51 protein-coding genes and 1 riboswitch (2 of these 52 cut by a window edge) are annotated in these 57671 nt (G+C 47.7%); of the genes, 1 reads left to right on the forward strand and 50 read right to left on the reverse strand.

Features of this window, described 5'->3' with window-relative positions; translation table 11 throughout:
• From G3352_RS16325 to G3352_RS16530, 41 genes are all read right to left on the reverse strand, one after another.
• Positions 1 to 2310: the 5' portion of an S-layer homology domain-containing protein gene (locus G3352_RS16325; protein WP_163758046.1), read on the reverse strand. It extends 1584 nt beyond the left edge of the window; only the first 2310 of its 3894 coding nucleotides appear in the window; it begins with the start codon at positions 2308 to 2310; the stop codon falls past the left edge of the window.
• 161 nt (positions 2311 to 2471) lie between these two features.
• On the reverse strand, positions 2472 to 3599 hold the full coding sequence (locus G3352_RS16330; protein ID WP_072733618.1) for a glycosyltransferase family 4 protein: 1128 nt from the start codon (positions 3597 to 3599) through the stop codon (positions 2472 to 2474).
• 370 nt (positions 3600 to 3969) lie between these two features.
• A complete protein-coding gene (locus G3352_RS16335) occupies positions 3970 to 4728 on the reverse strand; it encodes a WecB/TagA/CpsF family glycosyltransferase (RefSeq protein ID WP_163758047.1) in 759 nt (252 codons plus the stop codon).
• A gap of 6 nt (positions 4729 to 4734) precedes the next feature.
• Positions 4735 to 5889, reverse strand: a complete 1155-nt coding sequence (gene csaB, locus G3352_RS16340; protein WP_163758049.1) for a polysaccharide pyruvyl transferase CsaB — start codon at positions 5887 to 5889, stop codon at positions 4735 to 4737.
• Complete coding sequence (locus tag G3352_RS16345; protein ID WP_163758051.1) at positions 5865 to 7886, reverse strand: DUF5693 family protein; 2022 nt, start codon at positions 7884 to 7886, stop codon at positions 5865 to 5867. Before G3352_RS16345 ends, csaB begins: the two co-directional genes overlap by 25 nt.
• A 239-nt stretch (positions 7887 to 8125) precedes the next feature.
• On the reverse strand, positions 8126 to 9847 hold the full coding sequence (locus tag G3352_RS16350; RefSeq protein ID WP_163758053.1) for a phospho-sugar mutase: 1722 nt from the start codon (positions 9845 to 9847) through the stop codon (positions 8126 to 8128).
• 57 nt (positions 9848 to 9904) lie between these two features.
• Positions 9905 to 10336: a 3-hydroxyacyl-ACP dehydratase FabZ gene (gene fabZ / locus G3352_RS16355; RefSeq protein WP_063567749.1), complete on the reverse strand. Its 432-nt coding sequence runs from the start codon at positions 10334 to 10336 to the stop codon at positions 9905 to 9907.
• A gap of 480 nt (positions 10337 to 10816) precedes the next feature.
• Positions 10817 to 11041, reverse strand: coding sequence for a DNA-directed RNA polymerase subunit beta (locus tag G3352_RS16360; protein WP_024632706.1), 225 nt, complete (start codon positions 11039 to 11041; stop codon positions 10817 to 10819).
• Positions 11042 to 11053: 12 nt separating this feature from the next.
• Positions 11054 to 11893 carry a flagellar hook-basal body protein gene (locus G3352_RS16365; RefSeq protein ID WP_076287600.1) on the reverse strand — a complete coding sequence of 280 codons (840 nt, stop codon included), beginning with the start codon at positions 11891 to 11893 and terminating at the stop codon, positions 11054 to 11056.
• 706 nt (positions 11894 to 12599) lie between these two features.
• Complete coding sequence (locus tag G3352_RS16370) at positions 12600 to 13484, reverse strand: flagellar hook-basal body protein (protein ID WP_163758055.1); 885 nt, start codon at positions 13482 to 13484, stop codon at positions 12600 to 12602.
• A 103-nt stretch (positions 13485 to 13587) separates the two neighbouring features.
• Positions 13588 to 14586: a rod shape-determining protein gene (gene mreB / locus G3352_RS16375; protein WP_063567732.1), complete on the reverse strand. Its 999-nt coding sequence runs from the start codon at positions 14584 to 14586 to the stop codon at positions 13588 to 13590.
• Between the two features lie 219 nt (positions 14587 to 14805).
• Entirely contained in the window at positions 14806 to 15093 is a 288-nt protein-coding gene (gene spoIIID, locus G3352_RS16380; protein WP_024632710.1) for a sporulation transcriptional regulator SpoIIID, read from the reverse strand.
• A gap of 171 nt (positions 15094 to 15264) precedes the next feature.
• Positions 15265 to 16005 carry a M23 family metallopeptidase gene (locus G3352_RS16385; RefSeq protein WP_163758058.1) on the reverse strand — a complete coding sequence of 247 codons (741 nt, stop codon included), beginning with the start codon at positions 16003 to 16005 and terminating at the stop codon, positions 15265 to 15267.
• A gap of 531 nt (positions 16006 to 16536) precedes the next feature.
• Positions 16537 to 17883 (reverse strand): stage II sporulation protein D, encoded by a 1347-nt coding sequence (gene spoIID / locus G3352_RS16390; RefSeq protein ID WP_163758060.1) that lies wholly within the window; start codon positions 17881 to 17883, stop codon positions 16537 to 16539.
• A 460-nt stretch (positions 17884 to 18343) separates the two neighbouring features.
• Positions 18344 to 19690, reverse strand: a complete 1347-nt coding sequence (gene murA / locus G3352_RS16395) for a UDP-N-acetylglucosamine 1-carboxyvinyltransferase (RefSeq protein WP_083678749.1) — start codon at positions 19688 to 19690, stop codon at positions 18344 to 18346.
• Between the two features lie 520 nt (positions 19691 to 20210).
• On the reverse strand, positions 20211 to 20468 hold the full coding sequence (locus tag G3352_RS16400) for a DUF1146 family protein (RefSeq protein WP_163758062.1): 258 nt from the start codon (positions 20466 to 20468) through the stop codon (positions 20211 to 20213).
• Between the two features lie 603 nt (positions 20469 to 21071).
• On the reverse strand, positions 21072 to 21476 hold the full coding sequence (locus tag G3352_RS16405) for a F0F1 ATP synthase subunit epsilon (RefSeq protein ID WP_113052903.1): 405 nt from the start codon (positions 21474 to 21476) through the stop codon (positions 21072 to 21074).
• A 63-nt stretch (positions 21477 to 21539) separates the two neighbouring features.
• Positions 21540 to 22943 (reverse strand): F0F1 ATP synthase subunit beta, encoded by a 1404-nt coding sequence (atpD, locus tag G3352_RS16410; RefSeq protein ID WP_024632716.1) that lies wholly within the window; start codon positions 22941 to 22943, stop codon positions 21540 to 21542.
• Between the two features lie 96 nt (positions 22944 to 23039).
• A complete protein-coding gene (gene atpG / locus G3352_RS16415; protein ID WP_076287594.1) occupies positions 23040 to 23912 on the reverse strand; it encodes an ATP synthase F1 subunit gamma in 873 nt (290 codons plus the stop codon).
• A 212-nt stretch (positions 23913 to 24124) separates the two neighbouring features.
• Positions 24125 to 25639, reverse strand: coding sequence for a F0F1 ATP synthase subunit alpha (gene atpA / locus G3352_RS16420; protein ID WP_076287593.1), 1515 nt, complete (start codon positions 25637 to 25639; stop codon positions 24125 to 24127).
• Between the two features lie 16 nt (positions 25640 to 25655).
• Positions 25656 to 26204, reverse strand: a complete 549-nt coding sequence (locus G3352_RS16425; protein ID WP_163758064.1) for a F0F1 ATP synthase subunit delta — start codon at positions 26202 to 26204, stop codon at positions 25656 to 25658.
• On the reverse strand, positions 26201 to 26689 hold the full coding sequence (gene atpF, locus G3352_RS16430; protein WP_024632720.1) for a F0F1 ATP synthase subunit B: 489 nt from the start codon (positions 26687 to 26689) through the stop codon (positions 26201 to 26203). Before atpF ends, G3352_RS16425 begins: the two co-directional genes overlap by 4 nt.
• A gap of 114 nt (positions 26690 to 26803) precedes the next feature.
• On the reverse strand, positions 26804 to 27028 hold the full coding sequence (gene atpE / locus G3352_RS16435) for a F0F1 ATP synthase subunit C (RefSeq protein WP_017691934.1): 225 nt from the start codon (positions 27026 to 27028) through the stop codon (positions 26804 to 26806).
• Between the two features lie 78 nt (positions 27029 to 27106).
• Positions 27107 to 27925, reverse strand: a complete 819-nt coding sequence (gene atpB, locus G3352_RS16440; protein WP_076287591.1) for a F0F1 ATP synthase subunit A — start codon at positions 27923 to 27925, stop codon at positions 27107 to 27109.
• 45 nt (positions 27926 to 27970) lie between these two features.
• Positions 27971 to 28348 (reverse strand): ATP synthase subunit I, encoded by a 378-nt coding sequence (locus G3352_RS16445; protein ID WP_076287590.1) that lies wholly within the window; start codon positions 28346 to 28348, stop codon positions 27971 to 27973.
• Entirely contained in the window at positions 28341 to 28595 is a 255-nt protein-coding gene (locus G3352_RS16450) for an AtpZ/AtpI family protein (RefSeq protein ID WP_076287589.1), read from the reverse strand. Before G3352_RS16450 ends, G3352_RS16445 begins: the two co-directional genes overlap by 8 nt.
• 186 nt (positions 28596 to 28781) lie before the next feature.
• On the reverse strand, positions 28782 to 29939 hold the full coding sequence (gene wecB / locus G3352_RS16455) for a non-hydrolyzing UDP-N-acetylglucosamine 2-epimerase (protein ID WP_110000740.1): 1158 nt from the start codon (positions 29937 to 29939) through the stop codon (positions 28782 to 28784).
• A 223-nt stretch (positions 29940 to 30162) separates the two neighbouring features.
• Positions 30163 to 30792, reverse strand: coding sequence for a uracil phosphoribosyltransferase (upp, locus tag G3352_RS16460; protein ID WP_053782842.1), 630 nt, complete (start codon positions 30790 to 30792; stop codon positions 30163 to 30165).
• 426 nt (positions 30793 to 31218) lie between these two features.
• Positions 31219 to 32466, reverse strand: a complete 1248-nt coding sequence (locus G3352_RS16465; protein WP_024632726.1) for a serine hydroxymethyltransferase — start codon at positions 32464 to 32466, stop codon at positions 31219 to 31221.
• A gap of 232 nt (positions 32467 to 32698) precedes the next feature.
• Positions 32699 to 33292 (reverse strand): TIGR01440 family protein, encoded by a 594-nt coding sequence (locus tag G3352_RS16470; protein ID WP_076287587.1) that lies wholly within the window; start codon positions 33290 to 33292, stop codon positions 32699 to 32701.
• Positions 33293 to 33431: 139 nt separating this feature from the next.
• Positions 33432 to 33513: riboswitch (ZMP/ZTP riboswitch) on the reverse strand.
• A 116-nt stretch (positions 33514 to 33629) separates the two neighbouring features.
• Positions 33630 to 34202: a low molecular weight protein arginine phosphatase gene (locus tag G3352_RS16480; RefSeq protein ID WP_163758066.1), complete on the reverse strand. Its 573-nt coding sequence runs from the start codon at positions 34200 to 34202 to the stop codon at positions 33630 to 33632.
• A 124-nt stretch (positions 34203 to 34326) separates the two neighbouring features.
• Positions 34327 to 34887 (reverse strand): manganese efflux pump MntP, encoded by a 561-nt coding sequence (locus G3352_RS16485; RefSeq protein ID WP_163758068.1) that lies wholly within the window; start codon positions 34885 to 34887, stop codon positions 34327 to 34329.
• A gap of 173 nt (positions 34888 to 35060) precedes the next feature.
• On the reverse strand, positions 35061 to 36254 hold the full coding sequence (locus tag G3352_RS16490; RefSeq protein WP_163758070.1) for an L-threonylcarbamoyladenylate synthase: 1194 nt from the start codon (positions 36252 to 36254) through the stop codon (positions 35061 to 35063).
• Positions 36255 to 36495: 241 nt separating this feature from the next.
• Positions 36496 to 37158 carry a stage II sporulation protein R gene (gene spoIIR / locus G3352_RS16495; protein ID WP_163758072.1) on the reverse strand — a complete coding sequence of 221 codons (663 nt, stop codon included), beginning with the start codon at positions 37156 to 37158 and terminating at the stop codon, positions 36496 to 36498.
• A gap of 292 nt (positions 37159 to 37450) precedes the next feature.
• Entirely contained in the window at positions 37451 to 39013 is a 1563-nt protein-coding gene (locus G3352_RS16500) for a glycosyl hydrolase family 18 protein (protein ID WP_240343103.1), read from the reverse strand.
• Between the two features lie 745 nt (positions 39014 to 39758).
• Complete coding sequence (locus G3352_RS16505; protein ID WP_163758075.1) at positions 39759 to 40979, reverse strand: FtsW/RodA/SpoVE family cell cycle protein; 1221 nt, start codon at positions 40977 to 40979, stop codon at positions 39759 to 39761.
• Between the two features lie 212 nt (positions 40980 to 41191).
• Positions 41192 to 42412, reverse strand: coding sequence for an FtsW/RodA/SpoVE family cell cycle protein (locus G3352_RS16510; protein WP_163758076.1), 1221 nt, complete (start codon positions 42410 to 42412; stop codon positions 41192 to 41194).
• 85 nt (positions 42413 to 42497) lie between these two features.
• The gene (prmC, locus tag G3352_RS16515) at positions 42498 to 43382 is read right to left on the reverse strand and encodes a peptide chain release factor N(5)-glutamine methyltransferase (RefSeq protein ID WP_113053329.1); all 885 of its coding nucleotides are present in this window, start codon (positions 43380 to 43382) and stop codon (positions 42498 to 42500) included.
• Between the two features lie 25 nt (positions 43383 to 43407).
• Entirely contained in the window at positions 43408 to 44475 is a 1068-nt protein-coding gene (gene prfA, locus G3352_RS16520; protein WP_063566965.1) for a peptide chain release factor 1, read from the reverse strand.
• A gap of 608 nt (positions 44476 to 45083) precedes the next feature.
• Positions 45084 to 46184 (reverse strand): redox-regulated ATPase YchF, encoded by a 1101-nt coding sequence (ychF, locus tag G3352_RS16525; RefSeq protein WP_063566964.1) that lies wholly within the window; start codon positions 46182 to 46184, stop codon positions 45084 to 45086.
• Between the two features lie 192 nt (positions 46185 to 46376).
• A complete protein-coding gene (locus G3352_RS16530; RefSeq protein WP_163758078.1) occupies positions 46377 to 46847 on the reverse strand; it encodes a GNAT family N-acetyltransferase in 471 nt (156 codons plus the stop codon).
• 166 nt (positions 46848 to 47013) lie between these two features.
• Here G3352_RS16530 and G3352_RS16535 point away from each other — a divergent pair, with 166 nt between their 5' ends.
• Complete coding sequence (locus G3352_RS16535) at positions 47014 to 47445, forward strand: hypothetical protein (RefSeq protein WP_163758080.1); 432 nt, start codon at positions 47014 to 47016, stop codon at positions 47443 to 47445.
• A gap of 298 nt (positions 47446 to 47743) precedes the next feature.
• On the opposite strand, the gene fni is transcribed toward G3352_RS16535, so the two are convergent.
• The 9 genes from fni to G3352_RS16580 all read right to left on the reverse strand — a co-directional run.
• Positions 47744 to 48811 (reverse strand): type 2 isopentenyl-diphosphate Delta-isomerase, encoded by a 1068-nt coding sequence (gene fni / locus G3352_RS16540; RefSeq protein ID WP_163758082.1) that lies wholly within the window; start codon positions 48809 to 48811, stop codon positions 47744 to 47746.
• Between the two features lie 333 nt (positions 48812 to 49144).
• Entirely contained in the window at positions 49145 to 50626 is a 1482-nt protein-coding gene (locus tag G3352_RS16545) for a phytoene desaturase family protein (protein ID WP_163758084.1), read from the reverse strand.
• Positions 50623 to 51771, reverse strand: a complete 1149-nt coding sequence (locus tag G3352_RS16550) for a glycosyltransferase family 2 protein (RefSeq protein WP_163758086.1) — start codon at positions 51769 to 51771, stop codon at positions 50623 to 50625. The genes G3352_RS16545 and G3352_RS16550 overlap by 4 nt, the downstream gene beginning before the upstream one ends.
• A gap of 2 nt (positions 51772 to 51773) precedes the next feature.
• Positions 51774 to 52532: a lysophospholipid acyltransferase family protein gene (locus G3352_RS16555; protein ID WP_163758087.1), complete on the reverse strand. Its 759-nt coding sequence runs from the start codon at positions 52530 to 52532 to the stop codon at positions 51774 to 51776.
• Complete coding sequence (locus G3352_RS16560; RefSeq protein WP_163758089.1) at positions 52501 to 53268, reverse strand: carotenoid biosynthesis protein; 768 nt, start codon at positions 53266 to 53268, stop codon at positions 52501 to 52503. Before G3352_RS16560 ends, G3352_RS16555 begins: the two co-directional genes overlap by 32 nt.
• Complete coding sequence (locus G3352_RS16565; protein ID WP_163758092.1) at positions 53268 to 54140, reverse strand: phytoene/squalene synthase family protein; 873 nt, start codon at positions 54138 to 54140, stop codon at positions 53268 to 53270. The genes G3352_RS16560 and G3352_RS16565 overlap by 1 nt, the downstream gene beginning before the upstream one ends.
• A complete protein-coding gene (locus G3352_RS16570; RefSeq protein ID WP_163758094.1) occupies positions 54137 to 55600 on the reverse strand; it encodes a phytoene desaturase family protein in 1464 nt (487 codons plus the stop codon). Before G3352_RS16570 ends, G3352_RS16565 begins: the two co-directional genes overlap by 4 nt.
• A complete protein-coding gene (locus tag G3352_RS16575; protein ID WP_163758096.1) occupies positions 55597 to 57147 on the reverse strand; it encodes a phytoene desaturase family protein in 1551 nt (516 codons plus the stop codon). Before G3352_RS16575 ends, G3352_RS16570 begins: the two co-directional genes overlap by 4 nt.
• Positions 57148 to 57435: 288 nt before the next feature.
• Positions 57436 to 57671 carry the 3' portion of a MerR family transcriptional regulator gene (locus tag G3352_RS16580; protein WP_205524903.1) on the reverse strand. It continues 829 nt past the right edge of the window, so 236 of the gene's 1065 nt are visible here — the last part of the coding sequence; its start codon lies off the right edge, out of view; it ends in the stop codon at positions 57436 to 57438.

The following is a 57671-nucleotide window of genomic DNA, read 5'->3' on the forward strand; positions in this document are numbered from 1 at the left end:
TGTTTTTGCTCCAGTTTTGTTATAAAGATCTAATGTGTAGATATATGTTCCTGGTGTCTCAGCTTTCAGGTCTCTCAATCGTACAACAAAGTCCTTCTGACTACCGGCACGATCCACAATAACATTACCATTGTTTAGCGCATACTCAGGAGAAATTGTTGGATCTGCCCAAGTTGTATTACCTGCCGATCCTTCTGGTATATTCACGTCAAAAATAGTTTGAGTCCCCATACTCAGGCTCATTCGAATAGCCCCTGCACCGCGTATTGCCAAGTCAAAATTTTTAAGGCTGGTCGTGTATTTCTTGTCGGCAAATGTGAAATCCGTGGACAGGTTAAACAGGTTTTTCACCCATTGATCATCCGGGTTATACGGATCAAGGAATGTGGAGCGATTTTTACTTGGTGCCGGCTGAAAATTGTTGATTGTCGATACATTATTATCATTAATGTATATGCGCAATTCTTTGGTTACTTCATTCAGCTGGCCTTTCTCTCCAGTTCCTGTACCCGTTAATACGATGCGGTTTTCCCCAAAGAATAAAGGTCCCTTATCTCCGTCAATATCAATTTCAACGTCTTTAAAGCTTCCATCAGCGCCCAAAGTCAACTTTTTTTGAGTCGTGTTCGCTGCAGGGTGTGTCGAATACACTTTTACACCGTTTGCGAAAATCTCTGCTACAAAGTAGTTGCTATCTAATGTTGCAAAGTCAACGTACTTACCTTCAACCAGCAATTTATCTGTTTTTTTGGAGTTCATGTCATATGTCTGACCATCCGTCAGGTTGCTCACAAAAATATAGTTTTTGGAGGCAAAGGAGATCGTCGCATTACGACTTGATGTTGATCCAGCAAACTTGAACTGAACTGTTTGATTTCCGTTTTTGAAGCCTTTGATTTGATAAATATATTTAGTTGGAGATATTTGTATAACTGTTGGTGAAAATTCAATCGGGCTTGTGCTTCTTGGAAGATATTCGGCTGTCAACACACTTCCATTAGGATTTCTGCTGGTTTCTACGAGGATATAAAAATCCGCAGAAGTGACACTTGAACCCGAAAGAGGTACCCCTTCTGGTGCATCACCAGAGCCGCTATAGTCCTTAAGATATTTTAAATCCGTAATAACCGTTTCATTCTCTAGATATTGAAAATTCATATTTACACTTGCTGTGTGTTTTCCATACTTCACACTCAACGAATGATTTTGCAAGCGATCGATCGTAGTATCAGGGGCAGTTCCTGATTCTGTAAATTTCAATGAAGGGATTTCAAACGAAATCAGAGCATATGAAGGCGTGTTGATTCCCACACTAGGAATGGGTTCAATTTTTGGAACAATGCCACTCAATGCGCCATCCACCGAGATTTCAGGAACAGCAGTTGTTTTATCATCCGGCAAAAGTAATTGAACAGTTACACTGGCTTGTAAAGGGTCACCTCCATAAGTAGGCCTTTCCGAGAGCATACTCTGCGACAGTCCACCTGAACCCTCATTCAAATCCAGTTGAGAGAATGGATTTTCTTCATCATAGTAGAGCAGAGAATAAGTGTATTTATTTTTGTCTACTCCGCTTTCAATAGTGATGACCACATCATTTTTGCCTGCCTTCAATCGAAGCATTGGCGAGAAAAATGCACCGTCTTGTTGAGATAATGATGTTGGTAATGCCTCACCATTATTCAAACTTACTGTTACTTTAGAGGAGTTGTGGGCTACACCTTGAATAGTCACATCACCCGTATCTACAACAACCTGTGATCCTTCATTTAGATCAAGATTATCGGCCCCGCCCAAAACTTGCAGCTTTTCAATGTATGGTACAGAGTCATACAAGATATAGAAGCTTTCAGAACGTTCGCTTGGTCCCTGGGAACCGGTAAACGTTACTTTGTTCATTCCGGGAAATAATGTAAGTGTTGCTTTAAAACGATTGTCTGGCCGATCTGGATCAACCGTTACAACCGCTGGTGCTACTCGCGTACTGTCTGGAACCCAAGTACCATCCTTCAGATTCATCAGTTGAACATTGGCACCCAATGTAGAGCCTGTTACGTTAGTGAACGTACCCGTTACGGCCTGTTCACTGCTAGTTACAACAAATGCAGTTGAACGCGATAGCACATCCGTGCCAGTTCCACTCATTTTGAGACCTACTGTATCTTTCAATTGGACGTTCCCAGCATTATCCGGAGTAAAATAACTCGTCTGTCCTGCCGCCGATGCGACTGGTGCAAGGCCTGCTGGTATTAGAGATACAACCAGTGCCACCATCATCAGCCAAATCATCGGCTTCTTCGTACGCTGCATGCAATCATCTCTCCTCTTTTTAAGTCAGTTACCGTTATATATCGGCCGAAAGGTTCCAATTATTTAGTAAAAACAGCAAAATAAACAAAAAACCTTGTCCACGAAGGACAAGGTTTGGGTTGAAAGAATATTCAATAAGATCAGTAAACGAGCGTTTCTATTTAGGATTTCGAGCGGGTCTCCGGGTTCAACTTGACGCGCATACGCATCAGGAAGTTAATGACCGGCCTTCTGGTTTTGCTTACAAGTCCGATGACTTCTGCTCCAACCTGGAGGAAGAACATCATGATACAGATCACGACGAACGTTACCCAGTTGGCTTCGAACATCGCAGCGGAAGATTGGATAATCGCCAGTACACCGAAGAATGCGGCAATACCGTAGATGATCAGCACTGTCTGACGGTGACTGAATCCAAGTTCACGCAAGCAGTGATGCAAGTGACCTTTATCCGGTGAGAAAATCGGTTTCCGTTGTACCGCACGACGAATGATCGCGAAGAAGGTATCCGAGAGCGGCACACCGATAATGATCAACGGTGTAATGAAGGACACGACAGCAATTTGTTTGAAACCAAGCATGGACAGCATTGCCAGAGAGAAACCAAGGAATAGTGATCCCGTATCCCCCATAAAGATCTTGGCTGGGTGGAAGTTGAAGAACAAGAAACCAACAATACTACCAAGCAGTACAAGACACATCAAGGCAATCATCATGTTACCCATCAGGAAGGACATCACCGCAATGGTACCAATCGCAATACCGGATACACCAGCAGCCAGACCATCCAGACCATCAATCAGGTTAATCGCATTCGTTACACCAACGATCCAGAGAATCGTCAGCGGAATGGACACCCAAGCTTCCAGTGAGGAGTACGCATCCTGAAAAGGAATATTGACGAAGTCTACACGGATATTGAATCCGAATACGACTACAGCAGCAGCAACAATTTGTCCGAGCAGTTTCACTTTGGCTGACAGTTCAAAACGATCATCCAATGCACCAATCAGTACGATGATCGATCCACCGATCAGAAAAGCACTGACAAAGCTCATGTCTCTTGTCGTAAACCATGCTGACACAAAAGGAAGCAGTGCAGCAACGGTAATGATAAAGGCCAGGAAAATCCCTAGACCACCAAGACGTGGCATAATGCGAGTGTGCACTTTACGAGCATTCGGCGTATCCATTGCTCCGATTCTGACTGCGAACTTTTTGACAAGTGGTGTCAGGGCAAGAGCCAGTCCCATTGACACGATAAATCCAATGATAAAGATCGCTACCATTTGAACATTCGACCCCCAATTATAATACCTGTAAGAAATTATAAATCCCCTGATCTCTTTTTATATATAAAAAATCATTTGTTAGTCATTTTTGAATACTTGTTACACGATAACGAAGAGAGCAAGGAAAACCTGAAGAAGCGAAGCGTTCGCCTTTATTACCTGATTTCACCCTTATAAAAGGGTAATAAAAGAAATCTGGGGATAACAGCGATCGGAAGGTTGCCTTGCTATCGTAGTTGCTCAGTGTAACGTTTTAATTCAAGCAGTACGACACATGTAATCCGGAATGAATTATACGCTGATCACAGGCAAAATACCAACCTCAATTTTTAGCAAAAACGTTCATTTTACTCGTAATAGCCTAATTTTAACGGACTTTAGTCACGTTTTCTTTGTCCCGCATCACTTTGACAGCGAATTTCGGAAGCGCAAGCATTCGACCAGCCCGACTAGGTTCGCGAAGCAGACGATAAAACCATTCCAGTCTTAACTTTTGGAACACTTTAGGTGCACGTTTGGTTTTCCCCGAAATCACATCAAAGCTGCCTCCAACCCCCATGGTAACAGGAACTTGAAGCGCATCTTTGTACTTGTGAATCCACGGTTCCTGCGTGTCTGCCCCACGTGCAACAAACAGCAGATCAGGTGCAGCTTCACGGATGGAAGCGACAACCTGCTCGTCCTCAGCCGGACCAAAATAACCGTCGCGATAACCTACAATTCGAATCGCCGGATATTGCTCTTGTAACCGAACTGCCGTTTCTTGAATCACCTCAGGTGTGGAACCGAGCAGATACACGCCCCACCGATAGTTTTCTCCAACACGCAGCAATTCATGTAAAAGATCAAATCCAGGTACCCGCTCTGCCACAGGCTCCCCACAATAATTGGCAGCCCATACAACCCCTGTTCCATCAGGAACAATCATTTCCGCAGACTGCATAACCTTCATCATCGCTGGATTCTCCAGCGCGGCCATGACCATGATGGGATTGGCTGTAATGACTTGGTGCGGCTGTTTTGTAAGCACTGCTTGGCGTAGAACCTCCACCGTTTCTTTCATTGTTAGTTTGGAAAAAGGAATACCATAGATTGAAACGGTAGGTATTGGTCCGGTCTGATTCATCTTATTTCACCCTTTGCGGCCTAAATATTTAATAATTTGCTGAGCAGGCACTTTGGCTTCCTGCTTCAATTCGGTAATGCCTTCTTCATGTTCCTTCAGCCACTGTGAACGCTGATCCAACAGGTTAGCCACCGTCTTCGCCAGTTTATCCCCATCCAGCGTATCCGTATTACCCACGGTTTCACTATCCAGACGCAGCATGAACTGATCAATCTTCGGATCATACGAGATACCAACGGGTGGAACATACTGTGATGCTGCATAGATCAGACTGTGCAGACGCATGCCGATAACGACGTCACAATTGCTGACTTCCTGAAGCATCAGCTGCGGATCGGTAAGATCCTTGGTAATACTTACTTCGCTACCCTTGTTACCGAGGTCACCGAGCATTTCCATGACAAAACGTGAAGCCTGCTCATCAATCGGTAAGTGAAATGGCATAAAGCGCAAGTGAACGGCTTTTTTGGAGCATAGCTTCTTCAGTCCAGCAGCAATCGCTGTAAGCTCTTTACGATCCGACTCCCAGAAACGTACCGAAACGCCGATCACAGGGAGTTTGGTATGAACGCTTGCTCCTTGAGCATTAACCGCGACTGAACTTACTTCTTCCGCATTGACTTCAGGCAGTGGCAGACCCATCACTGGGTCAGGGACCACATGAATCTGATTCCACTGCAATCCGAGCCCACGCAAATATTCAGCGGATTGTTCATCACGCACAGATACATAATTGCAGGCCTTGAAGACCGAACGAATCATTGGATTGAACATTTTGCGATTTACAGGTCCAATGCCCTGAGCATAGATAAATGTTGGTTTTTTCAACCATTGGGCCAGTTTGATAACACCCAGGTAGTAAGGGATGGATTTCAGTCCGGTTGCATCCTGCAGCAGACTTCCTCCCCCACTAATTAAACCGTCACTTTCCTTGATCGCTTCGCGAACCTCCTTCAACTTCATCCGATGTACTGAACGTACACCGTACATTGAAGTGGTCGACTCCGGGTCACCGGAGAGCACAATCGGCTCAATCGTGACATTCGATCTGTGACTCTCCTCTTCCAGCGCCGTCAAAATTGACTTTAGTACCGCTTCGTCTCCGCTGTTGCGGAATCCGTAATATCCCGAGATGACTAACTTTTGAGAAGTGGTGACCATTTTTTCCAACATCCTTCCGCTACTTGCCACACACCCACAGCAACGATACCGAAGATTAAGCCAAGTCCCAATCCCATCACTCCACGAATGAGTGACAATACAGCTGGCGTATGGATATGAGCGAACGTATCCACCATGGACAATTGTCCAATTGCTGCAATAATGAGCACAAAGATGACTTTACGATATTTTAAAGCGGCGAACACGCCAACGATAAACAGCGGGTGTCCCAGCATAAATTCTTTGAATCTTGGCCGCACGCCGAATGTGTCTTCCAACACAACACGCAGGAACATCTCGAAAGGCGTAACCGAACCCGAGTTGCCTGTACGACTCAAATAGTAATACCCAACAACGGCAGCAACAAGTGCTAATACAACCATCACAACGGTAATCGGAGTACGAAGCAGGTTCTTAATTTGCTTAATGGAGAACGTACCCGAACCACGGTAAAACACAATATAAATCGCTACCAGCGCCATAGGTGCAAAGTGCAACAGACTCACGCCTCGGAACTGGTTGATCACCAGACTGTACGTAATGCTGTTCAGTAATGCGATGACAAAAGGTACCGCCAAGAACGACAGAATCGACGTTCTTACATATAAGAATATCGTTTGTGCCAACCGGCGACCCGCAGGCGCGTCTGGCTGACGCTGTTGCTGATAGTTCACTGTACGAACAGCCAGCACCATTGCAATCGTTGGCGCGCTAATAGCGACCAGCAAGGCAATTCCTTGCTCCAGCAGCGTCGGTTTGAGCAAGAATAATCCGGCACTACCCACCAGAGCCAGCGCAAATACCAGCAATGTCAGCAGTGGTACAAAATAGGAAACCATAAGCGTAATCATTGCGATTGCACCAATCAAGGCAACCAGCTTGGCATAACGCTGAATGGAAGAATCCTTAACCGTGAACGCTTCAGCTTGTCCCAGTTCAAAGCCGTGTTTTCCCATACGTTCAATCGCATGACCTGGCTCACCCAAACTGTTGATTAGATTATCAATTGGGTTGGTGATCATGGCTTTGGCTGTATTCCGACTTGGCGAAGCATTCATATAGAGCATACGAATGTTGCGGTCTTTGGTAGCCAAAACAAAACGGTCAGCAATGGTGTCTACATCCAGATTGGCATCCCCATCACTTAAGGAGTACAGACGAGTTACATTGTAATCAATTTTATAGGAGAGAGTCTCAAAACCGGATTGTGGTTTCTTCAAATTCTCAATAGCCGCCAGTCCAATATGGTGCTTGTTCAGCAACTGGGCAAACATATCGATACTCTTCATCTCTGCATTATCATTGTACCCTTTCACAGCATCGCCATCAAACAAGATGCGCTTTACCCCATTTTCTTCGAAGAAGGTAAGCAGGCGTTCCATGGATTCCTGATTATAAGGAACACTGTCTGAAATCCGTGGCAAAATGTAAAATCCTTTATCACGCAGCATCTTCACGGCAACCGGATCTGGTTGCAAAGGCTGCATGTTGGCATTCTCCGGTGGAGTCTGCAATATTAAGCCGCTACGACCTTCATATTCCCATGGAAGCACAGGAATCTCCCGATCGGCGAACGTTTGTTCAATGATAGGGGTATACGTTTGTGCATTTTCCTCATTTGTGAATAGAACATACGTGTAATTATCGTTAGCAGGAATGACATTTTTGGTCATGTTCGCAAGATCCTGCCCGTTATATACCATCAGACGGCGGGACTTCTTCAACTCATCCAGTGTACTTTCGAACACCGCCATGGTTGTCACTCCGGCGTCTTTCAACCGAGTCAGTTGTTCATTCATAAAGTCTTGCGGATGGGCCTGATAAGCCGAGATATCCAATAGCCCCCGATAATTGAAGACAAGCTCCACCTTTTTGGCGGAAGATTCCGTCTGTACCCGATCACTGATGACAGGGATGGAAGCAATCAAACCGATAATGACAACAATCCACAGCCACTTCCGTGAAGCGGTATTCCAATAAAGCCATTTTTGACGCACTACATGTACCTCCTCAAGTGTTGGAACCAAATGCACGTTCAGCTCATGATTTTCATTGCATAATAGTGAATAAATACCGGATACAAACAGCTTGTGTCAACAAACGTGCATCTATCCGCAATTCATCCAAAATAGACGTAGGAATTCACCCTTTTTACCTAAAAGAAAAGCCCCTCCGCCAACCAACCTTACGGTGCGGAGAGGCTTTCTCATGTTCTTACTCAGTACTGCATTCGTATTTATTGTGCGTCTACACGCGTCATCACCGTAGTAGCCAAACGCTCAATACGGCTTTCGGCGTCTTCCAGGTTCTCTCCGCGCACAGCGAAGTATACTTTGATCTTCGGTTCTGTTCCCGAAGGACGCAGGCAGAACCATGATCCGTCTGCCAAAATAAATTTCAGAACGTTCTCTTTTGGCAAGCCATCCAAGCCAAGGGAGTAATCCAGCACATCTTGTACAGCGATGCCGGCTACTTCTTGTGGCGGATTGGAGCGCCAGTCGGTCATTTTCGCCTGAATTTGAGCTACGCCATCTTTGCCTTTGAGCGTACGGGACTCCAGCTTCTCCAGGAAATATCCGAATTGGCTGTACAGCTCTTGCAGGACATCATAGAGCGTTTTGCCTTGGTTTTTATAATAAGCAGCTGCTTCAGCAATTAGCATTGCAGCCAGGACTGCATCCTTGTCACGTGCGTAGCTGCCTGCCAGGTAACCGTAGCTTTCCTCATAACCGAACAAGAACGTATGACTTCCGGTTGCTTCGAACTGGTTCATTTTTTCACCGATATATTTAAAGCCTGTCAGGGTGTTCATCACTTCTGCACCGTAATGCTCGGCAATGACCGCTCCCATCTCGCTTGTTACAATCGTTTTGACAACCGCGCTATTTTTCGGCAGCTTACCTGTCTCTTGCAAACGACTCAACACATAGTGCACCATGATAGCTCCAGATTGGTTACCCGACAGTACGAAATACTTGCCATCCTTGTCTTTCACTACCGCACCCATGCGGTCTGCATCCGGATCTGTACCAATCAGAATGTCCGCACCCACGGATTCACCCAGCTTCATTGCGAGTGTAAATGCTTCGCGCTCTTCAGGGTTAGGGGATTTCACTGTGGAAAATTCAGCATCAGGCTGTTCTTGTTCTGCCACAATGTGAACCTGCTCAAAACCGATCTGTTCCAACACACGACGTACAGGCACATTACCTGTTCCGTGCAGTGGAGTGAAGACGATTTTGAAATCACGGCCGACGCCGGATTGAATCAGATCACGACTGAGGCTCAGGCTGGCAACGGTATCAACAAATGCCTGATCTTCCTCTTCCCCAAGCCATACGAGCAATCCTTGAGCTTCGGCTTCTTCCTGCGTCAGCTTTTTCACATCCGCGAGGGAAGGAACTTCCTGAATGTATTGAATGACTTTCTCTGCTTCGTGTGGTACCAATTGGCCACCCTCGTGGTTGTACACTTTGTAGCCATTGTATTCAGGAGGATTATGACTCGCTGTCACCACAATACCGCCGGTTGCTTGCAGATGACGTACACTAAAGGAAAGCTGAGGCGTAGGACGCAGGGATGTAAACAACTTAGCCACAATGCCATTTCCAGCCAGAACCAAGGCAGCATCCAGTGTGAACTCAGGTGAGAAATGACGGGAATCATGCGCGATCACTACAGAAGGTTTACCTTCTTTGTCGCCATGCTGCTCCAGCAAATAACGGGCAAACCCTTGCGTTGCACGACCCACGGTATATCGGTTCATCCGGTTGCTTCCCGCTCCGATCACACCACGCAATCCACCTGTACCAAACTCCAGATTTCTGTAAAAACGATCCTCCAGCTCTTTCGGCTGATCCTGCAAATCACGAAGCTCCTGTTTCGTCGCTTCATCAATCGAAGCATCCTCCAACCACTGCTGCAATGTTTGTGCCGCTGTTGTGCTTAACTGTTCCATTCCTGCAAACCCCTTCCTTCTATATAAAATTCAATTAAACGCTAAACTATACAATCATTAGCTTGGGTCAGACAGTGCGAACATGATCTCGCCTTCAGCTACTACTTTGTCGCCTACTTTGGCTGTAGCTTTGCCTTTACCAATTGAACCTTTGAGACGCGTAATCTCCACTTCCAGCATCAATGTATCTCCAGGCACAACTTGTCCACGGAATCGGAAATTGTCCAGTCCCGCCAAAAAGCCAATTTTGCCTTTGTTGCCTTCCAAATTCAGAATGGCTACTGCACCAACCTGTGCCAATGCTTCCGTAATCAACACACCCGGCATTACCGGATACTCTGGAAAATGACCAATGAAGAAAGGTTCATTAATGGTTACATTTTTCAAACCAACGGCACGTTTGCCATCCTCTAACTCTACAATCTTGTCCACCAGCAGAAACGGGGGACGGTGTGGAATAATCTCTTGGATCTGTTTGATATCGAGCACAGTATAATCTCCTCTCAGGGTCATTTATACGAGGGTCATCCCCAACATAATGTATTGCCTACTACCAGCGTGTTGAACGTTACGGTTACGGATCGTCCTTCTGATCGCTGTTGTCTCCAAATTTTCTAGATGCAATATTAGAAAGGTTAAAATTTGGAGACAAAGGCGAGCGCTTCGCTTCTTCAGGATCGATTCCGTCCCCTCCACTACGCCGGTGGTGAAACAAACATTATGATAATGCACCTCATATAAATGTGGTTTTCATTTAATTTGTATGAAAAGCATATTTTCAGTTAATACTACTTATATCCTTCATGACTGCAGTAGTGAAGGTTGAGATAAGGGGTCTCTCTTCGCGATGACGAATGTCTTTCGCAGGGGAGGCCTCTTTTGACGTCAAACGTCATCCATCATTATACTGTTTTCAACGCCAAAAAGAAAACTCCTGCCTACGCAGGAGTTTTCGCATATATCGTTCATCTACGGAGCGAACACCAAATCATATACATGTTCCCATGTACTCCACTGCAATACGGAACCGATATCCTGTTTGCCCAGTACCACGTAGCCAGCCACCAATCCGCCAGCGAGGGCAAGAACAAGCAGGACCGGAACCAAAAACCATCTTGCGATGCGCCATCCACTCTTCTTCTTCTTGACTTTCGTCTTATCCGGCTTGCTGTTCTGCTGCTGTGTATCTGTCATCACATTCACCTTTTATGCTCTCATATTGTTGGCAAGACCCGACATGGAATCACTGGATGTCAGTGCACGTGCCGCCAGTTGGTAAGTCCGCTGTCCTTGCATCAGCAAAGCCATCTCTTGTGTCAAATCCACGTTGGATTGTTCAATGTAGCCTGCACGGATCATGGCTGTCGCTTCACGTGTAGCTGCATTGGCTCCAAATACATCATCCTCAGTCAGACCCGCATCCAGACCAAACAGGTTATCCGCATACTGCACAAGCCCTTCCGGGCGCTCGATATCAACGAGTTGCAGTTGGGCTCCAATCGTTGCATTGGCTTCATTGCCACGACGGATCAACAGATTGCCTTTTTCATCAAATGCAACCTTGCTGTTATTCGGTGCCGTAATGCGATTACCTTGACGATCCAATGCAAAGTGGCCTTCGCCATTGACCAACACCATCATATCTGGCGCATTGGGATTCGTTTTGGGTCTAGTATCAGGGACAAAATGGAATGCACCCTGACGCGTCCACATTTTCTCACCATTTGCTTCAACGGCAAACATCGCATTGCCTTCAATCGCCAGATCGGTAGGATTGCCTGTCTCATTGAGTGTACCTTGAGTCATATCCTTTGTCACATCAGCCAAACGTACGCCAAACCCGAGGTTGTATCCCATCGGGGTCGAGCGTCCATCCAGCTTGTACTTGTCCGGTTGCTGCTGCACACGTGTCAGTACATCTTCAAAGGCTGCTTGCTTACTCTTATAGCCTGCCGTATTTACGTTGGCAATATTATCGGAAATGACATCCAGACGCTGCTGTATTCCGGTCATGGAGACCATTGCACTAATCATGGAATTATTCATTCGGTGGTTACCCTCCCTGGTTCTACCCTCCCAAACCCTCCCTGGTAGGGAGGGCCCCAGATGGCGCTGCCCTCTGGACTCCCGAAACAGGCGGAGTGGGTGCGTGGGGTACAATCTTGCTAAGTGACGATGGTGTGTGTGCGCCGCGACTGCCCAACTGATATTTACGCCATAGTTTCACATGGCTAAATATCAGCTGGGCACGCTCTTTGTGCGGCGGGTAGCTCCGCGTGGTCTCTCCTTGCTTTGCTCCGCAAAGGGCTGTCGAGACCATCGCTGCGCTTAGGATAATGCTGCGCAATCCTCGCACAGGCTCAGTTGCGTTTAGACCTTTGCGCTCCGCGTGGTCTCTCCTTGCTTTGCTCCGCAAAGGACTGTCGAGACCATCGCTGCGCTTAGGATAATGCTGCGCAATCCTCGCATAGGCTCGGCTGCGTTTAGACTTTGCGCTTCGCGTGGTCTCTCCCTGCTTTGCTCTGCAAAGGGCTGTCGAGACCATCGCTGCGCTCGGGATACTGCTGTGCAATCCTCGCATAGGCTCGGCTGCGTTTAGACTTTGCGCTCCGCGTGGTCTCTCCTTGCTTTGCTCTGCAAAGGGCTGTCGAGACCATCGCTGCGTTTAGGCTTGCGCTTCGCGTGAGCCTCTCTGCTTTGCTTCGCAAAGGGCGTTTGGCTCTCCGCTACGCGGCTATATTATACGTTGGCGTTATACACGCCCAACTTCATTGACGGCTTTATCCAGACTACGGTCGTAGAATTGTACGACTTTCTGGTTCGCTTCATATGCACGGAATGCTGCGTTCATATCTACAGTTGCCTGTGATGCATCTACATTCGAACCTTCCAGGTAGCCCTGACGAATCTGCACATTATCACCGGCAGCCATCATCCGTGCCGTTGCTCCATTCTGATCACTCAGGCTGAAATTACCATCGCCTTGACGTACCAGTTGGTTGGGTTGGTCGATGACGCTGATTCCCAATGTAACACCTGTGGGTGCACCCGTGTCTGCATTAACAAGACGACCTTGCTCATCCACTTTAAATTGGTCTACCGAGCCTGTCAACACAACAGGTTGTCCATTATTATCCAGAACTTGAGAACCTGTTGAGCTGAGCAGCTGTCCAGTTCCTGTAACCTCGAAGTGACCATCACGTGTATATCTTGTGTTGCCTTCTGCATCCTGTACTGTAAAATACGCCTGAGGTTGGTACGTTACCGTGCCATCAGCTCGTACAAATTTGCCTGAACCGTCAAACGGGACAGGTTGTCCTGTCTGTGGATCATTCACGGCCAGATTGGACGAAATGGCAAAATCACTCTTTTGCCCACTTTCCATAATGGCTCCCTGCAAATTCATGGACAAACTTTCTTCCGCGAACACCCCCGTGTTCAGCTTGCCCAGCCGCTTTGTCGGAAGATTGGCATCTCCGCCTACCAAAGTAATGAGCATTTCCGGGAAAGAACGGCTTACGCTGTTCACTTGTTTATATCCCGTTGTGTTCATATTTACGATATTCTGCGTTGCGGTGTCATGGCGGCGTTGTTGCGTAATCATTCCCGCGGTAGCGGTGTACAGACCTCTTAACATGTATTAACCCCTCTCCTCAAGCGCTTGTCCTTCATTATAGGATGGCTGCTTGTCCGTTCTGCTTCCCGAGCTTGGGCGAACCTTTGCTTTTTATATCGGCAGATTAGAACTTTTTCTTAACCACTTGATCCAAATTATTCAGCATAATGCCAGTACCCTTCACGACACAATGCATCGGATCCTCTGCAACCCATACCGGTACATGCAATTCATTGGACAACAGTTCGTCCAGTCCGTTCAGCAAAGCGCCTCCACCTGTCAACACGACACCTCGGTCAATAATGTCTGCCGCTAATTCTGGTGGCGTCCGCTCCAATACTGACTTGGCTGCCACGATAATAGATTGCACGGAATCCCATAGCGCCTCTTGCACTTCATTTCCCGACACCGTTACGGTAACAGGCAAACCGGATACCATATCCCGTCCGCGAATGTCCATCTCCGTTTGACGACCACCCGGATGCACGGAACCAATCGCAATCTTGAGATCTTCGGCTGTACGTTCACCGATCATGAGCTTGTATTTAGCTTTAATAAACTTGGTAATCGCTTCGTCGAACTTGTCCCCTGCGACTTTAATAGAAGAGGCGGTGACTACGTCGCCCATAGACAGGACTGCAACGTCAGTCGTTCCGCCGCCGATATCCACGACCATATTGCCGCTCGGCTGAAAAATATCCATTCCCGCACCGATCGCTGCCGCTTTCGGCTCTTCTTCCAGAAATACTTCTTTGGCACCGCTGCGCTCAGCAGCTTCACGGATAGCCTTCTGCTCCACGGAAGTAATGTTGGTTGGTGCACAGATCAGAATACGCGGGTGGCTGTACCAGCTTCTTGCTCCCACACGATTAATGAAATGTCTAAGCATTGCTTCCGTAATCTCGAAGTCCGCAATAACACCGTCACGCAGCGGTCTAATGGCAACAATGTTACCTGGAGTACGCCCCACCATACGACGCGCTTCTTCCCCAACAGCAAGGACCCGCTTCGTATCGCTTTCAATGGTCACGACGGAAGGTTCATCGAGGACAACCCCACTTCCTTTCACGTGAATAAGCACGTTCGCCGTGCCAAGATCAATACCGATATCCTTGCTAAACATAAAAGAGCCCCCAAAGTGATATTATTTGGTCAGCGTATCCTGTGAAAAAGAGTCCCTTATCACGTCACCGCTCGTTCGACAAAGTGCAACATATATATGTAAAAATCGGGCTGATAAGATGTCATAATTCGATCCTGTACCAGCTTTTAACATATCATACTTCAGGGGAGGGATTCAATGCATGTGTGAGCTTTTTGGCCTACGTCTTTCCGCAGGTCCCTACGATTTAGCGGAAGCCAACACCTCGCGTTTTTTACCGCTTGTTTTTTTGTATTTAATTTTGGTCGCTTCACCGCCCCGCAAATGACGGATGGACTTATGATACTCCAGAATGTGTTTCACCTGGTCAGCAAGATCAGGGTTAATTTCCGGCAGACGCTCCGTCAGATCCTTATGCACAGTACTCTTTGACACGCCGAATTCCTTGGCTATGGTACGGACCGTATTCCTCGTCTCAACAATGCAGCGACCAATTTTTATGGTCCGTTCCTTGATGTAATCGTGCACGCTCCCGCCTCCCTACTGTGTGGATAGTTTGGTACATTATATGAGGAGCATGCCTATATATTCGCGGTTTAAAGGTGTGACAAGCTTCGAAGGTCCCATTATTTTCTGAAAAGCACAAAAAGAGCAGAGGAGAATTCCCTCTGCCCATCATGTCGCTGCGGTAAAAATCATTTATTTTTCCGGAAGATATCCTTGCGGGTTAACCGGTTGTCCGTCTTCGTAAACTTCAAAGTGAAGGTGGTTGCCCAGCGTTTTTTCCAGTTCATTAACGCCAGCCGATGCAATTGCATCTCCTTGCTTCACTTCATCATCCTGTTTCACTTTGACGTCAGCCAGGCTTTGGTATACGGTTTTGAGGTTATCACTGTGCGTGATTTCCACAACTTGACCTGTCAGCGGGTTTTGTTCAACCCGGGTAACTTTTCCGCCGAGTGCCGCTTTAACCTCGAACGTTTTGTTATCCCCACGTGCCAGATCTACACCCGTGTTCGGAATAAATGTGTCATTGTACTGCACCATCGCTGCTTCATGTTCCTCACTTGAAGCTTCGTTGTCATAGAAAGGTTTTACTACCGAAATTTCGGACGGAACCGCTACTGGCCATACAAAATTCTCCGACTTTGCAACAACTTCCACACTTTCCTGTTCTCCGTTAACCGCTGTTCCTTCTGTACCCGCCGATGCGCCTGTTTCTACTACCCCGCTAGCAGGGTCCGAGTTCAGCGTTTTGTCGCCTGTGCCCTGATAGACCCACACTAAGGTTAGTATAATGCCTGCTGCTGCGATGTAGGCTGCTGGGAAGACCCAACGTTTGGACATTGCTCTTTTCCATGAAGAGGGCTGGCTAGCCGGTACTCCTTGAGTTGTTTTAGGAGTTTCTTCTTGGCCTGTTTTTTTGTTTTGTTCATTCATCTTAATCACCTCAGTAACAAGTGTTACCGGGTGCAACTCTTTTATACACGCGCGACTCTAATTATTTTCACGGAACTTTCAAAGAGTGCTATATAAGTTAGGAGATGCGCTCAGTTTGTGCGCCGCTTCGGGGCCAGAAAACCTTTCGACCGGCTGTTACTCCCAGATTTCTTCTATCACCTTCTTCAAAGGTGAAATCCGGGAGTAAAGGCGGACACTTCGTTTCTACAGGCCTTTTCTGTCCCCTTCGCTATCCATACGTTCGACACTCTCCGCATATATAGCCAAGTTTTGAAAGCTCCGGAAGGGGTGGTGGTAATAGGGCTGATTGGCTGTTATTTGGCCAATCATATAGGAGAGCTTGTGATATAAGACATTCTAGTATAGTTCAGCTTCATAGGTGTAGAGCAAGTGGGAGCTTTGGTTGCAAGTTTATTTCATCATTATATCCAACCCCAATAGCAGTCATGTGGGTTGGGCTTGATGGAATTTAAAATTGGTAGTTTAAAAGCAATATCGAATATGGAACCTTTAACGAGAGGCTAGCATCTTGGATGCCTGTCCGAAGGAGATGCCGGTGTAGTAGTGTTTGAGAATCTGGGTTGCGGTGTGACCCTCCTGTGCCATGCCGTTGGCTCCCCATTGGCTCATGCCGACTCCATGACCGTATCCATACGTTGTAATTTGAACCTCGTCTCCATCGGTCTTCCAGCTGAACTGGCTGGATCGAAGCCCAAGCAGCTTTCGAACTTCCGGCCCGCTAAACGTTTTACCTGCAATCTGCATCTCCTTGATGCGATGGCCTTGCGTTGTAGACAATACTTCCATCCAGCCACCGCTCTGCTGCGTGCTCACAGGTATGGCATTCGCACCCAGATTCAACTTTTGGAGAATCTCATTGCGCTTCATGGTGATGGTTTCTTCAAAGCCGGGAGCCAGTTTTTTATCCCACGGACTCGATACACTTTGCAAATAAGGTACAGGGTTCCCCCAGACATCCTCTGCATTCTCCGTATACCCGTTGCTTGTGGAGAAAAAGGATGCTGTAATTGCCTTGCCTTGATATGTCATGACGGAATCTTTGCTTTCGCGGACAGCCTGCTGCAGCTTCTCCCATTCCTTCGCTTTCCCCAGACGTGTCCAGTCTGCTTTTACTTGTTCTGGTGGTATAAACACTTGATGACTCACAGTATCCGTTACATCCGCTTCTCCTGAAGGTACACCGCTTGTATCGTTGGCTGCCAGCCTTCTCACAATAAATGTCCTTGCAGCAATGGCCTGTGCCTTCAGAGCTTCCAATCTGAACTCAGCTGGCATCTCGGCAGCGACTACTCCGGTAACATAATCTTCAAGCGGAAGATTCATCGTTGTCCCGGTTGCGGACAGGTATACCCTTACTTGGGGTTCAGGGTAGGTAACGGGTACAGCTGGAGAAGGTGCTGGAGTCGTTACACTGCCTGTACCTGGTGGGATAGGGATCGGTTTAACAGGATCATCCGTCCGCGGCCAGACTAGAATGGCCGGGATCAACAGCGCAAGCGCCAGTACTGCCGATACAGCCGCCGCTGGTTGCCAGCGAGGATTGTTCTTACCCCATTTGCGGCCTCGGCCGAACGTACGCATTCGGCGGCGCTTCACACGGCGAAACTGGTCTAATTCAATGACAGGTAGGTGTATACGTGCCGCAGTGTGATGAGCTGACTCCTGTTTGGTGGCAGCCCCTCTAGGAGATGTTGTTATGGGCTCATCTGGAACAGTTCTGATGTTCGTTGAAGCAAGCTTGTCTTTTTCCACACCGAAACCAGCAATCTCTTCTGGCTCCTTCACTAGTGGACGAGGGACAAGAGGTACCTTAACCTGCACACGGGCTTCTTTCATTTTGATATAACCCTCCGTTGTCCATGGCCGGTCAAGCGCCGGTCCTTTTGTTCAAATCCATAGTTTAGGGTATGAGCTGCGTGGATCTGATAGAACCTGATTTAAGAGAAACGAAGGCATTCCATATGTGGCGATTTCTAACTTACTTCTGCTATGTATTATTGAAAAACGCTGATCTGTCGCGGAATCCGGTTCCATAAGGTACCATCCATTCCTCAAAAAGCATGCTCTTTCATTTGTTCAGAATTGGTACAGAATACGATGTTATGCTATATAAGTTAAGACCAGCTATTAATAGAATCAGGTACTGATTCAGTTGATTGTTGAACACAAAAAAAGCTAAGCCAGATGGCTTAGCTTTTGATCAGAACTTACATGACAGTATGCATGCTCTCGTCTACGCAACTTACAATGATGTATGATTCATACTAGAGAGCAACGTCTATTGTCTAATTCGATGTTATGCCCAGGTCGGTTGTACTTTGAACAGCGGTACTTCTTCCCCGACTTTTTCATTCGATGCTTTAACTGCATCCAGCTTAGGCTCTTCAACCGAAATACGATAAATATCGGCTCCAAGTCCGTTAAGCTTCTCAGCGAGATGTACGTAGCCACGGTCGATGTGATGAACACCGCCCACTTCCGTTGTACCTTCAGCAACAAGACCCGCGATAATAAGTGCGGCACCCGCACGCAAATCGGTAGCTGTTACTTTGGCACCCTTCAGCTTGGCATTGCCCGTGATGATGGACGAACGTCCTTCAACTTTGATCTCCGCATTCATTAATTGGAATTCATCCACATGCATGAAGCGATTTTCAAAAACAGTCTCTGTTACAACAGAGGTTCCTTCAGACGCAAGCAAAAGCGCCATCATTTGGGATTGCATATCGGTAGGGAAACCTGGGTATGGTAATGTTTTCACATCCACAGCCTTGAGCGGACGATCTGCAATGACACGAACGCCATTCTCGTCAGGATGAATGGTTACACCCATCTCTTCCAGCTTCGCAATAACAGAACCCAAGTGGTCTGAAATCGCTCCTTCGATATACACATCACCACCGGAAATTGCAGCAGCAGCCATATAGGTACCTGCTTCAACCCGGTCAGGAATGACGGTATGCTTCACGCCAGACAGTTTCTCCACACCTTCGATGCGGATGACTCCTGTTCCGGCACCTCGTACTTTGGCACCCATTCCATTCAGGAAGTTGGCAAGATCCACGATTTCTGGTTCTTTTGCCGCGTTCTCCAGAACAGTTACACCTTCAGCCAATGTTGCAGCCATCATAATATTTTGAGTGGCACCTACGGAAGCCACATCCAGATAAATTTTTGCGCCACGCAACCGTCCCTGGCTGCGAGCTTCTATATAGCCTTGGCCCAAACTGATCTCAGCGCCCATGGCTTCAAAACCTTTCAAATGCTGATCAATAGGTCGTGTACCGATGGCACATCCACCAGGAAGCGAAATTCTTGTATGACCCATACGCGTCAACAATGGCCCCATGACCAGAAATGACGCCCGCATTTTACTTACCCATTCATACGGTGCCTCACAGGAAGTAAGTTTCTCCGCATTTACGGTAATCACTTCGTCCCGGTATGTAACACCCGCTCCTAGCGATTCCAACACCTTGTTAATCGTCATCACATCGTCTAGAGGAGGAGCGTCAATAATAACGCTTTGTCCTTCTTCCCCTAAGAGAGAGGCAGCGATGATCGGAAGAACAGAATTTTTAGCGCCGCTAACTTTGACACTTCCGGTCAACCTTTTGCCACCGCGGACGATAAATTTGCTCATCATGGTTCCCTCCGCGCTTTTATTCCCTTTTCTTCATTCCGGAATACGTGAGCCCTTCTGTAATAGAAAAGACTGTTGCTGTGTGTGGAATTTCGACATAGCCTGGCAAATAATGCCCTTGATGTCTATTCAGAAAAGAATTGGTTTATAATCCATATCGATGATACCACGTGCGTTGCATGATGCCCTCCGACTTGTAAATGAAATGCCTTACAGGCCAGCAAGCATCTGAACAGACAGAATGGGATGATTATTAGCCGGATTCAACCGGATATCCCGTTTATAACCACAAAATAAGTGAACAATTGTGAATTCCCTAACTTCCATCATAACATTGTTGAATTGTACGATACAAGCATTTTTACATAAAACATCTCAAATTCATCCAATTCCATGTCACACTTTTTTCTTAATTCATTTGCCGACAACTCATACTCTAATTGTTAACACAATTAATCGATGTTATTCGACATTGAACTGCTTGAAGAACCTAACAGATGATTAACCAACCATCTCAACATTAAAACAAATGGCGCAACATTTGTGTCCATGACATATAGTCAATGACAAAGCCTGAAACAGCATGCCCAAGTATAATGGCCAACAGTAAATGTAACAGTCTTCCCTGTGCTCCTCGTGGCTGCCTAATGATTAAATCCAGCTTGAGATTCTGTAAAGCCCACCACGACAACGCTATACATAAAAGAGAGACGATAATTGAGACTAAGCCATTCGTACTTAATGTCTGGTTCAACTGATTCGTCAGGTCAGTATCCATATATTCATTACCTCCACATTTGTTGCAGCGATCAGCATAATTATGCCTGGCATCCATACCTTGTTAGAACAATGGAATGACTTAAACACAACACACTGAGCCTACTGACAGACCTACTCCTGCTATGCAGGAATCTGGATGCCCAATCACGGAGCAGCAACAATCTGGCTGTGAATGACAAATGGAATTCATCAACGCAGCTTCCTGCATCTGCTGACTCTATGGAATATAGGCTCTTTCATCATACATTGTCAATTACATTGATTTCCACTTCGATAATATTTTAAATTCAAAATGCCGGGATTTTGTGACTAAAACGACATAAAAGAGCGCTATTTCGATATCGATCCTGTCATTTCCTCGGAAATAATTTGGAATTCCGTCGTAAAAAATGGTTCCAACAGTGATCATTAACGTCAAGACTTTAGTCCTACATTCTATTCAACTGCCCATAAACGGTGAATACAATTAACTTTATTTACCGTTAAATCAAGTGCTTCAACCGAAGATGTTCTCCATATATTTTACTGTAACTGGAAAAAACAACACTCCAAAAACTCAAAAAAGCCCGGCAGACTAAGCCGCCAGGCTCCAATGAATAGTTTATTTGCCGTATACGTTGATCCGGTTAACCGCTTTTTGCAGAGCAATCTCTGCCCGGCGGTGATCAAAATGGTCCTGATTGCTTTGGCTGCTGAGGCGGCGTTCTGCCCGCTCTTTCGCCGCACGCGCACGGTCCACATCGATATTTTCCGGGAATTCGGCACTTTCTGCGAGCACAACAACCTTATCTTTACGGACTTCGATAAACCCGCCACCAATAGCGACGCGTTTGTTTTCTTTTCCGTTTTTGATATAGATCGGTGCGATCTGTAAAGGTGTAACCATAGGGATATGACCTGGCAGAATGCCCAGCTCCCCTTCAATACCACGAGCGGTGATACTATCCACTTGTTCTGAATATACCAGACGCTCAGGTGTTACGATTTCCAACAAAAAGGTGCTCAATTCCATCCCTCCTGAAACTATCCGAAGGATAGCTCGCTTCATAAGGACAATCCTGGATTCAGATTATACCAGTGTTTTGGCTTTCTCCACTGCCTCTTCAATTGTACCCACGAAGAGGAAAGCTGCTTCCGGAAGATCGTCGTGCTTGCCTTCGAGAATTTCTTTAAAGCTGCGCACCGTTTCTTTAACCGGAACGTATTTACCCGGAATACCGTTAAATGCTTCAGCAACGTGGAAAGGCTGGGACAAGAAACGTTGAATCTTACGAGCACGGTAAACGAGTGCTCTGTCTTCCTCACTCAACTCATCCATACCCAGAATCGCAATAATATCCTGCAATTCATTGTAACGCGCCAAGATGCGTTTAACGCCTTGAGCTACGTTGTAATGCTCTTCGCCTACAACTTCAGGGGACAAGATCCGGGAGCTGGATGCCAACGGATCTACCGCAGGGTAGATACCCATCTCTGAAATTTTACGCTCCAGGTTCGTCGTTGCATCCAAGTGGGCAAACGTCGTTGCTGGAGCCGGGTCAGTATAGTCATCCGCAGGCACGTAGATAGCCTGGATGGATGTTACCGAACCTTTTTTGGTCGAAGTGATACGTTCTTGCAGTTGACCCATTTCCGTTGCCAGCGTTGGTTGGTAACCTACCGCGGAAGGCATACGTCCGAGCAAGGCAGATACTTCTGAACCTGCTTGGGTGAAACGGAAGATGTTATCGATAAAGAGCAACACGTCACGGCCTTCTTCATCACGGAAGTATTCCGCCATGGTCAGACCTGTGAGGGCTACACGAAGACGTGCGCCTGGAGGCTCGTTCATTTGTCCGAAGACCATTGCTGTTTTGTTGATAACGCCTGAATCACTCATCTCGTGATACAAGTCATTACCTTCACGTGTACGCTCACCAACACCTGCGAATACGGAGATACCACCGTGTTCTTGTGCGATGTTGTTGATCAATTCCTGAATCGTTACGGTTTTACCTACACCGGCACCACCGAAGAGACCGATTTTACCACCTTTGGCGTAAGGAGCCAACAAGTCGATAACTTTGATTCCTGTCTCCAGCATTTCAGCCTGGGTAGTCAGTTCATCAAATGCAGGAGCCGAGCGGTGAATCGGATTTTTATGTGCAGCAGCTACAGTGCCGCCAGTATCAATAGCTTCGCCGAGTACGTTAAATACACGACCCAGTGTCGCTTCCCCAACAGGTACAGAGATTGGAGCTCCTGTATCTACGGCTTCCATACCACGAACGAGACCGTCCGTGGAGGACATCGCGATACAACGTACCCGGTTGTCACCCAGATGTTTCGAAGCTTCGAGTGTCAGATTCACACTTACGCCGCTTTCGCTTACTGTAGTGATCGTAATGGCATTGAGGATTTCCGGCAGACCGCCGCGATCAAACTCGACGTCAACAACCGGACCCATGATGCTCACAACGCGTCCTTTGTTCATCTTAACGTTCCCCTCCTACAAGCCTGCTAGTTTTGCAGAAATAAAGTTCCGTTCTCTGTTATCTCTGCACTGCAAGCCTTCATTAATAAAAAACGGTTAGCCTTGTGCTGCGTTGGCACCTGCCACAATTTCCGTAATCTCCTGCGTAATCGCCGCTTGACGAGCACGGTTATAGGTCAATGACAAGTCGTTGATGAGTTTCGATGCATTTTTGGTTGCATTACCCATCGCAGTCATTTTGGCACCCAACTCACTCGCCTTACCATTCAGAAGTGCACCGTAGATCAGCGTTTCCGCATAACGCGGAAGCAGAACTTCCAGTACAGCTTCAGCTGAAGGCTCGTATTCGTAGCTTGCCGTCGGTCCTTCCGCAGCAGTTACCTCAGGTGTTTCCATCGGAAGAAGTTTTTCTACCGTAGGAATCTGGGTCAACGCATTCACAAAGCGGTTATAACAAATGTACAATTCATCAAATTTAGCCAGCTCAAATCCTTGAACAGCTTCGTGTGCAATAGATTTGATATCTGCAAATGCTGGTGAATCGGATAGATCCGTTGTAGTGGATGCGATCGCAATTTCGCGCCGTCTGAAATAATCGCGTCCTTTACGCCCAATGACGAACAATTCGTAGTCATCCTGAGAGTTGTGTTTTTCTTTGAGTGTCAGATTGACCTGACGCAAAATATTTGCATTGTAACCACCCGCAAGACCACGATCCGATGTAATGATTAGATAAGCTGTCTTTTTGACCGGACGACTCTCCAGCATCGGATGTTGAATTCCCTGCGTGCTTGATGCAATACTAGCCACAACTTCTTTCAGTTTCTCCGAATAAGGACGAGCTGCTTCCGCTTTTTCCTGCGCTTTACGCAGTTTTGCAGCAGCAACCATCTCCATTGCTTTGGTGATCTGCTTGGTGCTTTGTACGCTTTTAATTTGCCGCTTTATTTCGCGCATGCCTTTTGCCATGATTTCACCACCTTCAAGTTTTGACGTAGTCAAAACTACTTCGTAAGCTCAAACTTAAACTTTGGCAGAGCCAAAGTTACTTCGTAAGCATTCAATAGTTTTGACCAAGTCAAAACTACTTCGTAAGCATAATCTTACCTTTGGCGGAGCCAAAGTTATACATGCAGACATGCGGAATCGGTTAAACAACTCCGCAACTGCATATCATCTATTTAGACGGAGACAGAAAAGCTCTTTCTGAACTTCTCGATAGCGCCCTTCAGAGCATTCTCATTGTCTGCAGTCAATTCTTTAGTATCACGGATGGATTGAAGAATCTCAGGATGGCTGCTCTCCATGAACGCGAGGAATTCTTGTTCAAAACGAGTCACATCACCTGTAGGAATTTCATCCAGGAATCCTTTAACCGCTGTGTACAAGCTGACTACCTGTTGTTCTACAGGCAAAGGCTGGTTCACACCCTGTTTCAGGATTTCCATCATGCGAGCACCACGATTCAGGCGGGCCTGAGTCGCTTTATCCAGATCGGAACCGAACTGGGAGAACGCTTGAAGCTCACGATATTGAGCGAGGTCGAGACGCAGGGAACCTGCAACCTTTTTCATCGCTTTGATCTGAGCAGAACCACCAACACGGGATACGGAGATACCTACGTTGATCGCCGGGCGTTGTCCAGCATTGAACAAGTCAGCTTCCAAGAAGATTTGTCCGTCCGTAATGGAGATTACGTTCGTCGGAATGTAAGCAGATACGTCGGAAGCTTGTGTTTCAATGAACGGCAGTGCGGTTAAAGAACCACCACCAAGCTCATCATTCAGCTTCGCAGCACGCTCCAGCAAACGGGAGTGCAAGTAGAAGACATCACCCGGATAAGCCTCACGACCCGGTGGACGGCGAAGAAGCAAGGAGAGTTCACGATATGCGGAAGCTTGTTTGGTCAAATCATCGTAGATAACCAACACGTGCTCACCTTTGTACATAAAGTACTCACCCATCGAACAACCGGAATACGGTGCGATGTACAACAATGGTGATGGATCAGATGCTGCTGCAGTTACAACAATCGTGTACTCCATTGCGCCTTTACGACGAAGAGTTTCTACGACTTGTGCAACTGTAGATTGTTTTTGACCGATAGCAACGTAGATACATTTCATGCCGCTACCTTTTTGGTTCAGGATCGCATCAATTGCGATTGATGTTTTACCTGTTTGACGGTCACCGATGATCAACTCACGTTGTCCGCGACCGATTGGAACCATTGCATCAATGGCTTTGATCCCTGTTTGCATCGGCTCATGAACTGATTTACGATCCATTACGCCTGGTGCTTTACCTTCAACCGGACGGAATTCCGTTGTAGCGATTGGCCCTTTGCCATCCACTGGAATACCGAGCGGGTTAACAACGCGTCCAATCAATGCTTCGCCAACAGGCACTTGCATGATTTGACCGGTACGTTTTACTTGGTCGCCTTCACGAATATCATAGTAAGGTCCCAGGATAACGACACCAACGTTGCTCTCTTCCACGTTCATGGCGAGTCCCATAACACCGCTTGGGAATTCAACCAACTCGTTGGACATTACGTTCTCAAGTCCGTATACACGAGCAATACCATCACCGACCTCAATAACTGTCCCGACTTCGACTACATCGATATCGGTTTTGTATTGTTCGATCTGGCTCTTAATTAATGTACTGATTTCTTCTGGTTTGATACTCAAGTGTCCTCACCCCAATCTACTGTACTCGTCTGTTAAAAGACTGCTCAAGACGTTCGAGCTTGCCAGCCAAGCTGCCGTCATAGATCGTATCGCCAATGGCGACTTTCAATCCGCCCAGCAGAGTCGGATCAACAAAATTCTCGATACGAATCTTTTTATTCACACGGCCACCGAATTCACGGGCAACCGCTTCTTTTTCTTCATCATTCAATGCATAAGTCGAGTAGACGCGCGCATCAGCTATGCCGAGCGACTCGCCTTGGATCTTCAGATAATCATTCAGCAAAGCTTGCAGCAATTCAACGCGTCCGCGCTCAATCAACAGCAGAACCGTGCGAAGGACAGGCTCGGACACCTTTCCATCAAGGCTTGAATGAAGGACATTCTGCTTTGCTTCGTCCGAGATGTTAGGAGATACGATGAATTTTTCGATATCAGCATCCCCGGTCAATGCACTGACAACCACACGCAGTTCCTGTTCAACTTCAAGTACCTGCTGCTGTTGAAGAGCAACTTCGAACAATGCTTTCGCATAACGCTTGGCAACTATCGTATCGCGGCTCATTGTCGGCCTCCTACCTCATTGAGGTATTGGTTCACAAGTTCCTCTTGTGCAGGACCGTTCTCAACTTCTTTTTTGATCAATTTGGAAGCGATTTGAACGGAAGCTGTACCCAGTTCGCTGCGAAGCGCTGCGACCGCTTTGTTCTTCTCACTCTCAATCTCACGTACAGCATCGTCTTTGAGACGATTAGCTTCTGCTTTCGCATCAGCCAAGATCGATTCGGCTTGTTTACCGCCCGTTTGTTTGGACTGTTCAATGATGTCGTAAGCATCTTTGCGCGCTTGCTCCAGAGCTTGTTTTTGTTCCTCCACATAGGCAATGGCCTGTTCCCGAGTCTGAGCAGCCTCATTCATCTGCGTCATCACGAGTTCACGACGTTTTTCCATTATGGAGAACAAAGGCCCAAAAGCATAACGGCTAAGCAGCCAATATAAAATTGCAAATGCAATAATCGCAAGAAGCGTATTTTCCCATACGAAACTCAATCTGTTCACTCCTTCCTGGAGGTATCCTTGAAACGTCATCCGTTAGAACGGACATTACCTAAAAAGAAGGCGCGGATGGCTATGGCCTTCCCCGCCAAACCTGTATCGATTTAATTAAGCCATACCGTAGAACATGAACGCCAGTACCACACCGATGATCGGCAATACTTCGATCAGACCTACACCGATAAACATTGTTGTTTGAAGAGTGGATTTCGCTTCCGGTTGACGAGCGATACCTTCCACCGTTTTGCTGATTACCATACCGTTACCAATACCTGCGCCAAATGCGCCCAGTCCTGCAACAATTGCTGCTGCGATTAATGCCATTGCTCCCATTTGTATATCCTCCTTAAAATGTTAAATCGAATTTTTTATTGTTCAGCCTGGTGAAGAAATCTTCGTAGGGCTTGAAACTTAATGTTCGTCATGCGTCTCGATGCTTTGTGAAATGTACACCATCATCAAGATTACAAAAACAAATGCCTGGATTGCGCCGATAAAGATACTAAAGCCCTGCCACACCATAAGCAACGGAATCGCTGCAATGGCGCCAAACACTTTGAACGTGGTCAGCTTCAGGATCGTTGTAATCAGTACCTCGCCCGCGAAAATATTCGCGAACAAACGCATTCCGTGTGTCAGCAGCTTGGATGCCGTCTCTATCAGGTTGATCGGCAAGAACAAGGCGAACGGTTTAAGATAATGCTGGAGATATCCTCTTGTGTTACGGAACAATCCAAGTCCATGAGATACCAGGAATGCTACGAGTGCCAGTCCCATCGTTACAGACAAGTCGGCTGTCGGTGATTTCCACCAAGCCAGTTCAACGTGTGGATGTGCTTCAGGGTCCTTGGCATGCGCTTCGTTAAACGCATCAACAGCAGTGACAATCGGTTGATTGAATACCTGCGCCTGACTAACCTCCGTAACTTCAGTAACCGCCTGAAACGGAAGACCTAGCATATTACCTACAAAAATGAACATAATCATGGAAAGAGCGAGAGAGATAAAATGTTTCCCTTTCTTCATATCCATCGTGCTGGAAATCAGATTGCGGACGAATTCTACTGCCCACTCCATAAAATTTTGCAGCTTGCCGGGATTTTCAACGGATAATCTACGTGTTGCCAGTACAGCAAAAATGAAAACAAGTGCACCTGTAACAACCAGCATCAACAGAACCGATAGATCCAGTCGAAATCCGCCAAGCATAATAATTGGAGCTTCATGCATATTTTTCTCACCCCTTTCTCGACTTGAAAGCTGCAGCACCTAACATCATTCTGCTCTGCGGGAATAGACGATCCCTATAATCAGTAAGGAAAATTGTGCAATGACCAGACCGCCTGCAACCGCATATGTATTGAAGTACTGCGGAAAGCGCATCGATATGAAGATACCGAGCACTGCGAGTGCCGCTCTTGTCAAAAATCCCAGGTTCACACGCTTCAAGTTACCTTCTGCCGCATCATCAGACATTTTCCTTACTTTGAAGCCCAGGTAAAATGCATTGATCCAGCTAATTCCTGTACCCAGGGCCAGTCCCAAAGCAATTGTCTCCACACGTGGCATAAAGGCCGCTGCGAGAAAACAAATCATAAGAAAGTACATGATGAAAACAGTCATCATTCTGCGGTATCTGGTTAGTTCACTCATCACTTTCCCCCATGAATTTTTTCGCGATAAAGTAGATGCTTACGCCGCCTGCTGCCAAAAAAAAGAGAACGCTTACGGCGATCCATATTCCGCTACCCCCGATGGTCTTGTCCAACCAGGAGCCAACGTAATATCCGGCAACAGCGAGAATGGCAATCTCGATTCCAAAAGCTGTCACGAGCCCCATTGCTTTCCACACATTATCATCATGGTTACGGGATGAATTTGGTTTGTTCGAATCGGCCATTTTCCACGCCACCCTTGCAATCCCAGTTAATTTTACTGAATGATGAGAGCCTTTGTCAATTGAATGATTTTAGCGTTTTAAAGGGGAAAACGACGGGATTACAGGCCATCAGAGCCCATAAACCCGCGTAAACCGTACAGTTTAACTGTATGCTGTACCCTTTATTAATCCATCAGAAAAAATGAATTATTTTTTGAATTTTCTGTGAAATGATTCCGGACGTTCACTATTCACACCAAAATGATGCAAAATCGCATTGACAATTCTTTCCGAAGCATGTCCATCACCATACGGATTGGCAGCCTGACTCATGCTTGCATACAGTGTTTCGTCTGTAAGCAGAGCTTTGGTCCGCTCATATACACGTTCCTCTTCGGTACCCACCAGCTCCAGTGTTCCAGCCTCAATTCCTTCCGGACGCTCCGTTGTATCCCGAAGGACAAGAACAGGCACACCAAACGAAGGCGCTTCTTCCTGCAAACCACCTGAATCTGTCAAAATCAAGTGAGTATGCGGGTAAAAGTTATGCAAATCCACCACGTCTAGTGGATCAATAAGTTGAATACGGGGGTGATTCCCCAAAATCGCGTGAGCCGGCTCCTTCACAGCAGGACTTGGATGCACCGGATACACGATGGCAATATCCTCAAACTCGTCGGCAATCCGTTTGACGGCCTGGAAAATGTTACGGTGAGGCTCGCCTTGGGATTCACGGCGGTGAGCTGTCATCAGCACAAGACGCTTGCCCTGTGCCCAATCTAGTACCGGATGTGTGTAATCCTGCCGTACTGTATATTGAAACACATCTGTTACCGTGTTGCCTGTGACATACGTACTAGACTCCGATTTATTTTCTTTGGCAAGATTGGAAGACGACCAGTCCGTAGGCGCAAAATGCAAGTCAGCAAGCACTCCGGTTAACTGACGATTCATTTCTTCCGGGTATGGAGAGAGCTTGTTCCATGTGCGAAGACCTGCTTCCACATGACCCACCTGGATCTGCTGCAGGAACGCAGCATAGCTGGCTACAAACGTTGTCAGCGTATCACCGTGAACCAGTACGATATCCGGTTTTGCTTCTCGCAAAACCGGCTCCAGGCCTCCCAGCACACGAATTGTAATTTCATTCAGCGTCTGGCGATCTTTCATCACATCCAGATCGTAGTCTGGATGAATATTGAATACTTCAAGAACCTGATCCAGCATCTGACGATGCTGTGCAGTAACGCAAACGATCGATTCAATAGATTCGGGATGTTTCTGCAGTTCCAAAATAAGCGGAGCCATCTTGATGGCTTCCGGGCGCACCCCGAATATCGTCATGACTTTAATTTTCTTGGACATTGAAGCAAAGCCCCTTTTCTATAAGTTCATGTTCAAAAAGTCCGGTTTTCAGTACCAAGAATATGGAATGAAGGTAGAAATGGAGTAGCGGAGCGTAGGGAAAACTACGTGAGCAACGGACATTTCGGCTGAATTTCATATTCGATGTCGATGATGCCCTTGGGCATCCTTCGTAATCAAAATTGGACTTTTTGAACAACCTCTTACAAAGCATGCGATATGCTTATTTAGTGCCGTATAGACGGTCTCCTGCATCTCCCAGTCCGGGAACAATATAGCCGTGATCATCCAGACGGTCGTCCAGTGCAGCAACGTAGATGTCTACATCCGGATGCGCATCCTGAACAGCTTTTACTCCTTCAGGAGCTGCCACCAGGTTCATCATTTTGATTTGCGTGCAGCCGCGTTTTTTGAGCACGTCAATAGCAGCAATGGCAGAACCGCCAGTTGCCAGCATCGGGTCGATGACAATCAACTGACGCTCTGTAACGTCCGTAGGCAGCTTGGTGTAGTACTCAACAGGTTGCAGGGTTTCCGGGTCACGGAACAAACCTACATGTCCAACTTTTGCCGCTGGCAGCAATTTAACAACACCATCCAGCATCCCAAGGCCCGCACGCAAAATCGGAACCAGCCCAAGCATACGTCCAGAAATGACTTTTCCTTGTGTTTCAGCTACTGGTGTCTGTACATCAATAGTCTCCAGCTCAACATCTCTTGTAATCTCATAAGCCATCAGTGTAGCCACTTCATCCACCAATTCACGAAAATCTTTCGTATTCGTACGCATGTCGCGTATAAACGTCAGTTTGTGTTGAATCAAAGGGTGATCACATATTACTAATTTTCCCATCTAATTTGTCCCTCCGGTATGTTCTTCATGTTCAGCATTACCAAATATGCCTAATCATCATTCATAGGCCCCGATAAATCCTGTATATTATATCATCACCTACACCGAATTACACCATCAAAGGGCACTCAATCATTACAGAAAACCGAATCCTATAAAAATAGGACCGGAAAAATGAGTCATCCGGTCCTTTTTGCTCTCGCTGTTATGTCGCCTGAGAAAATGAAAATGATGCATACAATGGCACTCCGCAAACAGAATGCACCTCCGATCGCTGTTATCCCCAGATTTTTTTGATTCCCCTTAATAAGGGGAAAATCCGGGGATAAAGGCGAGCGCTACGCTTCTACGGCTTCATTCTGTCCGCTACGTTGTTTGTATCCCATTTAAAGAACACTCAGATACAAACACCATGAGCAAGTTTTTTTAGTATTTAAGGTCAGTGTACAGTGGGAATTGGTCGGTGAGCGCCGTTACTTCCGCACGGGCTTCGTCCAATTTAGCTGCATCTTTAGGGTTCTTCAATGTTTTGGCAATGATCTTACCAATAGCTACCATTGCTTCTTCGTTCATACCACGGGAAGTAGCTGCAGGTGTACCGATACGGATACCGCTCGTTACAAACGGGCTAGTCGGATCAAACGGAATTGCATTTTTGTTCACGGTAATGCCGATGGAATCAAGTACATGCTCAGCTTCTTTACCTGTGATATTCACGCTGCGTGTGTCGATCAGCATCAAGTGGTTGTCTGTACCACCGGATACGATGTTCAATCCTTCAGCAATCAGCGTTTCAGCCAATACTTGTGCATTTTTTACCACGTTTTGTGCATACGTTTTGAACGAAGGTTGCAATGCTTCACCGAATGCTACCGCTTTGGAAGCAATCACGTGCATCAGAGGTCCACCTTGGGAACCCGGGAATACCGCTTTATCAATCGCCGCTGCCCAAGCTTTGCGGCACAGAATCATACCACCACGAGGTCCACGCAGCGTTTTGTGTGTAGTTGTCGTTACGAAATGCGCATGTGGAACCGGGCTTGGATGCAAGCCTGCAGCTACCAGTCCTGCGATGTGAGCCATATCCACCATGAACAAAGCACCTACATCATTGGCGATGGAAGCAAGCTTTTCAAAATCAATGATACGCGGATATGCACTTGCACCTGCAACGATCATACGAGGGCGATGTTTAAATGCCGCTTTGCGCACTTCATCATAATCAATCAGGAATGTATCTTCTTGTACACCGTAAGCCACGAAATTGTACAGCAATCCGGAAGCGTTAACCGGGCTACCATGTGTGAGGTGTCCGCCATGCGCAAGGTTCATACCCAGAACGGTATCACCTGGTTTCAGAGCCGCAAGGTATACTGCCATGTTCGCTTGTGCACCGGAGTGAGGTTGAACATTCACATGTTCTGCTCCAAACAATTCTTTGGCACGATCACGCGCGATATCTTCTACGATATCAACATGCTCACAACCACCGTAGTAACGTTTGCCCGGATATCCTTCAGCGTACTTGTTGGTAAGTACAGATCCCAATGCCTCAATAACCGCTTCGCTTACGATGTTCTCGGACGCGATCAGCTCAATGTTGTTTTGTTGACGTTTCAGTTCAAGATTCATCGCTTCCAGTACTGCCGGGTCATTCTTGCGCAATTGTTCCATGATTAAATTCCTCCAGTTATAAGTGAAGTTATAAAGCGAAACTACAGTGGTTACACTCCTGACTTCGATTGCATCACCATCTTCCGATCGCTGTTATCCCCAGATTTTTCTGAACTCCCTTATAATAAGGGGGGAATCCGGGGATAAAGGCGAACGCTTTGCTTCTTCAGATTGGTGTTGCACTCTCCGTTTTCGTGTAAAGTCTAATTTGGCTTTATATAGGTTGAAGATATCAGTCACAAAATGTCGAATCTGGTTGCTCTTCCATACGATACACTGCACGCTCGCCACCAATCAACTTTGGACGGGTCAATGCTGTAGTTACACGAGCATCACCGATGTAGCGGAGTGCTGTCCGGAAGGGTACTGCCACATGCCGCAAATGCATGCCAATCATCGTCTCCCCAATATCCAGTCCCGCATGGGCCTGCACATGTTCAGCCAGGCATGGATCGGTCAGCGAGCGATACGCTGCGGATGCCATGGAACCACCTGCTTTGGGCACAGGTACTGCACCCACTTCAGTCAATCCAAGACGTGTAAGCAGTGAACGCTCCATAACCAGTGCACGGTTCAGGTGCTCACAGCATTGGAATACAACATCAAAACCGAACTCCTGCTGCACCTCGCGTATACCCGCAAGAAGCTGCTGCGCTACTTCAACCGCACCGCCTGTACCAATCCGTTTGCCTGCGACTTCACTTGTACTTGTACCGATCACAACGATCTGTCCAGTTCCAAGCTGTCCGGCAAGCGCCAGTTCACGCAGAATGGATGCGGTCTGTTCATGCAATCCGGGTTGTTCCGAATCTAACTCAATAGTCATCCTATCGCCTCCCGATAAAATCATGCCCGGCTTCCTCTTGGCTGCCCTTGGTATTCTTGCATGGCATTTCAGGTACTATTATAGCGAATAATCAGATGAAAGACGAAAAAAAGAGCAGTCTGCGGGTAACGCAGAATTGCTCTTTTGCCCAGGCGACCGGCCGTTTGTTCCGGTGCTCCATCGTGGTTATGCCCACTTCGTCGCCAGTTACACCGGATCCCTGTTTTCCCATCCATCATAAAACAACCTGCGTTTAAAATCAACGGGTAATTTACATCCCGTGTACGTTTTTTATATGGTAATCCATCGGTAGCTGGGAATGATTAAACGAATCCAATTAATCCAGCTTGTCCAAAAGTCTGTCGAGCGCGGTCCGAATCTCTGCCGCAGCTATGTTGTAATCGTCGCGGCTGCCGCCAAACGGGTCGGAAATATCAAAGCTCGGAATCCGCTGTCTGATCTCGATTGCCCGCTCACGTTCAGATGCCAAAATCTCCTGACCTAGCGCACGTTTCATCTCCAAGGTCGCAAACAGGCTGTCCAGTTCCTGAAGATCATTCAGGACTTGCTCGTCATTTTCCACATACTCTTTCAAGGTATAGGTCTTGTGTACAGAGTCGGGAAAAACCTGTATTACATGCTGTTTATGACTGCGTGTCAACGTGAGAATCAGATCGGCCCAACCGACCAGGTTGGAGCTAAGGAGCGTCGAATGAGGTGGTCCCTCCACGTTGTGATCCCTTAATACGGCCTCCGCATGACGGGAAATCGGCATGCCCGTTGTGGCGGCTACACCTGCGGAACGAACGTCCACCTGAATGCCCCGCTCAGACGCCAGTTTACGTAAAAGTCCCTCCGCCATGGGGCTGCGACATGTATTCCCTGTACATACAAACAAAATATGTTTCATTGTGGTTAGCCTCCCCATTTTGCAAATGTTGTCGAATCATGTTTGAAACTAATTCTGAACCAATGAACCTCTTAACTATATATTGAAGACTTCACTAGGCTGTAATCATGGTTAACGTCGTTTTTTAAAATATAAACAAAAGTCCAAAAGCGAGCAAGATCGCTCCGCCAACCGCTTCCCCGTAATCGCCCATGTTTTTGCTCACACGCCGTCCCAACAGCAGACCCATAACGGACATTGCTCCACCACAGACACCAAAAGCCAGCACCGTTAACACCAAGTCACTGCTGAACATGCCGAGCGAGACTCCAACGGAGAACGAATCCACGCTGACACTCAGTGAGAACAGAATCACACCGAGCAGAGATCGATGATCCACCAGTTTGGTGTCTCCCTCCCGGAATGCGTTCAAAATCATATGGGCGCCCAGCAGGACCAGCAGACCGCCAGCTGCATACGTCGTAATGTCACCAAGCAGGGAACTGACGTATTTGCCTGTATACATGCCGATGAGTGGCATGATGATGTGAAACAGGGCCGTTACGGTACTGATTCGCAATACGTCTCTCAGACGAATACCCTTCATGCCAATCCCGATGCCGAGTGAGAACGCGTCGAGTCCGAGAGCGACGGCCATAATCAAAATGGTTACCAACTGCCCTACATGGGCAGACACATCCCACATCCCCATACCCCCAAGTCACGTAAAGGTTCTTGTACACCATATGCGGACAAGAACCTAAACATGACCTGAGAAGGCTTTTTGCATGGCTGGCATTCAAAGAATGAATGGCTAGTCGTGGCTAGAGGGCAGGTGCCAGAGGGGAATATTCATAGCGATATTATGGAAAAAGGGAGCTATCGGTTACCGACCTGAATAAGTCGGTGACCTGCCGCCTTGAGCAGCCGGTTCATGACGGCTGCTCCCAGCCCTTCGCGCGAGCAGGCTTCAGCCACAATATATGTGGCCCCCTGCTCATCGCAGCTGCGCAGCGCGGCGTACAGCCGGCGCGCTGCTTCCTCCAGCTCGCTGGCTTCGCCCAGCGAGAACACGGCATCGGCGCGGTACTGCTCCGCGTGCTCGGCGAACGCCAGCACCGCGGTGCGCTCCCCGCGCTGCGCCGCCTCTGCGAGGGCGGCGCTGATCCAGGCCGCCACCGCTGCGGGCGGCCCCTCCACCACGCACAGCGCACCTGTGGGCGCGTAGTGCGTGTACTTCATGCCCGGCGAGCGCGGCGCCGGGCTGTCATCGCCACCGGGCCCCTCGGCGAGCAGCGCCGGGTCCGTGGCGACACGGGCGGCAACGGCGGACAGTTGTTCCGCCGTAATGCCGCCAGGGCGCAGGATGGTGACGGTACCGTCGTCACCGACCTGCACCACCGTGGACTCGACGCCCACCCCGGTGGGGCCGCCGTCCACGATGCCGCCGATGCGGCCTGCCAGATCCTCGCGCACATGTGCGGCGAGAGTCGGGCTTGGCCGACCGGAGCGGTTGGCGCTCGGCGCAGCGACCGGGCATTCCGCCGCCGCGATCAACTGCAAGGCCACCGGATGATCCGGCATCCGCACGGCCACCGTGTCCAAACCAGCGGTTACCCGCGGGGATACCGCCCCTGGCCTAACCGGCAGCACAAGCGTAAGCGGCCCCGGCCAGAAGGCCGCCATCAGGGCCTCCGCTGTGTCATTCACTTCTGTGACCAGCGAATCCAACTGGTCACGCTGTGCAATATGAACAATCAGCGGATTGTCTGAAGGCCGTCCTTTGGCTGCAAATACAGCTTCCACCGCAGCTGTACTGCGAGCATCTGCACCCAGACCGTAAACCGTCTCGGTTGGGAAGGCCACGGTCTGTCCTTGACGAATACAGGCTGCGGCATCCTGTAAGTCAGCGAGGGCCTGTTTATACGTACTGCCTTTTCCCACATCATCCGTATTGTCATTGGCTAACAGTACATTGACATCCCACATACTTGTAACCATTTTCTCTGTACTTTCATCGTTCTCCATACCTTTCATGGAAGACTGATGCAATTTCTCGTTTTCTCTCATCATGTATCCATCATTCCTAAACTTCAGTAGGGTAGTTAATGCAAGACATCCCGCTTCCGCGATGCCTTCTTCGCTTATGTTTTCTGATTCCTATAATTATAACATATCTGCTCTGCCCGAGGATGCGGTCTGAATCTTACCAGCGATTAACATCACATAGTCTTTGACTCGAACCCATAATAAAACAAAAGGGCACTTCCCTGAATCGAAGTCCCCCCTGATAAAGCTTATATCTAGCACCATGTTATGCAAACAATCCCGTTACCCAATCCCACAATTTGATCGCCATATCCCACAGGAAGAAACGTGCTTCCGGTGTAGCTGTCTGCACAGATGCTTGTGCGTCTCCAGGCTCCGCAGCTGCTGATGCTGATGCTGTTGCAGGCTTCGCCAGCGCATCACCTGTTCCTGCATCTATGAAGCATAATGGTGGAAACAACACACACCACCAATTCTGACCTTCACCTTTTCCCAGTGTTATACGCACTGCTTCGTAATCTCCAGCAGGATATACGGTACCACCATATAATTTGGTTGGAAACGGAACTAGCCCCAGTTCCACCTGATATGAATAGGTTAAGCCACGATTGGCAAGCTCTTCTCCCACACGATCCTCTATTTCAGATAGATGCTGACGAATGACCCCACGCGCTTCTTCCAGACTTTGCGGATTCTCCAGTTCGGTTACCCACTCATTCATTTGGGCAACGACGGCGTCACGAATCTCGCGTTTGACCAATTGATCTCCCGCTGCATCCGAGTTTGCGAGAATACGCAAACGAATGGATTGTTCCGGAATCGCTGTGGCCGCCACAGCTGCATCGGTTTTCTGACCTTCCCACATCATAATAATCATCATAAGACATACAATTATAAGTCCAATTTGTTTCACGATTCTTCTGCTCATTCCATTCTCCCCCTCGGCTCCCGTGATCATGATCCCTGTAACTCTCTCATGTCTATCAGTATGCCCGGAAGAGACGGAAGTAAACCTGCTAGACTACAAATCTACTAAAATTTTAATAGGAGGGTAAGACATAAAACGAAAGGACTATTATCTCGCTCATGAAACTGATGAAATTCAAAGAAGCGCCTGCCTACGGAACGCTTGTCGGCTGGCACTTCTTTGATAAATCTAAAACTCTAACCTACCCTTGATGTCCCAATTAGCATACTGTTTGAATGCCCTTGCTTCTCGGCTACTTATTCACCCGAAAAGCTTCCCAAGCCCCGCCAACCGAATTGCGACTCGCGACAAGTTTACCGTCATTGTTCAGATCACAGGTCACATACAGGTTATTGGCGAGTGCCTGCAATGCGATTGTTCCATCACCCAGATCCACACGATTGAACTTCTCCCATTGCTGAATGGTTGTGGCTTTTGCGATCAAGGCACCACCCAGATTAACATCTGCTGTGACATATTTATTATTGATTTTGGACTTGAGGGACACCGTTCCATCGGAGTTCGTGATCCATTCAAAAAGCTCCCAGTCTCCTGCCGTCGTCCGATTGGCGACTAGCTGGTCATTGCCTTGATTATCGGCAGAGACGATTTGCTGATTGGCTTGAGCAACCAGATAGTTGTACCCACTTGGATTCGGAGGCTGCACCGTTCCCCCACCCGTAACCTCTGAATATACGGCCTGAAGCAGCGCACCTGAGCGGTCATTGCTGTACTCCCAGAACATGATGCCACCCAGATTGCTGTTTTTCACATATTGCACCTTCAGGCTGAGCGATTGCGGGTCATCATAGGAGATAAAGGTATTTCCATTAAACAGATAAGGAGCTTGGGCACTGCTGTCCCAGTATCGTGTATATCCGTTTTTATTCAAATATTGACTGACAATAGTGTTGTAGTCGGGTTCAAAACCACCGGAACCGGGCCTGTCCAGACCATTGTTCGAATTCTGAACCCCAGTCCAGGCCCGGCCATAAAAGGCTCCGCCAATGACCAGTTTGTTCGCGGGAACACCGCTATTTCTGAACAGATTGACCGCAGACGTTACACTAATATCTCTTCCGGACAGATTCGTATGATGACCTGTGGTTGCATCCCAGGTTCCATGAAAATCGTAAGTCATCAGATTGATCCAATCGAGCAGAGGCGTGATATTATTGATCTCCACACCGTTCAGATAACTGCTGCTCGCTCCGGCGGCAATGGTCAGCAGATATTGTTTGCCATTAATCTGTCCTTGAGCATTGAGCTTCTCACGCACCTTCGAGAGCAGTTGTGTGAAGTTTTGTTTATCCTGCGGCCGCGCAGTTGTACCAGCAGCAGGGTTGGTCGGATATTCCCAATCCAGATCGACGCCATCCAGGTTATTAGAGGTTACCAACTGCACAATGCTGTCGGCAAATGTTGTGCGTGAGGCGTCCGTTAGCGCAGCGTCTGAAAAACCGTTAGCTCCCCAGCCACCAACAGACAATAACACCTTCAGATCAGGGTTTCTGGATTTCAATCCAACCATCATTTGCAGTTTGGTACGATCTGAATTTGTAATTGTTGCTTTGCCGTTGGAGATGAGAGCGAAGGAATAATTGATATGAGAGAGCTGTTCTGCCTTGATATCATTCGCGGTCCAGTTGGCCCAACCAGCCACATAAGCAATAATTTTCTTTGGAAGAGGAGCTGCGTCCGCTTGTTTAGCTGGTCCAATGGCAAATGTTGAAACGGTTAGTGCAAAAGATAAAAATAAGAGCATAAACACTTTTACAAATGAAGGGGTCGTACCCACTCGATTTAGGTTCATCATATAACTCTCCTTTGGGGTTTTAATTTTAGGAATTCAGCAGCAGCCTCACATTTTGGTTAGCAGGAGGATCACGCCCTGTACTCCCTACTGCTTCTCTCGTTAATGCCGCTGAAAGAATATGTTCGTTGATCCACATCGCTTTTCACCCTTTCTGTTTCAATCAAACTCGAATTAAAGGAAGCGTTTACAATTTAATGTAATCGATTTCATTTATAAGAAAAGAAATCTGGTTCGCTGAAATTCATGGATGAAATAAATAGATTCGCAGAAAAAAGTAGGCTAACTTAAAAGGATCATAGAATGTTGAGCTGAAGGGCAATGGATATCAAAGGTTCTTTATAGCTGAAATATTTTGATATTCTAGGGAAGAGTACACCAGTTTAATTACGGTTACATTCATCATTGGCATGACTGGGTGTATGGATGAGGAGTAGATTCATAACGACTTTCAAAGTATCGATTACTGTCTGGTGTAGAGTATAAGTAGCAGGTAAGTTACTGATATAATCTAGTTAAAATTAGGATAATACAGAATTGAAATATTTGTCAATAAAAATTAAATTTGTCATTCTTCTAAAGCTACAAATTCACACAACCTTAAAAACAAAAAAGATCTTCACCTGACTGCCGCAGGCAAAGATCGGATTAGCAAACAAATTACTTACTGCTCCATAACATACTTCAACACCCTCTGAATGGGAAGATGGATGTCCATGGCAGAGTTGAATCATACCAAAGTTTAAGATTACGCTGTTGTCTTTTCCTTTTTGACCATACTCCATAAACGTTCCAGCAAGGTAGGTCGTTGTTCTCCCATAAGAAGCTCGTCCTCGTCTTCCTGACCATACAATTTAATGCTCATCACCAGCCCGATACATGCCATATTAATGAGCAACGAGGTGCCTCCATAGCTGATAAACGGCAGCGTAATGCCCGTAAGCGGCATCAGCCCGAGGAAAGCGCCAATATTTTCAAACACCTGATATAACAGCATGCCGATAATCCCTACAATCACTACAGGTCCTGCCCTGTCTCTACATTGTAATGCGATTAACACCATACGATGAATGAGGATAAAATACATTAAGAGCAGAACAGATCCACCTACAAAACCAAACTCCTCAGCAATGACCACAAAAATGGAATCTGAATATGTATACGGTACACGCCCCGATTGGACAGATGTCCCCTGCATGTAACCTTTACCTGTTATTCCTCCCGAGCCTATGGCGAGACCCGCATTTTTCGTATGCCAGGAAGCTTTCGACGTTGCTTTATCCGGTACAAGCCAGGGGTCAATCCGCTCGGCCCAGTGCTCCCGGTTCGCCTTTTCCAGAAAGGTGAAAATCTCATCGTGATACGACGTATATGCTTTGACGAATCCAAAAAAGGTGATCCCCACAATAGCAAGAGCAATTAATGCATGAGACCACTTGATATTCCCTATCCATAACACAGCGACCAGAATCACGATGTATCCAAGGGCGTTGCCCAGATCATTCTGAATCATTACGAGTGCAAAGGGGACGAATGTCCATAAACCAATGGGCACGATGTCTTTCCAGAAATGAAGCGTAGAATTTTTTCTTTTGACCAATACATGCGCCAGAAACAGAATTAAGATCATTTTAAACAATTCTGCCGGTTGAAAAGAAAGATAATCATTAATCTTTATCCATCCATTCGCATTATTGATCGTGCCGCCTATAAAGTTGACAAGAACCAGTAGAATGATCCCCACTGCGTAAATATAAAATGCATATTGGATATACAGTTTATAATTCACTAATCCAATACCAATGATGGCTACGAATCCAATCCCGTAAAACAGCAAGGTTTTGATATGATGATTGCCCAATTTCGGATCGGACTGAATCGCACTGTACACCGTAAATACACTCATAACCATAAGCAGCAGCAACACAAACAGAATAACCCCGTCCATCTTCTTCAGCATTCTCAGCATGTTCCCACGTATCCCCCTGAGGTTTAATACCCAATAATTATTTCCATTAGTCTTTAATATTACCATTGTATAGAATTGGAAGACAAATTGGAAATCCGTCAAATAAATAACGAAAAACCCTGAGACCCACAGATCCATCTTGCTCTGATCTGTTGATTCCAGGGTTAGCTTATATCGTATTCACTTGCAAAGAGTCTGTCCTAGGATCAAAACTATTGCTCCTGCTGTGTTGATTTGCGTCTGAATAGCTTCAATACCAGTTCCGTAATGCTTGGCTGTTCTGAGGAACCGAGAATATCCTCATTCTCTTCTGTATGCACTTTGATACTCATCACAAGTCCCATACTAAGCATGTTGAGAACAAGCGAGGTTCCCCCGAAACTGATAAACGGCAGTGTAATCCCTGTCAGCGGCATCAGACCAATGAACGGACCAATGTTGACAAAGATCTGGTAGAGCAGCATCGCTATAATACCGACAATGAGATATGGCCCTGCCCTATCCTTACATTCCAGTGCAATCAGCACCAGCCTGTGGATCAAGATAAAGTAGAGAAGCAGCAACACCGATGCTCCAACAAAACCAAATTCTTCACCAATCTGCACAAAGATCGAGTCCGCGTAGGCCAGCGGCACCCGATTCGACTGAATCGTGGTACCTTCTAAGTATCCTTTACCACTAATACCTCCAGAACCTATAGCCAACTTGGCATTGTAGGTCTGCCATAGCACGTCCCTTGACGTCTGATCCGGTACAAGCCAAGGGTCGAAACGATCTGCCCAGTGAGAGCGACCAATGTCCTTCAGAAATTTTACAATTTCATCATGGTAATGAATATAGGCTTGTGTCCCACCGATCAAAGCGGCCACCGCTATGACAAAACCGATCAGGGCATGCGTGAATTTGATATTACCTATCCAGAGAAGCCCTACTAGGATAATGACATAACTCAGCGCATTCCCCAAGTCATTTTGAAGCAAGACGAGCAGCAATGGGGGAAGCACACAGAGTGAGATCGGGATGACATCTCGTCCAAAAAACAACGGCCTGTTTTTCTTCCTCGCCAGAAGCGCTGACAGAAAGACAATCAGACATAGTTTGAACAGCTCCGCAGGCTGCAAGCTCAGGCCAAATATGGATAACCATCCTTGAGCCCCATAGTACTCCTTACCGATAAACATAACAAGAATAAGCAATATCATGCCCACGCCATAAATGTATAGGTAATTTTTAATGATCAATTTGTAGTTAATCATGGACATTCCAAAAAACACAATAAAACCGATAATGTAAAAAATTACTGCTTTCTGGGGATAAGCCTCCCACTTCGGTCTGCCAAAGGTGGTACTATAAATCGACAAGATACTAATCGCCATCAGAATGAGCAATATAAACACAATGGAATAGTCTATTTTTTTGAATTTATGCAGCATGTAGTTATGTTCCTCCAAGCATTCAGCAATCTTCGGTATATCTCATTGTAGAGGATTTCACGGCAAAAAGAAAACCCGTGGAACCTTACATTTTCGTCACCTGTTCCGAAGTACGAACACCCAGTACATGCCGTTCGATGCCTGCAAGGTCCGGCACGACGATAATCTCCGGCCAATATCCGGCCGATTCAAGCAGAGCGGCGATGTCCCCAGCCTGACCTTGACCCAGCTCAAAACCGATGATCTGCGGCGGTGCAGGCAGCAGCGCCAGCTGCTCCAACATGATGCGGTACGGCCCCAGGCCATCCGGGCCGCCGTCCAGTGCCGTGCGCGGCTCATGATCGCGCACCTCGGGCTGCAACCCGGCGATATCCGCCGCCGGGATGTAAGGCGGGTTGGACACCAGGATGTCCACCCGCGCCCCAGCGAACGGGGCTAATAGATCGCCTTCACGGAAGTCGATCTGCACCCCGTTCGCGGCCGCGTTCCGCGCGGCCACTTGCAGGGCAGCCGCCGATATATCTCCGGCGCCTACCTGCCAGTGCGGGCGCTGCGAAGCCATCGTCACTGCGATGGCACCGCTGCCCGTGCCAATGTCGACGGCGAGCGGAGCGCCGCCGGGAAACACGCGGTCGGCTTCGCGCAGCACAGCCTCGACCAGCAGCTCGGTCTCTGGCCGCGGGATCAGCACGGCCGGCGTGACCTCGAACGGCAGCCCGTAGAATTCCTGGCTGCCGATAATGTACTGCGCCGGCTCACCTGCAGCCTTGCGCGTGACGGCGTCTTCCCAGCGACTACGAAGCTCGCTGGGAAAGGGCTCCGGCTGCATCATATAGTACGCGGCCCCTTCGCGGCCGAGTACATGTTCCAGCAGCAGCCGGGCATTGTTGTGCGGCTCGTACACGCCGCACTTCTCCAAAAAAGAGGAAGCCTCCACGAAGGCTTCCCGACAACTCTGTTCCGGCGTCATGACAAACTGCACGCGGGTCACAGCATTATTCTCCTCTATCCATCATATCCGTCTGCTCGGCAATCGTCAGCGCAGACACGATATCAGCAATCTCACCATTCATGATTTGATCCAGCTTGTGCATCGTCAAACCGATACGGTGATCCGTAACACGGCTTTGTGGGAAATTATAGGTACGAATCCGCTCACTGCGGTCGCCTGTACCCACTTTGCTCTTCCGTTCACTCGAAATTTTCGCTTCTTCTTCCTGACGCATCATATCGAAGATACGCGTACGCAGAACTTGCAATGCTTTTTCTTTATTCGAGTTCTGGGATTTACCATCCTGACAAGTAGCCACAATTCCCGTTGGAACGTGAGTTACCCGTACAGCCGATTTCGTGGTATTAACCGATTGTCCGCCGGCACCACTGGAACAGAACGTATCTACACGGATATCTTTATCATGGATTTCGATATCGAAATCTTCGGCTTCAGGCATAACCGCTACTGTGGAAGTAGACGTATGAATCCGGCCGCCCGATTCCGTTGTAGGAATACGTTGCACACGGTGTGCGCCACTTTCGTATTTCATTTTACTGTAAGCGCCGCGTCCATTAATGAGGAATACAACCTCTTTGAATCCGCCCAGATCATTTGTGTTAACGTCCATCAGTTCCACGCGCCAGCCTTGCGTATCAGCATAACGTGTATACATCCGATAGAGATCCGCTGCAAACAGCGCCGCTTCGTCCCCACCAGCTGCTCCACGAATTTCAACGATGACGTTTTTATCATCATTCGGGTCTTTCGGCAGCATGAGAACACGAATCAGATCGTCCAATTCTTTCTGGCGAGTGCTCAGTTCATCAATTTCCATTTTGACCATTTCACGCATCTCGTCGTCCAGCTTCTCGCCCTGCATTTCTTTCGCAGCTTCAAGATCCTGGCTCACTTGTTTGTACTCATTGTATGCTTCATAGGTAGGCTGCAGATCCGATTGTTCTTTGGAATATTCCCGCAGCTTCTTGTTGTCACTTGCTACATCCGGGTCACACAGCAGCTCGCTGAGTTTCTCGTAACGGTCGGCTAACGCCTGTAATTTATCAAACATGTATAGTCACCTCACGCGTTATTTTCGTTCCAGCATTTCAACATTCATTCGATTCCGATAGGCATTCATTCATGCGTTATCAGACCATTTATATTTCAAAAGGCACGGAGTTCACAGAAATCCCTGACCGTAACATTCATTTTATGATCGACGTATAACATCGCTACAACGTCATCAAATCCTTTACTTTTAAGTTATATAAAAGAAATCGCGTACCCGGTATAAAACCCGCTACAACTCATTAAGCCGAGCGAGAAATTTAACATAGGTATACGACTCTTAATTATAGCATATTCTTATGCTCCTGAATAGCAACTGTTTGCAGCATCTGCATCCAAATTATGATTTACTTATTTTAAGCAACCAGATTGATTTGCAAAAGACTATAAGAGCTCATCTCTCATGAGACTTCTTCCTTTTATTATATCCAGAGCGAGTAAACAATCCAGTAGGGCGTACAGGATATACAGACAATTTTATTGTTGGATACCTTAGGGTTATTGAAGATTATTCTTCGATATGTAAAAAGCCCTGCCATCTTCAAAAGAAGACGACAGAGCTGCTATACTCGTAAATTCAAGTATGTTTTCTTATCTAGACTATCGATATTAAACGTTGAAGCGGAAGTGCATAACATCGCCGTCGCTGACGACATACTCTTTACCTTCGAGACGAAGTTGTCCACGTTCTTTCGCACCGTTCATGGAACCGGCAGCAACCAGATCATCGTAGGAAACAACCTCTGCCCGGATGAATCCGCGCTCGAAGTCGGTGTGAATGACACCCGCTGCGCCAGGTGCTTTTGTACCCTTACGGATTGTCCAAGCACGAACTTCCTGTACCCCTGCTGTGAAGTATGTGTACAGACCCAGCAATTTGTAAGCCGCTTTGATCAACAGGTTCAGACCGGAATCCTCGATACCGAGTTCTTCCAGGAACATTTGTTTATCTTCGCCTTCAAGTTCCGAGATCTCTTCTTCCACTTTCGCACTGATCGGCACCACTTCTGCATTTTCAGCAGCTGCGAATTCTCTTACTTTTTGCACATAAGCATTGTTCGCCACATCACCGATTTCGTCCTCAGCTACATTAGCTGCGTACAGAACAGGCTTCAGGGTAAGCAAGTGCAGATCGCGCACGATCAGACGCTCTTCGTCCGTAAGTTCCATGCTGCGTGCTGGCTTGTCTTCGTACAGAACAGCCTTCACTTTCTCCAGTACTTCTACTTCCTGAGCAGCTGACTTGTTGCCGCCCTTCATGTTTTTCTTGGAGCGATCGATTTTTTTCTCGACACTCTCGATATCGGCCAGGATCAGCTCCAGATTGATCGTCTGGATGTCGCTTACCGGATCAATTTTGCCATCGACGTGTGTGATGTTCTCGTCTACAAAGCAGCGTACCACGTGTACAATCGCGTCTACTTCACGAATGTGTGCAAGGAACTTGTTACCAAGACCTTCGCCTTTGCTCGCACCACGAACAAGACCTGCGATATCTACAAATTCAAACGCCGTTGGTACCGTTTTTTTCGGTACAACGAGTTCTGTCAATTTGTCCAAACGCTCGTCCGGTACTTCAACGATCCCCACGTTAGGGTCAATCGTACAGAACGGATAGTTTGCCGATTCGGCACCAGCTTGTGTAATTGCGTTAAACAGTGTGGATTTACCAACGTTAGGCAGGCCCACGATTCCAGCTTTCAAAGCCATGTATATGACAACTCCTCATTGATTACTTGTTCGGTATGGATAATCCTATACATTATATATGACAAACCCCAAGGCATCAAGGAACTTCGCCAATTCGACCAGAGCACCATCCGCTTCCCGAAATCCACGGTTACTACGGATGATTCGTTTTGCGTAGATCATACGTTTGACTTAGATTATCCGTTTTTAGGTTTACCCTGTGATTTCCTTGTACATCGTCAGATCCGTTACCTCATACCCCATCTTGCGATACAAGCTGCTTGCCCGCACATTATGTCCAAACACATGCAGACCAATGCGATCTACGCCAAGACTCAAGGCTTCCCTTTCAAGTGCCTCCATCGTCTCTGTTCCATAGCCCTTGCCCCGATAGGCTTCTTCGACCACAATATCCAGCAAAAAAGCGTCTTTACCACGGCGGTTATCCGTAACGTTAAACCAGATATAACCCACATTCCCGTCCATGGCATGTACCAGATTATAGAGGTAAGCACCCGGTGTATTCAGCCCTTCAGGCAAATATTTGTCGTAGGATGCCTCCGCAAGTCCCTGAGCCTCTTCTACAGCCCAAGTACCCGCCTCCACTTTCTCTTCTGCAAAATCTTTAATCGAGCGAATACGGAAATTTGCATATTCTTCTTGATTCATTGGGATCAGTTCCATTGGTTTCCCTCCTAGTTCGAGTGTTCTATGTATGATCTTTTTGCACTCTATAGTATTGTATCTTGTTACACCATGGTCTGCATGATGCAATTCAAGCCAAATCCTATACAACTTTTAGTTACCTTAGTCTGTTTATACCTATATGAAAGAAAGGAGCAGATTACTTATGAATACACGTCGTCCCTTTTCAAAAAGGAAAATAATCATCCTATCTACAGTGATTCTCTTCATTGGATTAGTTATTTCTATGGGTTACCAGGCGCTTGACCCCTTCAGACATTTAAGGATCACGATTCACAATCAGTCCGATTATGATCTCTCTAATATCACAGCACGCGTGAGCAGCGGCATTGACTCGTTCAATACAAACAAAGAGGGTACTATATACACCTTAAAGAAAGGTGTACCCAGCGGTAAACAAGTGAAGTTCGCTCCACAGCTGCGACTCTCCGGAGAAGGATCCATCTATCTGGAGTTTACGGATAGCCGTGGTGAAACCTATAACGAGACGGTATGCGGATATACCGAATACTTGTCAGGCAACTCCTATGTGACTGTAACCAACGAAAAGATAACCGTGAAAGAAGAATGTATGTAGCCTTTCTCTCCCTGGTACAACAAAAAGAGGCTCCCCATACTCCATGACCTGGCGGGGTGCCACTTTTAACACGCTAAAGTTTTCAACTTGTAATGAATCACACGTTCTATTAGATCTTAATTGCACAGAATCGGCGGGGTAACGAACCACAGACGCTTTATACCCTCATTTTGCATGTCACATCATACGTTTTGCAGGAATAACGTGTCTAATGTTCGTTAGTCTATTCATCCCAAGCAAATCACATAATAAGGTGCATCCGGTTCGTTAGCTCAGCTTACACATATCCATATCGAATTTAACGCCGCTCCACCAGACGTGGCGTGCCTTGCAAATCCTCGACCTGCCCTGCACCAATGCCAAACATGACGGTACGCAGCTCGAATTCAACCTGTTCCAGACGCTCATTCAGCGCATCATCGGAAGCGACTGCGGATTCGAGCAACGATCGGCCGAATCCGGCTAGATCCGCACCAAGCGCAAGCGCTTTGGCTGCATCTACACCGTTATACAATCCACCGCTGCCAATCAGAACACCTTCCGGGTTTACCGCTCTCACTTCCTGAATACACTCCGCTGTCGGAATGCCCCAGTCTGCAAAAGCTTCTGCCGCCGCCCGGCGTATCGGATTACGGTTCCGGAACTTCTCGACCTGCACCCAGCTTGTACCACCTGCTCCAGCCACATCGATAAAGGCCACACCTGCTTCGTACAATCGCTGTGCCGTTACTCCATCGATGCCAAAACCCACTTCTTTCACGCCAACAGGCACGTCCAATTGCTGACACAAATCCTCAATTCGATGAAGTAATCCGCTAAAATCCGTATTGCCTTCAGGCTGGAAGATCTCCTGCAAACTGTTCAGATGAAGCACAAGCATGTCCGCTCCCGCAATCTCAACGGCCCGCTTAAAATCAGCAGTGTTGAAGCCGTAATTCAGCTGCACTGCGCCGAGGTTCGCAATGACCGGAATATCCGGTGCCCAGCGCCGCACATCGAAGGTGGCTGCCAGCTCGGGCTGTTCCACGGCAGCCCGAATCGAACCTACGCCGAGTGCCCAGCCTCGGGCGTTCGCCACACGGGCAAGCCGCTCATTGATGGCGCCCGTTGTTTTGCTTCCACCCGTCATCGAACTGATGAGCAGGGGTGTGCGCACCCTTTTACCAATAAACACAGTCTCTAGACTTACCTCTTCAAAATTCAATTCAGGTAACGGGTTATGACGAAAAGCATACCGCTCCATTCCGCTGGTTACCCCTTCTCCTGCAACATTCTCTTCAAGACAGAGGCGCACATGCTCCAGCTTCCGTTCCCCCGTAGCCACCTCGGGAAGCAGCCGTTCGCCGGCTCGCTCTTGTTCATTCATGATGAGACCTCCTTATGTGAGAATAGTGCTGATGGACAGGATAATTGCCAGTTTCGGCTATGTTCCGTTCAGGATTTTGCCCGATACAGCAGAGAGATTCTCAGAAATATTAATTCTAATTATGTAACGTACAAACGGTATGATTTGGATCTATATTATAAATGATATTCACACTCAACGCGTCAACTCTACCAGTATAACGTTCCGGCCCAGCAATGGAAAGGGTGCCCCGAAACCCAACAATAACTTGAATTTCGAGGTCCAATTTGTATTTGCTACTCAGATATTTGGAGGTTGGGTCAGTCATTCTGTTAGATGAATCTCTTCTATAACTTACGTTACGATTTCCGATGCCAGCTGCGCTCCAACAAGCTGCCCGGACAATGTCACAATCGGTGTTCCGCCTCCCGGATGTGTCGTTCCACCCACGTACCACAGCCCTTTGACATCCTTGCTTTTATTGCCGGGACGCATGAAGGTCTGCTTCACCGAGTTGGACGAGATGCCGTAGATCGACCCTCGATGAGCGAGTGTATCCCGTTCTATATGCTGTGGCGTGTACCGGATCAGCACATCCGACTGCTTCAATCCCGTAATGCCCCGCTCGGTCAGCTTCTCCAACACCAATTCGCCATAACGGTCCATCTGCTCATCCCAATGCCAGGAGTCCGACAAATACGGAGCGTTCACCAGAATGAATAGATTGCTGGCTCCCGCTGGAGCCATACCCGCTTCCGAATAACCGGAATAACAGATATAGATCGTGGGATCAGCAGGCATTTTTCGGTCACGGAAAATATGGTCAAACTCCGGTTCATACCGTTCCGGGAAAAAGACGGTATGGTGCAGCAGGGATTCATACTGTCTCCGCACACCAGCCAGTGTCACGAACCCGGATATCGACGGCTCATACTTGCGAATTCGCTCATCGCTCATCTGTTTGCGATATTCTGGCGCAAGCAGCAGCCGATTGACGCTCAGCACATCTCCATTGGCAACGACCTGATCGGCTTCCCGGAAGCCCTGATCCGTATCCACACCTGCCACTTTACCACTCCTGACAACAATTTGGCGGACTTCGATGCCAGTAATGATCTGCACCCCTTTTTCCTGAGCAAGCCGTGTCATTGCTTCTATTAGTTGATAGGTTCCACCCTTGACCCCATAGATGCCCTCTTCTGCTTCCACATGACCCATCATGGCAAAGATCGAAGGCGCCTGATATGGCGATGACCCAACATAGGTTGCGTACCGACCGAACATCACAAGGGTATGGGGGTGCTGGAAATAAGAACGCAGCAGCTTATCCAACTTCACTGTAGGCCGTACGCGCAGCAGACTGCGCAGCATTCGAAGATTATATTTATCCTTAGGCGATAACAGCAACTTTCCAAGAAAATGCCGATTGGCTTCCGCATACAGCGCAGCAGACTCATCCATAAATGCATCATAACGAGCCGCATCTTCCGGGCTGTAGGCAGCAATCTGCTCCTTCATCCACTTTCGATTGCCTGATAAATCGACCACGGTCCCATCTGCAAAAATATTACGTGTACGTGGTTCCAACTCGTATAACTGAACGTAATCCTCCATATCCACACCTGCATGATCGAAGACGGAACAGAAGCTTGCGGGCATCGTGATCGTACTTGGCCCTCGGTCAAAATGATATCCATCCTGCTCAATCTGTTGCAGCTTTCCACCGACCCGCTCCTGCCGCTCCAGAATGGTGACCCTCACTCCTTGCGAAGCTAGCCGAATGGCACACGATAGACCTCCAAATCCTGCTCCGATAATAATGACGTTACCCTTCAACTGTACCGCCTACCTTTCCATACATACCCCTTGCCGGAACGACCTGCCTGCCAGGAAGCGATGCCGATCGCAATGACACATGCCATGCTAATCGGTTGCAGGAAAGCAAGCCACCAGGGTTGTCCCCCAGCGTGATCCGATACCCTTTTAACTCCCATCCCGAGTACGGTCCCCACAAGACCATAGATGATGGACGTAGCATTGCCCGTCAACAAACCGATAACCAGACCGAGCGGAGGCACAATATACATCAGTGTATACATCAGCATCGTGCCTAATAGCAGCACATCTTTGCGCCCCATGCCTTCGTACATGTTTTTCTTATAGCCGTTCCACACTTCTGCACCATTCTGGTACATTCGTGTATTCGTTACATCATGAACATCGGCCAGCATGACGGGATATCCCGCACGCTTAACCGCCTTGGCCAGACTCATGTCATCGACCAGATCAGCCTGGATTGCAGCATGTCCACCCGAGGCCTTATAACTGGAACGGTGAATGAGCAAAAACGCCCCTGTAGCGGCTACAAACATCGGATTAGATGATCTGCGTATCATGAAAATGGGAAGATGACTGATGATGGTGAACACCATCATAGGCACAACGAGCTTTTCCATCCAGGTCTTCGTCACCTGATAGGGGAATCCTGTGACGAGGCCGCCGCCCTGCTCACACCCCGCAGCAATCGTCTGCCGGATGGCTGCAGGTTCCAAGCGCACATCGGCATCCACGAACATAAACCATTCACCCTTGGCCTCCTGCACCAGTCGGTGACAAGCATGAGATTTTCCCATCCAGCCTGCGGGAAGCTCCACGCCATGCAGCAGGCGTACACGTGGATCATGATCGGCAATCGCCTGAATTATGGCTGCGGTCTCATCTTCAGAGCGATCATCCAGCACCAGTACTTCCATTCGAAATCCGGATGTATCGCTGGCAAGCACACTTTCTAGACATCCTTGAATGTGCAGTTTCTCGTTACGTGCAGGAATCAGTACAGAGACCAGGATATCCTTGTTTTTCAATTCATCTGCGTTGAATGAACGCACTTTGGGCAGACAGGTGACGTTCCATATTGCAAATATCAACTGAACGCCCAATACACAAGTAAGTATAATCCAACCTATTTCAGATGCATTCATCGCTAACGGTTCACCCGCTTTCGTGCCGCATCGTATTTTTCACTTGTTGAACGCACATGGCGAATCAGTGGAAAAGCACCCGGCAAACTCCCCTGCCCGATGCGTACCAGTTCTGATTTATGATCATTCAACTGCTTCTCCAGCACCCTGCTCAATCTGGTCGCAATCTCTTCACTCTTCCATGCCTTCCAATCTTCTATCACAGGCGTACCCACCTGCATCGATACCTCTGGCAAATCATGCTGAACCATGCCATGACACAAAGTCACAGGTACAGCTACGGCGCGTGGGGAGCGGCGAAGCAGCAGACCAATGCCTGGGCGAAACTCAATTGGCCTGGCATCCTGATGCAGAATTTCCCCTTGGGGAAAGATCCAGGCCCTTTTCCCGGAATGAAGCAGCTCGGTCGTATATTGTAATGAGGTTCGAATGCTGGATGCATTCTCCTTGTTGATTGAATACGCGCCAAGTTTACGGAAAAAGGCATATTGTCTCAGCTGCTCTTCTTCCATCATGACATAATGATCGCCTCGGGAAGTCTGCTGCGATGCATGATAGAGCAGTAGACCATCCCACCAGGAGCTGTGGTTCATGAAATAGATGACCGGTTGATCCGGTTCCATGGGTGAACCCGTATTCGGTAGCAGCGGGTCCAATGAACCTGATAATGTAAACGAGCGAAAACGTCTCCGCAGCAAATAATAATGATTGTATAAGGAAAAAATCCGGTTAAACGATTTTGATTTTACGGCGCGAATCATATAGCCAGCTCCCCTCAGCAAGAAGCACACCTAAAATAGCAATGATGAAGCTGCCCGTAATTCCTTCTTTGAGAGCTAACAGCCCAAACAAAAGAATAAACAGCTGATACAACCATTTCGCACGCAGCAATGAGCTTCGATCTGAAGGCATTGCCGGAAGAAACAAGGAGAGGAACGCTCCCATTACAAACCAGCTTATGTAATTGGTCCAGGGCACACCGTAGAATCCACCTGGAGCTTGCCATTGCCAGAATCCTCTGGCATGCGCTACCGGGTCGAGCACCAGGTCGAGCACGATGGCCCAAAATCCAGTCTTAACCGCCCGAATCAGCTTGCCCGTCCAGGTCGATCCACCGCCACTGAGCAGAGCCGAGTTACCAACCACGGCAATCCAGGCGAAGCCTAATGTAACGGGTACACTGAACAGGTGGATTCCGAAGAAGTCCGAATACGAATATTCGCCAAAGGGCCAGTGTGTATGCACGCCGACCCATTCTACCCCCATGCCACCCAGCCATATAATAAAGGAAACCAGCCAGAGTTCAGGTTTCATCCAAATGACTGACTGGTCGGACAACCCCGTCCGTTTCCGTCCTTGATATATCAGATCCAGCACATACAGTGCATAGAAGATTAGAAACAATCCGTTGGAGAAGGACAGTACATCCGGAACACCGATCGTCAGCATCAGTACCGCTCCGATGATATACCACGCCCAGTACAGGCCCTGAACCATCAGGATACCGCCGTGCGGGAGGCTTGGTAAGCCAGCATTGGATAACGTTTCACAATGGCACCCAGCATCTCCAGTTTCAGTTCATCACTTACAAATGCACGCTTCGTATACACGTCATAGTCGTTGCGCTCAACCGCATGTAGAATAGTGGAATAAAAGGCTGCTGCCAGCTCAATCGCAAATGCACTTTCGGTTGGATACGTATCTAGACGGTCCATACCAATACGGAACCAGCCCAGCGCAGCTACTTTCAATTCATGAATAATGGCTTTAAACCTTTTGTCAACAACACCGTTAGCCCAATCCTGTTCGGAATATCCATGCTTCTCCATCAACTCCAGCGGAACGTAGCGACGGGCTCTTGCCCGGTCCTCGCCCACATCACGGATAATATTGACGATCTGCATACCTTTGCCCAGTGCGATCCCGTTCATCGCCACGTCTGTACCGTTATCATCGCGCAATACAGGCAGCAACATCTCGCCCACGGTTCCGGCAACCAGATAACAATACTGCTCCAGTTCCTCTATCGTTGTATAATGTGTGACTTTAAGATCGGTTAATTGACCGTCCATTTGACGGAAGAAAGGCCCCTTGTCCAGATGAGGGAAGCTTGTAAACAGCCATCGTAATGCCGGCCAAATAAAGTGTCCTTCCGCTTCTTCCAACAGATTGAACAGATGGCGGATTTCATGAATCGTATAGGGCGATTGCTCCGGCTCATCCACACTGTCATCGATCATGCGGCAAAAGGCATAGATCACGTACACGGCCTCGCGGCGTGGGCTGGGCAGACCTCTGAAGGCTTGATAAAAAGATGACGAGCCCTTTTGCATTAATTCCTCACACTTGTTCAAAATCGCTTCATTCATGTTTCCATCTCCTCCGTGAGTAGATTCACTGCCATCCGTGCACTTTGCATCACAATAGGAACCCCGCCTCCCGGATGTACAGAAGCACCAGCCGCATATAGTCCCCGGATTGCCGGAAACGGCTTCGGTTGTGGACGATATACACCGGATTGAAACAGCACGGGTGCAATGCCAAAGCTGCCGCCGCCATACAGCCCGTCACGCTCAGCGTCAGCGGGTGTACGTATTTTTTGCCACTTGATCGCTTCACGGAGTCCCGGGAATCCGCGTTGTTCCGCTTCTTCCAACACTCGTTCTGCCAGCGCCTCGGTCTCCTGAGACCAGTCGACACCATCGGCATCCGGCACCGGAATTAGGAAGTACAATACACTCTGACCTGGCGGGGCCGCTGTCTCGTCCAATGCAGCCGGATTGAATACATAAAAAGAGGACTTCGCCGGAATGCGGCGCCGGTTGAACACTTCCCGCAAACTGCCGTCCAGACTTGGAGGCAGGAAAAACTGATGCGTCGTTGCATCATCCCACGTTTTGTCAACACCCGCATAGATCAACACACATCCCGATGAGGGACGATATGGCTTTCGTTTGCGTGAACCATCAAGCGTCTGACCAAGCAGGCCCGACAGATGGGGGAAATCGCCATTGTAGATAACTGCATCCACATTTTCTGCGCCTGCGGCGGTTTCTATACCCTCGCATACACCATTTTTAATACTCAGTCCCGTCACTTCGGTATTTAATACGATGCGACCACCACGTGATATCAGTTCCTGTTCCAGTATGGCAGGTAATGCCGCATAACCACCTTTCACCATCCAAATGCCATATTCGTGCTCTGCATAAGGAAGCAGGGAGTAAATACCGGGCGTACCGAAGGGAGACCCTCCAATATAGAGACTTTGCAGCGAATATGCATCCAGCAGCTCCTCATGTTGGAAGTAATCGCCTACAGCCTTCCGTACACTTTTGTGAGCACGCAATCGGCCCATCAAGGACATCAGAGACGGAGTGAAGAAATCCCTTTTTCGCGGAAAAGCCCGTTCCAGAAAAGCAGCCCGTCCTGCCGGAAACAGCGTGTCCATATCTTTCATAAATTTCGAGAATCCCTGACTTTCTCCAGGGAAGAGACGTTCAATCTCTTCGGCCTGCTGTTCACGTGCCGTCATTTTGGTCATCACACGGCCGCTGCTATAATGCACCCTGTACAATGGATCACAACGCAGCAGCTCAATCTTCGAACGATCCACCCCTGCTTCATCCAAAATGCCAAGCAGCATCTCAGGCAGAAGTACTATGGTCGGGCCTTGATCGATCCGATAGTCCCCTTCCTGCTCGTAGCCGATACGACCTCCAACTCTGGAACCCCGTTCGTATATCGTTACGTCCCAACCCTGTTTATTCAGCAGCAATGCTGAAGTAAGGCCGCCTATACCTGCACCTACGATGGTAGCCCGTTTCATGAATGGCCTCCCGCTTCCGCCGTTTTCACATACGAGGTTGGTTTCGAGCGCTTGCGAGCATCCTCTTCCTGGATCAGTTTCACGCTAATCCGGGCCGATTCAAAGATGGTCGGCAATCCACTACCCGGATGCGTTCCGCCACCCACCAGCCACACCCTTTTCAACTCTTCAAACTGGTTATGTGGCCGCAGATACATCATCTGCCCAAGATTATGAGCCATATTAAATGTTGCTCCGCGGTACACGTCGAGTTCATTTTGCCAATCCAGCGGTGTAAACATCATGGATTCTTCAATACGACTGCGGATGTCTGACAACTCAGGAATCGATTCCATTCGCTTCATCATCGCCTCCCGCACATTCTCCCGTTCTACCTCCCAATCGATGTCTCCGGTAAGGTTCGGCGTAGGCATGAGAACATATAATGCAGATTTTCCTTCCGGTGCGAGCGTCGGATCGAGTCTGGAAGGGTTATGAATATAGAGGGATGGATCCGCAGACAGTACTTTATGCTTCGTAATCTCGTCGACGTTAAGTCGATAGTCCTCGGGAAAATAGATGGAATGATGCGGTAAATCCACTTCACCGTCCACACCCAGATACAGCATGGCTGTGGAGCAAGAGAATTTTTTACGCTTCATTTTCTCCGGTGTATATTTCTTAAGTACGCCTGGTTCAAACAGATGCTTCACGGCATGTGCAAAGTCTGCATTAACAACGACATGATCTGCTTCAATGCGTTCCCCATTTTCAAGCAAAACGCCTGCTGCACGACCATTGCGAACAATGACCTGTTTGACCGGACAGGATGTATGTATTCGTCCTCCATATTCTTCAACTACATCAGCCATGGCTTGAAATACACGATTGACGCCGCCAATGGGGTGAAACAACCCATAGTTGTGCTCAATAAACGACAGAACCGTAAACGTACCCGGGCAATCCCACGCAGACATGCCAAGGTATTTGGATTGGAACGTAAATGCCCAGCGCAAGCGCTCATCCGTGAAATAGCGAGACAGAATGCCATAGACTGTATTGTTAATATCGAGTTTTGGCAGAGCTGTGATGGCATCTCTTCGCAAATAGTCTGCCAACTTGCCGAAAGGTCTACGCAGCAAAGGCATGACTTTGCCAAACTTCACTTCCTCTTCCTGCATGAACCGAAGGTAATTGTCCTCGTTGCCGGGGAAAAGTTTCTTGATCTGTGCGGCTGTATCTTCACGGTTACGGGAAGGCTTAAACACCTTATCGCCAAAGTTCAGGGCATACAGTGGAGTTAGCTCTTTCATCTCCACATAGTCGGATAATTGGCGTCCCACAACATCGAACATCTCTTCAATCAACTGCGGCATCATCAAGAACGTTGCACCCCGGTCGAACCGATATTCGCCCAGCTCCAGTCTGGCAGAACGTCCCCCGATGACTGGCTGTTTCTCATATACATCTACTTCGTACCCCTGGCCGGACAATAACATCGCTGCTGCAAGTCCACCCGGACCTGCACCAATGACTGCTGCACGTTTACGTTGCTGATTCGGTATCATGCCACTCACCTTTCCTATGTTAAGAACTATCTCTAGTACTATAGTCTCTAACCTATTATTAAACCGCCCTTGAACTGTTCAAGCGGGTAAATGCAAAAACATTATACAAATGTAGTACAAATATTATACAACCTATTAAATCAAATAATGACCCGCTGGTCAAATTCTCTAGTAAGATATTTTAGAAGCAAAAAAAACACCCTCCGCGCTCTTGCGTCAAAGGATGTCCTGTATACCTAAACCTATACATTTTATTTAAAAATACATTTTCAAAAAAACACGAATCAGTTATCTTCGCCCAGGCGATGGTTCAACAAAATACTCACGTTCCATCCACGATTGCCAATCCGCTGAATTTCCGGGCATAATCCACTGCGGATAACGTGCGTTTTCTGCACGCTCATAACCCTTCCCTCCAAGTACAAAGCGCATATCAGGGAACTCGTCCAAAATTCGTCCTATGAGTTGATCACACCGTTCAACCAGTTCTGAACTGGTAACCGAAAGACAAACCAACCGAATGT

The sequence above is a fragment of the Paenibacillus sp. ALJ109b genome (assembly GCF_010747435.1).
In the GTDB taxonomy this organism is placed as follows: domain Bacteria; phylum Bacillota; class Bacilli; order Paenibacillales; family Paenibacillaceae; genus Paenibacillus; species Paenibacillus taichungensis.

Bases quoted from the DNA above. Each gene is read 5' to 3' on its own strand.
- G3352_RS16490 (WP_163758070.1), bottom strand. From the start codon at position 36,254: ATGATGAGAGAAAACGAGAAATTGCATCAGTCTTCCATGAAAGGTATG.
- G3352_RS16385 (WP_163758058.1), bottom strand. From the start codon at position 16,005: ATGAATGAACAAAACAAAAAAACAGGCCAAGAAGAAACTCCTAAAACA.
- G3352_RS16330 (WP_072733618.1), bottom strand. From the start codon at position 3,599: ATGGTAGCGATCTTTATCATTGGATTTATCGTGTCAATGGGACTGGCT.
- G3352_RS16335 (WP_163758047.1), bottom strand. From the start codon at position 4,728: ATGAATCAGACCGGACCAATACCTACCGTTTCAATCTATGGTATTCCT.
- atpE (WP_017691934.1), bottom strand. From the start codon at position 27,028: ATGGGAGCAATGGCATTAATCGCAGCAGCAATTGTTGCAGGACTGGGC.
- G3352_RS16535 (WP_163758080.1), top strand. From the start codon at position 47,014: ATGAATACACGTCGTCCCTTTTCAAAAAGGAAAATAATCATCCTATCT.
- G3352_RS16510 (WP_163758076.1), bottom strand. From the start codon at position 42,412: ATGCTGCATAAATTCAAAAAAATAGACTATTCCATTGTGTTTATATTG.
- spoIIR (WP_163758072.1), bottom strand. From the start codon at position 37,158: ATGAGCAGAAGAATCGTGAAACAAATTGGACTTATAATTGTATGTCTT.
- G3352_RS16575 (WP_163758096.1), bottom strand. From the start codon at position 57,147: ATGATACCGAATCAGCAACGTAAACGTGCAGCAGTCATTGGTGCAGGT.
- csaB (WP_163758049.1), bottom strand. From the start codon at position 5,889: ATGGTCACCACTTCTCAAAAGTTAGTCATCTCGGGATATTACGGATTC.
- fni (WP_163758082.1), bottom strand. From the start codon at position 48,811: ATGAATGAACAAGAGCGAGCCGGCGAACGGCTGCTTCCCGAGGTGGCT.
- murA (WP_083678749.1), bottom strand. From the start codon at position 19,690: ATGAGCAAATTTATCGTCCGCGGTGGCAAAAGGTTGACCGGAAGTGTC.
- G3352_RS16350 (WP_163758053.1), bottom strand. From the start codon at position 9,847: ATGGAACAGTTAAGCACAACAGCGGCACAAACATTGCAGCAGTGGTTG.
- G3352_RS16400 (WP_163758062.1), bottom strand. From the start codon at position 20,468: ATGGATACTGACCTGACGAATCAGTTGAACCAGACATTAAGTACGAAT.
- G3352_RS16465 (WP_024632726.1), bottom strand. From the start codon at position 32,466: ATGGAACAATTGCGCAAGAATGACCCGGCAGTACTGGAAGCGATGAAT.
- G3352_RS16500 (WP_240343103.1), bottom strand. From the start codon at position 39,013: ATGATGAACCTAAATCGAGTGGGTACGACCCCTTCATTTGTAAAAGTG.
- G3352_RS16370 (WP_163758055.1), bottom strand. From the start codon at position 13,484: ATGTTAAGAGGTCTGTACACCGCTACCGCGGGAATGATTACGCAACAA.
- G3352_RS16555 (WP_163758087.1), bottom strand. From the start codon at position 52,532: ATGATTCGCGCCGTAAAATCAAAATCGTTTAACCGGATTTTTTCCTTA.
- G3352_RS16480 (WP_163758066.1), bottom strand. From the start codon at position 34,202: ATGAAACATATTTTGTTTGTATGTACAGGGAATACATGTCGCAGCCCC.
- G3352_RS16505 (WP_163758075.1), bottom strand. From the start codon at position 40,979: ATGCTGAGAATGCTGAAGAAGATGGACGGGGTTATTCTGTTTGTGTTG.
- G3352_RS16565 (WP_163758092.1), bottom strand. From the start codon at position 54,140: ATGAATGAAGCGATTTTGAACAAGTGTGAGGAATTAATGCAAAAGGGC.
- mreB (WP_063567732.1), bottom strand. From the start codon at position 14,586: ATGTTTAGCAAGGATATCGGTATTGATCTTGGCACGGCGAACGTGCTT.
- G3352_RS16365 (WP_076287600.1), bottom strand. From the start codon at position 11,893: ATGAATAATTCCATGATTAGTGCAATGGTCTCCATGACCGGAATACAG.
- G3352_RS16450 (WP_076287589.1), bottom strand. From the start codon at position 28,595: ATGGCCGATTCGAACAAACCAAATTCATCCCGTAACCATGATGATAAT.
- G3352_RS16570 (WP_163758094.1), bottom strand. From the start codon at position 55,600: ATGAAACGGGCTACCATCGTAGGTGCAGGTATAGGCGGCCTTACTTCA.
- G3352_RS16445 (WP_076287590.1), bottom strand. From the start codon at position 28,348: ATGAGTGAACTAACCAGATACCGCAGAATGATGACTGTTTTCATCATG.
- G3352_RS16470 (WP_076287587.1), bottom strand. From the start codon at position 33,292: ATGACTATTGAGTTAGATTCGGAACAACCCGGATTGCATGAACAGACC.
- G3352_RS16550 (WP_163758086.1), bottom strand. From the start codon at position 51,771: ATGAATGCATCTGAAATAGGTTGGATTATACTTACTTGTGTATTGGGC.
- prmC (WP_113053329.1), bottom strand. From the start codon at position 43,382: ATGACGCCGGAACAGAGTTGTCGGGAAGCCTTCGTGGAGGCTTCCTCT.
- atpG (WP_076287594.1), bottom strand. From the start codon at position 23,912: ATGGCAAAAGGCATGCGCGAAATAAAGCGGCAAATTAAAAGCGTACAA.
- atpB (WP_076287591.1), bottom strand. From the start codon at position 27,925: ATGCATGAAGCTCCAATTATTATGCTTGGCGGATTTCGACTGGATCTA.
- G3352_RS16360 (WP_024632706.1), bottom strand. From the start codon at position 11,041: ATGACAGATACACAGCAGCAGAACAGCAAGCCGGATAAGACGAAAGTC.
- G3352_RS16485 (WP_163758068.1), bottom strand. From the start codon at position 34,887: ATGTGGGATGTGTCTGCCCATGTAGGGCAGTTGGTAACCATTTTGATT.
- upp (WP_053782842.1), bottom strand. From the start codon at position 30,792: ATGGGAAAATTAGTAATATGTGATCACCCTTTGATTCAACACAAACTG.
- G3352_RS16425 (WP_163758064.1), bottom strand. From the start codon at position 26,204: ATGAGCCGCGATACGATAGTTGCCAAGCGTTATGCGAAAGCATTGTTC.
- wecB (WP_110000740.1), bottom strand. From the start codon at position 29,939: ATGTCCAAGAAAATTAAAGTCATGACGATATTCGGGGTGCGCCCGGAA.
- ychF (WP_063566964.1), bottom strand. From the start codon at position 46,184: ATGGCTTTGAAAGCTGGAATCGTGGGCCTGCCTAACGTTGGTAAATCC.
- spoIID (WP_163758060.1), bottom strand. From the start codon at position 17,883: ATGAAAGAAGCCCGTGTGCAGGTTAAGGTACCTCTTGTCCCTCGTCCA.
- atpD (WP_024632716.1), bottom strand. From the start codon at position 22,943: ATGAACAAAGGACGCGTTGTGAGCATCATGGGTCCGGTTGTTGACGTC.
- G3352_RS16560 (WP_163758089.1), bottom strand. From the start codon at position 53,268: ATGGTTCAGGGCCTGTACTGGGCGTGGTATATCATCGGAGCGGTACTG.
- prfA (WP_063566965.1), bottom strand. From the start codon at position 44,475: ATGTTTGATAAATTACAGGCGTTAGCCGACCGTTACGAGAAACTCAGC.
- G3352_RS16530 (WP_163758078.1), bottom strand. From the start codon at position 46,847: ATGGAACTGATCCCAATGAATCAAGAAGAATATGCAAATTTCCGTATT.